This window comes from Coleofasciculus sp. LEGE 07092, assembly GCF_015207375.1.
Classification (GTDB): Bacteria; Cyanobacteriota; Cyanobacteriia; order Cyanobacteriales; family Coleofasciculaceae; genus LEGE-07092.
Window position 1 is genome coordinate 1 of sequence record NZ_JADEWY010000013.1, and the last position, 57,671, is coordinate 57,671.

The 57,671-nt window shown below is 45.3% G+C and carries 45 protein-coding genes, 1 tRNA gene and 1 pseudogene (1 of these 47 running past the window's edge); 27 read left to right on the top strand and 20 right to left on the bottom strand.

All coding sequences use genetic code 11. From position 1 onward, the window contains the following. Positions 1–217: 217 nt before the first annotated feature. The 5 genes from IQ257_RS05090 (at position 218) to IQ257_RS05110 (ending at position 7,553) form a co-directional block, all read left to right on the top strand. Complete coding sequence (locus IQ257_RS05090) at positions 218–1,300, top strand: LamG domain-containing protein (RefSeq protein ID WP_193881760.1); 1,083 nt, start codon at positions 218–220, stop codon at positions 1,298–1,300. 34 nt (positions 1,301–1,334) lie between these two features. Then, the gene (locus tag IQ257_RS05095) at positions 1,335–2,546 is read left to right on the top strand and encodes a WD40 repeat domain-containing protein (RefSeq protein ID WP_193881762.1); all 1,212 of its coding nucleotides are present in this window, start codon (positions 1,335–1,337) and stop codon (positions 2,544–2,546) included. A gap of 141 nt (positions 2,547–2,687) precedes the next feature. Continuing rightward, entirely contained in the window at positions 2,688–5,918 is a 3,231-nt protein-coding gene (locus IQ257_RS05100) for a patatin-like protein (protein ID WP_193881765.1), read from the top strand. Positions 5,919–6,100: 182 nt separating this feature from the next. Beyond that, positions 6,101–6,463 (top strand): translation initiation factor, encoded by a 363-nt coding sequence (locus IQ257_RS05105; RefSeq protein WP_193881768.1) that lies wholly within the window; start codon positions 6,101–6,103, stop codon positions 6,461–6,463. A 451-nt stretch (positions 6,464–6,914) separates the two neighbouring features. Continuing rightward, positions 6,915–7,553, top strand: a complete 639-nt coding sequence (locus IQ257_RS05110) for a Uma2 family endonuclease (protein ID WP_193877804.1) — start codon at positions 6,915–6,917, stop codon at positions 7,551–7,553. A 187-nt stretch (positions 7,554–7,740) separates the two neighbouring features. On the opposite strand, the gene ppsA is transcribed toward IQ257_RS05110, so the two are convergent. Continuing rightward, positions 7,741–10,134: a phosphoenolpyruvate synthase gene (gene ppsA / locus IQ257_RS05115; RefSeq protein WP_193877806.1), complete on the bottom strand. Its 2,394-nt coding sequence runs from the start codon at positions 10,132–10,134 to the stop codon at positions 7,741–7,743. Positions 10,135–10,281: 147 nt separating this feature from the next. After that, positions 10,282–10,959: a type I glyceraldehyde-3-phosphate dehydrogenase gene (locus IQ257_RS05120; protein ID WP_193877808.1), complete on the bottom strand. Its 678-nt coding sequence runs from the start codon at positions 10,957–10,959 to the stop codon at positions 10,282–10,284. 275 nt (positions 10,960–11,234) lie between these two features. Here IQ257_RS05120 and IQ257_RS05125 point away from each other — a divergent pair, with 275 nt between their 5' ends. Further along, a complete protein-coding gene (locus IQ257_RS05125; protein WP_193877810.1) occupies positions 11,235–12,305 on the top strand; it encodes a DJ-1/PfpI/YhbO family deglycase/protease in 1,071 nt (356 codons plus the stop codon). A gap of 46 nt (positions 12,306–12,351) precedes the next feature. Here the strand turns inward: IQ257_RS05125 and IQ257_RS05130 are convergent, their stop codons facing one another. Further along, positions 12,352–13,098 (bottom strand): hypothetical protein, encoded by a 747-nt coding sequence (locus IQ257_RS05130; protein ID WP_193877812.1) that lies wholly within the window; start codon positions 13,096–13,098, stop codon positions 12,352–12,354. A gap of 60 nt (positions 13,099–13,158) precedes the next feature. Further along, the gene (locus tag IQ257_RS05135; RefSeq protein WP_193877814.1) at positions 13,159–13,455 is read right to left on the bottom strand and encodes a hypothetical protein; all 297 of its coding nucleotides are present in this window, start codon (positions 13,453–13,455) and stop codon (positions 13,159–13,161) included. Positions 13,456–13,917: 462 nt separating this feature from the next. On the opposite strand from IQ257_RS05135, the gene IQ257_RS05140 reads away from it, so the two are divergent. The 3 genes from IQ257_RS05140 to rpiA all read left to right on the top strand — a co-directional run bounded on the left by IQ257_RS05140 (position 13,918) and on the right by rpiA (position 20,715). Beyond that, positions 13,918–18,969, top strand: a complete 5,052-nt coding sequence (locus IQ257_RS05140; protein ID WP_193877816.1) for a CHAT domain-containing protein — start codon at positions 13,918–13,920, stop codon at positions 18,967–18,969. 440 nt (positions 18,970–19,409) lie between these two features. Next, positions 19,410–19,871 (top strand): RNA recognition motif domain-containing protein, encoded by a 462-nt coding sequence (locus IQ257_RS05145; RefSeq protein WP_193877818.1) that lies wholly within the window; start codon positions 19,410–19,412, stop codon positions 19,869–19,871. A 133-nt stretch (positions 19,872–20,004) separates the two neighbouring features. After that, on the top strand, positions 20,005–20,715 hold the full coding sequence (gene rpiA / locus IQ257_RS05150; RefSeq protein ID WP_193877820.1) for a ribose-5-phosphate isomerase RpiA: 711 nt from the start codon (positions 20,005–20,007) through the stop codon (positions 20,713–20,715). A gap of 119 nt (positions 20,716–20,834) precedes the next feature. Here the strand turns inward: rpiA and IQ257_RS05155 are convergent, their stop codons facing one another. Beyond that, on the bottom strand, positions 20,835–21,560 hold the full coding sequence (locus IQ257_RS05155; protein WP_193877822.1) for a Uma2 family endonuclease: 726 nt from the start codon (positions 21,558–21,560) through the stop codon (positions 20,835–20,837). 349 nt (positions 21,561–21,909) lie between these two features. Here IQ257_RS05155 and IQ257_RS05160 point away from each other — a divergent pair, with 349 nt between their 5' ends. The 3 genes from IQ257_RS05160 (at position 21,910) to IQ257_RS05170 (ending at position 24,444) form a co-directional block, all read left to right on the top strand. Then, a complete protein-coding gene (locus tag IQ257_RS05160; RefSeq protein WP_193877829.1) occupies positions 21,910–23,091 on the top strand; it encodes an aldo/keto reductase in 1,182 nt (393 codons plus the stop codon). Positions 23,092–23,293: 202 nt separating this feature from the next. After that, positions 23,294–24,097: an EAL domain-containing protein gene (locus IQ257_RS05165; protein WP_193877824.1), complete on the top strand. Its 804-nt coding sequence runs from the start codon at positions 23,294–23,296 to the stop codon at positions 24,095–24,097. Positions 24,098–24,246: 149 nt separating this feature from the next. Next, positions 24,247–24,444 carry a hypothetical protein gene (locus IQ257_RS05170; RefSeq protein ID WP_193877831.1) on the top strand — a complete coding sequence of 66 codons (198 nt, stop codon included), beginning with the start codon at positions 24,247–24,249 and terminating at the stop codon, positions 24,442–24,444. 14 nt (positions 24,445–24,458) lie between these two features. On the opposite strand, the gene rsmG is transcribed toward IQ257_RS05170, so the two are convergent. Beyond that, positions 24,459–25,202, bottom strand: a complete 744-nt coding sequence (gene rsmG, locus IQ257_RS05175; protein ID WP_193877826.1) for a 16S rRNA (guanine(527)-N(7))-methyltransferase RsmG — start codon at positions 25,200–25,202, stop codon at positions 24,459–24,461. Positions 25,203–25,281: 79 nt separating this feature from the next. Here rsmG and IQ257_RS05180 point away from each other — a divergent pair, with 79 nt between their 5' ends. The 6 genes and pseudogenes from IQ257_RS05180 to IQ257_RS05205 form a co-directional block, all read left to right on the top strand. After that, a complete protein-coding gene (locus tag IQ257_RS05180) occupies positions 25,282–25,659 on the top strand; it encodes a HEAT repeat domain-containing protein (protein WP_193932950.1) in 378 nt (125 codons plus the stop codon). Further along, positions 25,637–25,939, top strand: coding sequence for a WD40 repeat domain-containing protein (locus IQ257_RS05185; RefSeq protein WP_193932958.1), 303 nt, complete (start codon positions 25,637–25,639; stop codon positions 25,937–25,939). The genes IQ257_RS05180 and IQ257_RS05185 overlap by 23 nt, the downstream gene beginning before the upstream one ends. Positions 25,940–26,180: 241 nt before the next feature. Continuing rightward, positions 26,181–27,689, top strand: a complete 1,509-nt coding sequence (locus IQ257_RS05190; RefSeq protein WP_193882208.1) for an adenylate/guanylate cyclase domain-containing protein — start codon at positions 26,181–26,183, stop codon at positions 27,687–27,689. 261 nt (positions 27,690–27,950) lie between these two features. Next, entirely contained in the window at positions 27,951–29,378 is a 1,428-nt protein-coding gene (locus IQ257_RS05195) for an adenylate/guanylate cyclase domain-containing protein (RefSeq protein WP_193882206.1), read from the top strand. Between the two features lie 31 nt (positions 29,379–29,409). Beyond that, positions 29,410–31,161 carry an adenylate/guanylate cyclase domain-containing protein gene (locus IQ257_RS05200; RefSeq protein ID WP_193932952.1) on the top strand — a complete coding sequence of 584 codons (1,752 nt, stop codon included), beginning with the start codon at positions 29,410–29,412 and terminating at the stop codon, positions 31,159–31,161. Positions 31,162–31,373: 212 nt separating this feature from the next. Beyond that, positions 31,374–31,679, top strand: a pseudogene (locus IQ257_RS05205) (alpha-hydroxy-acid oxidizing protein); the annotation flags it as partial. 191 nt (positions 31,680–31,870) lie between these two features. Here the strand turns inward: IQ257_RS05205 and IQ257_RS05210 are convergent. Then, positions 31,871–32,047, bottom strand: a complete 177-nt coding sequence (locus IQ257_RS05210; protein WP_193878194.1) for a hypothetical protein — start codon at positions 32,045–32,047, stop codon at positions 31,871–31,873. Positions 32,048–32,211: 164 nt separating this feature from the next. Between IQ257_RS05210 and IQ257_RS05215 the strand changes: the two genes are divergently transcribed. Together IQ257_RS05215 and IQ257_RS05220 are read left to right on the top strand one after the other, a co-directional pair. Further along, positions 32,212–33,315, top strand: coding sequence for an NACHT domain-containing protein (locus IQ257_RS05215; RefSeq protein WP_193878192.1), 1,104 nt, complete (start codon positions 32,212–32,214; stop codon positions 33,313–33,315). Further along, positions 33,300–33,749 carry a DUF29 family protein gene (locus IQ257_RS05220; RefSeq protein WP_193878190.1) on the top strand — a complete coding sequence of 150 codons (450 nt, stop codon included), beginning with the start codon at positions 33,300–33,302 and terminating at the stop codon, positions 33,747–33,749. The genes IQ257_RS05215 and IQ257_RS05220 overlap by 16 nt, the downstream gene beginning before the upstream one ends. A 143-nt stretch (positions 33,750–33,892) precedes the next feature. On the opposite strand, the gene larE is transcribed toward IQ257_RS05220, so the two are convergent. Beyond that, positions 33,893–34,720, bottom strand: a complete 828-nt coding sequence (gene larE, locus IQ257_RS05225) for an ATP-dependent sacrificial sulfur transferase LarE (protein ID WP_193878187.1) — start codon at positions 34,718–34,720, stop codon at positions 33,893–33,895. A gap of 87 nt (positions 34,721–34,807) precedes the next feature. Beyond that, entirely contained in the window at positions 34,808–35,770 is a 963-nt protein-coding gene (locus tag IQ257_RS05230) for a ribonuclease Z (RefSeq protein WP_193878184.1), read from the bottom strand. A gap of 135 nt (positions 35,771–35,905) precedes the next feature. Between IQ257_RS05230 and IQ257_RS05235 the strand changes: the two genes are divergently transcribed. Beyond that, on the top strand, positions 35,906–36,334 hold the full coding sequence (locus IQ257_RS05235) for a hypothetical protein (RefSeq protein ID WP_228060438.1): 429 nt from the start codon (positions 35,906–35,908) through the stop codon (positions 36,332–36,334). Positions 36,335–36,418: 84 nt separating this feature from the next. Here IQ257_RS05235 and IQ257_RS05240 read toward each other — a convergent pair whose 3' ends face one another. Then, positions 36,419–36,664 (bottom strand): helix-turn-helix domain-containing protein, encoded by a 246-nt coding sequence (locus tag IQ257_RS05240; protein WP_193878183.1) that lies wholly within the window; start codon positions 36,662–36,664, stop codon positions 36,419–36,421. 376 nt (positions 36,665–37,040) lie between these two features. Here IQ257_RS05240 and IQ257_RS05245 point away from each other — a divergent pair, with 376 nt between their 5' ends. The 3 genes from IQ257_RS05245 (at position 37,041) to IQ257_RS05255 (ending at position 41,620) form a co-directional block, all read left to right on the top strand. Continuing rightward, entirely contained in the window at positions 37,041–38,195 is a 1,155-nt protein-coding gene (locus tag IQ257_RS05245) for a SpoIID/LytB domain-containing protein (protein ID WP_193878181.1), read from the top strand. A 500-nt stretch (positions 38,196–38,695) separates the two neighbouring features. After that, positions 38,696–40,849, top strand: a complete 2,154-nt coding sequence (locus IQ257_RS05250) for a PAS domain S-box protein (RefSeq protein WP_193878179.1) — start codon at positions 38,696–38,698, stop codon at positions 40,847–40,849. Between the two features lie 300 nt (positions 40,850–41,149). Beyond that, positions 41,150–41,620: a GNAT family N-acetyltransferase gene (locus IQ257_RS05255; protein ID WP_193878177.1), complete on the top strand. Its 471-nt coding sequence runs from the start codon at positions 41,150–41,152 to the stop codon at positions 41,618–41,620. On the opposite strand, the gene IQ257_RS05260 is transcribed toward IQ257_RS05255, so the two are convergent. From IQ257_RS05260 to IQ257_RS05290, 7 genes are all read right to left on the bottom strand, one after another. Next, on the bottom strand, positions 41,568–42,506 hold the full coding sequence (locus IQ257_RS05260) for a sensor histidine kinase (RefSeq protein WP_193878175.1): 939 nt from the start codon (positions 42,504–42,506) through the stop codon (positions 41,568–41,570). The two genes, IQ257_RS05255 and IQ257_RS05260, sit on opposite strands and share 53 nt — an antisense overlap. A gap of 161 nt (positions 42,507–42,667) precedes the next feature. Further along, positions 42,668–43,261, bottom strand: a complete 594-nt coding sequence (locus IQ257_RS05265) for an L-threonylcarbamoyladenylate synthase (protein ID WP_193878173.1) — start codon at positions 43,259–43,261, stop codon at positions 42,668–42,670. Then, on the bottom strand, positions 43,258–44,232 hold the full coding sequence (gene prmC / locus IQ257_RS05270; RefSeq protein WP_228060439.1) for a peptide chain release factor N(5)-glutamine methyltransferase: 975 nt from the start codon (positions 44,230–44,232) through the stop codon (positions 43,258–43,260). Before prmC ends, IQ257_RS05265 begins: the two co-directional genes overlap by 4 nt. Before the next feature lie 13 nt (positions 44,233–44,245). Beyond that, a complete protein-coding gene (locus IQ257_RS05275) occupies positions 44,246–45,010 on the bottom strand; it encodes a Tic22 family protein (protein WP_193878169.1) in 765 nt (254 codons plus the stop codon). A 241-nt stretch (positions 45,011–45,251) separates the two neighbouring features. Next, entirely contained in the window at positions 45,252–45,416 is a 165-nt protein-coding gene (locus IQ257_RS05280; RefSeq protein ID WP_193878167.1) for a hypothetical protein, read from the bottom strand. Continuing rightward, a tRNA-Pro gene (locus IQ257_RS05285) sits at positions 45,387–45,460 on the bottom strand. The genes IQ257_RS05280 and IQ257_RS05285 overlap by 30 nt, the downstream gene beginning before the upstream one ends. Positions 45,461–45,519: 59 nt before the next feature. Further along, positions 45,520–46,041 carry a GNAT family N-acetyltransferase gene (locus tag IQ257_RS05290; protein WP_193878198.1) on the bottom strand — a complete coding sequence of 174 codons (522 nt, stop codon included), beginning with the start codon at positions 46,039–46,041 and terminating at the stop codon, positions 45,520–45,522. A 352-nt stretch (positions 46,042–46,393) separates the two neighbouring features. Between IQ257_RS05290 and IQ257_RS05295 the strand changes: the two genes are divergently transcribed. Together IQ257_RS05295 and IQ257_RS05300 are read left to right on the top strand one after the other, a co-directional pair. Further along, on the top strand, positions 46,394–47,119 hold the full coding sequence (locus IQ257_RS05295; protein ID WP_193878165.1) for a hypothetical protein: 726 nt from the start codon (positions 46,394–46,396) through the stop codon (positions 47,117–47,119). A gap of 445 nt (positions 47,120–47,564) precedes the next feature. Beyond that, entirely contained in the window at positions 47,565–48,353 is a 789-nt protein-coding gene (locus IQ257_RS05300) for a PEP-CTERM sorting domain-containing protein (RefSeq protein ID WP_193878163.1), read from the top strand. 13 nt (positions 48,354–48,366) lie between these two features. Here IQ257_RS05300 and IQ257_RS05305 read toward each other — a convergent pair whose 3' ends face one another. Then, positions 48,367–48,921 (bottom strand): phage tail protein, encoded by a 555-nt coding sequence (locus tag IQ257_RS05305; protein WP_193878161.1) that lies wholly within the window; start codon positions 48,919–48,921, stop codon positions 48,367–48,369. A 342-nt stretch (positions 48,922–49,263) separates the two neighbouring features. Between IQ257_RS05305 and IQ257_RS05310 the strand changes: the two genes are divergently transcribed. After that, a complete protein-coding gene (locus IQ257_RS05310) occupies positions 49,264–55,503 on the top strand; it encodes a CHAT domain-containing protein (RefSeq protein ID WP_193932954.1) in 6,240 nt (2,079 codons plus the stop codon). A 91-nt stretch (positions 55,504–55,594) separates the two neighbouring features. On the opposite strand, the gene IQ257_RS05315 is transcribed toward IQ257_RS05310, so the two are convergent. Both IQ257_RS05315 and IQ257_RS05320 read right to left on the bottom strand, forming a co-directional pair. Further along, positions 55,595–56,689, bottom strand: a complete 1,095-nt coding sequence (locus IQ257_RS05315; RefSeq protein ID WP_193877317.1) for a glycosyltransferase family 4 protein — start codon at positions 56,687–56,689, stop codon at positions 55,595–55,597. 65 nt (positions 56,690–56,754) lie between these two features. Next, positions 56,755–57,671, bottom strand: the 3' portion of a protein-coding gene (locus IQ257_RS05320) for a peptidoglycan-binding protein (RefSeq protein ID WP_193877319.1). The gene runs 340 nt beyond the window's last position; 917 of the gene's 1,257 nt are visible here — the last part of the coding sequence; the start codon falls outside the window, past its right edge; its stop codon occupies positions 56,755–56,757.

A 57,671-nucleotide genomic window follows, 5' to 3' on the forward strand; every position in this document is an offset into this window, starting at 1 on the left:
CTAATCGTTATTTATTGCTGGGATTCAATCATTTAATGGCTGCAATGAATCAATTTAAACCTTGTTATGCTTCTGGATGATTTCACTGATTAACTACTAGCTCATTTCGGAAAGTGACAGAAGAGGGTTACTCTTTATCTTCCCCATCACCTCATCACCCCCACCTTCATCAACTCAGGTAATGGCAAGATGAGTAATAATAGCGGGTAAAGAGACAATGGCAAACAAGTCAAATCAACCAAGAAATGACGATGCTGTTCTGGGAGGTTACAACCCGCCACCCAGGAGTGGTATGGTTTTGGGCGGTATCCAAGGGGTAAAGGTGCGCTTGAGTAGTCCATTCGTTGAAGAGCGCATAGCAGCAGCTTCGGAAGCGCTAAAGTACGGGGATGCGGGCTTAGATTTGATCCTTCAAGCGTTACAGGATGATTCTGGGCAAGTCCGACGAATAGCTCACTTGCTTCTGTGGGAAAGGACTGAGCCTCATGTAAGACAGGCGATACAGAACTATGCTCCCACGGACATGGTTGCCTGCTGGCGTTTGGACGAAACGGAAGGGAAAACGGCTACAGATAGTGTCGGTAGCCATCACGGAACCATTGAGGGAGCAACTCCCACTACTATTGTTCCTGGCAGGATGCCTGGATTGGGAGGGGCAGGGAATCCTGATGAAATCAACCCAGATTCTTACCGTTTTGTTGAGTTTGTTCTACCTAAGGGGTTGGGAAGTGCCTTATCCTTCGATGGCAATGATTATGTAGAAGTCCCCAATGCGCCCGAGTTGAACTTCGGCACAGGTGATTTTTCGATTTGTATTGGAATTAAGACTCGCAGTCGTGGGGGAATTGATGTGATTTTGGACAAGCGAGTTGAAATATCGGGTTCGGTACAGGGGTATTGTTGTTGTATATATCAGGGTCGGCTGTTGCTGCAACTGGCGGATGGGATAGAGTCAGAATGGACGAATTACGATAGCCAATTTGCGATCGCGGATGATAAGTGGCATCACATCGTGGTAACGATTGACAGAGACTGTGCTGATGGGGGACGGTGGTATGTCGATGGGATAGAAGTCGGCAAGCGGTTTAACCCAACCAATCGACAGGGTTCTGTGAGCAATTTCAAACCCTTGATAATGGGTAGGCGTTCTGATAATTCCAGTTCACCGGGTTTCTTCAAGGGCAGCATGAGCGATGTCAGACTCTTCAATCGGGTACTGGATGCAGCAGAGGTGCCAGCTATCTATCAGGTGGTTGGCGTGCGGGTAACACGCTCGAGTTTTCAACGAGGAATACGGTAGAGTTTTGAGGGGAAGGGGGAACGAATAAAGGACAATGCCAGACTATCTCCATCAACCTAGAGATTATGATGCCGTCCTTGGTTCGTCGCACTCAGCTCCTGTGGGTGCGGTGATTTTGGGAGGAATGGATGGCGTTAAGCGACGCTTGGCTAGTGCAGAAGTCGAGTCAAGGATTGCAGGACTAAATGATGCTTCTAACTATGGCAAATTTGGCTTGGATTTAATTATTCAGGCGTTAAACGATGAGTCCGAGGACGTGCAGCGTTTAGCCTATTTGTTGCTGAGAAACAGAACGGAACCACAAGCAACGAGAGCGTTACTGGCATACATACCCTACCGATTGTTTAATGGTATGAGTACAGTTAAAGCGGGTCAAGAAATTGCAATTAGTCCCGATGGGAATAGAATTGTCTATTGGCGAGGCAAGACTATTCGAGTTTGGGATTTACAGAAACAGGAATTGCTTTACACTATTCCTAAATATCCCAAAGCTAGAGAGTTTTTTGCTTTAAGTCAAAATGTTAAAACTTTGGTTAGGGTGAGAAATGGTGGGGGTAATGTTATTGAGATTTGGCATCAGGAGGAACTGTACTCCATTCTCTACGGACATGACGGTGAAATTGGCGCGATCGCTATTAGTCCAGATGGGCAGACGATTGCTAGTGGTAGCCAGGATAAAACGATTAAAATTTGGCATCTAGAGACAAGAAAGCTCATCTGTACCTTTGGCAGTCAACTAACCTTGGGAGCGCATACTGCTGAGATTTTATCCCTTGCGTTCAGCGCTGATGGGAAGACGCTGGTGAGTAGCGCTCGGGATGGCAAAATTAAGCTGTGGGATTTACGAAATCGAACCCGACCTCGTACACTTCAAGGGTATGCTAATTCTGTTGCCATCAACCCGGATGGACTGACCCTTGCAAGTAGCAATTGGCACAATCAAATTCAACTGTGGAATCTTTCCAATCAGACTGTAGAGCATACCCTGACAGGGCATTTCTATTCTGTGAATGCTTTGGTTTTCAGTCCTTACGGACGAGTGCTAGTGAGTGGTGGGAATGATAAATCTATCCACTTTTGGGATGTACAAACAGGCGATAAAATTCAGACCTTGACGGGACATACTAACACAGTAGATTGCCTGAGACTGAGTGAAGATGGGCAGCGTTTAGTCAGTGGCGGTTCTGATAAAACGGTTAAGGTGTGGAGTGTGAGTAGAGAATGGGGAGTGGGGAGTAGGGAGTAGGGAGTGGGGAATTTCAGTAAGATTAATATCGTTCTTCGTATATTCCATCCAACTGAAAACCGCTATAGTCTACAACAGTGACAGACTATCGTGACAGAATACTTCCAGCACATCAACCACCATCATACCGAGGAACGTGCTATGTCCAAATCAACGCTTAAAAAACCAGAATTTCGCCATGAACACCGCTTAGGACTGGTGGTATATGGGGGTATCTCCCTCGCTATTTACATGAACGGCATTTGCCGTGAGTTCTATAATGCTGTACGCGGTCGGGGTATTTATAAACTTATTAAAGCACTTACCGATTCTGATATTGTTGTTGATATTGTATCAGGAACCTCTGCTGGGGGGATTAATGGAGTCCTCTTAAGCTATGCTCTAGCTAACAGTACGGACAAGGACGTTGTTGATTTTAAAGAATTTGGTCAGATTTGGCGAGAAAGCGGCAGCATTCGCAATCTGATGCATCAGCCTCTAGCGCGAGAATCTAAAGTTGAGTCTGTATTAGATGGGGCAGGATACTATCAATCTGAGCTAGCTACAGCGTTTCAAAAAGCTAGCAATAATAAAACCGATGCCCCAGCAGGAGAGTGGTTGTCGCCATTTAATGAGTTAGATTTATTTGTCACGGGGACGGATACAATCGGGCGAATTTATCGGGCATTTGACGATACCGGAAGCGTGATAGAAGTTAAAGATCATCGTAGCATTTTCAGCCTCAAACACCGTCAAGGTCGCAAAGAACCTTTCAATCCCAGCGGCGATCCCGCTGATCCCAATCGCACACCCAAACAAACCTATCAATCTCTGGCAAAACTTTGCCGGATTACCTCATGCTTTCCCGTTGCTTTTCCGGTGGTTAGCATCGGATTGAAAGAGGATGCCAATGAGTTAGATCGCAGGTTGGTTGAATGGGGACGGCTAGAAACTCGTGAGTTACCTGAAAAGCGACCGAGAGAAGGTTATCAATTACATTTTGTCGATGGTGGAGTGTTGGACAATCGACCCTTCAGTTATACCATTCGAGATATTTATTACCGTACTGCCAATCGTCCAGTTAATCGCCAGCTTTTCTACATCGATCCAAGTCCTGATCGCTTTTCTGGCAGTCCTAAGTTTATCACGATGCCCAAACCCAATGCCTTGGAAGTGATTCAAGATTCATTAATCGGTTTGCCGATGTATGAAAGTATCAGTAACGATTTAGAGGCAATCAAAGAACATAACGAAAAAATTCGCCGCTACAATGAGATTTTAGCGGCTGTTGAAGCTCCAGATTACTCTCTAGCCGAAGTTTCCGGTGAGATTGATGTTAATGAAGGCATTTATCTGCGGAGTCGTCTGATTGGATTGCGCGATCGCATCCTGCCGCTAATTTTAAGGATGGATCGAGATGGCAGCAATAACTCCGACAAAGGCAACCAAACCATCTTAGAGAAAACAGCACAATTACTAGTCGAAGGCATCACGGGCGAGGGAGAGAGTAAACAACAAGAAGCAATTCTACAAAGAGCTGGAGAACAAATTCGCAATCTAGATGTAGACTATGCCATAAGAAAGCATTTCTATATTACTGAAAAGCTTTTCCAATTGCTAGAGAAGGAATCGGGCGCATTAGAATACAAAAAAATCCGATTGTTAGTGAGCAGACTTAACCGCCATATCAAGCTAGTAGAAGTTATCGGTACGGCGTTAAATATGTTCCTGAGTCACCCTCAAGTCAGCGAATCATTCTACCGTTTGCTAGAGCATCAACCTCCCCGCACTAATCAGGAATTAACCAATCGCTTACGCACTCAAATCTACGATCGCCTCTTGCGACTGAATCGCTTTTTCCTTGATGCTGATGGGTTAGAAAAGTTTGTGCCTCCAGCTTTTAATCGAGAACGTTTTAAAGCTATTCCCGCTGACTTTTTTAAAAAATTACCCTCACGAGCTAATGACTTAGCCTTAGAGTTTGATCAACTGGATACTAAACCCGTTGATTGGTTGTCTCAAAAACAAATTTCTGGTATTCTTGAGCAATTCAAGCAAAAAATTAGCAACTTAGAAGACAATCCATCTTACCTAGAAACAATCTGGTCAGATGAACGCTACGGAGAACGAAGCCCAGACAACTGCGGCAACGAATTTTGCTCAGTTTTGTCTAAAGTGGAGCAAGCCTCAGATATCTTGATCCAGTCGAGTGGATTGAAAAAGCCAAAAGATATCTTCAATCGGTTTAAAAACTTTCGTCATTTGGATCGCGTACTTTATCCCTTTGAATACTTAAGCTCTCTAAACGAAAAAGATATTATTAAAACCATTCGATTTAGTCCCGATGATGCACAAATGGGATTAGGAAAAGGGAAAACAATTGAGGATAAATTAGCTGGAGATACTTTAAATGCTTTTGGGGGATTTTTCAAGAAATCCTGGCGGTCAAATGATATGCTGTGGGGACGATTGGACGGGCTTAACCGCATTTTTGAAGCCTTAGTCACCCGTGATTCTCTAAAATCGTTTCCTAGGTTTCTAGAACGACAATCTCAGGAGCAGAGATGTACGAAAGACGAATACTTAGAATTGCTAGTTCACGAATGTTTCTCCAACGTCCAACCCAGCGATCGCCAAAAACTAAAATCCCATCTTAAGATATTATCCGAACCCAATTCCCAAGCATCGGATGCAGTCTTGGACATCATTTTTAACGACTTGGTACTAGAGAGTCATCGCTCAATTTTATCAGCAGATATTCGGACTGTTATAGAAGATGAGATTGCCGAACAAATCTCCTGGAACCGACAGCGAATTCAACCGAATGAACCCGATAATGTTGAAAAACTACTGGTTAAACTAGGAGATGAACCACCTAAATATCGACCTGTTCCCGGTTACTTTCAAAAAAGTGTTAGCCTCTTAGCGGCTGGAAAATTAGCGAAAGATGCTATTGATACGCTATCACCTCACGAAAAAGAAGAGTTTTTTCGTAATCAATACCGAGTCGGCAAAGAAACGGTGTTGAAAGATATTCCCAGTATTGTGCTGGCAAATTTAGCAACTCGATTTAGTCTAGTGCTGCGAGATATTATTAACACCCTATTGGGTGAGAGACGTGCTGCACAACTCCGAGGACTGTTATCTTATCAGTTTTTTAACAAGTCAGTCCAATTGTTCTACTGGTGGTTGCAACTGAGGGGACCAACGGCAATGCAAAGCCCGAATTTTATCGGCAGGCGACCTCTACTTTTGATCGTTCAGGTAGTGTTGTTATTGACGGCTATTATTGCTGTTGCGATCGCTGTAGCTAAATCACCCTTAGCCGTAGCTGTGGCGTTGATTGCCACCGTCCTCTTTTGGTTACTGGGGTATCTGTGGAAAAAATTTTAATGGGGAGTGGAAATTTTCCCTTTTCTTTCCCTTTACCCCTAGAGATAGTGTAACTGCGTAAGTCCTGACCTTGTTAATCCCTGAAACGAAACTTTTCGATCTAGTGAATTTTGTTTCTTCATTCCCTGTAAAGGGTGGGTGTCTACTCTAAAATGTAAACGACTCTTAGCCTAATTCAAGAGATGGCATCATCAAAATCTAAACAAAAGTCTTCTGGATCGAGCGATCGCGCTGCCTACCGCGAGTTTGGTTCTGACAGCAATCCTGCTGCTTTAGAACGAGGCGTTCAGGAACTTCCGCCTAATCAGCAAAATTTGAAAGTTCAGGCATCCCGGAAAGGACGTAAGGGTAAAACAGTAACGGTGATTACGGGGTTTCAAAGCAGCTCTGAAACCCTTACTCAGTTACTCAAACAACTCAAAACCCAATGCGGTAGCGGTGGTACGGTTAAGGACGATACCATTGAAATTCAAGGAGATCATGTTCAAAAGTTGGTGCAAATTCTGACTAAGTTGGGTTATAAGGCAAAAGTTAGCGGTGGTTAGCAAGGGAGCAGGGGAGCAGGGGAGCAGGGGAGCAGGGGAGAGTATAGATATAATAGACTTCTCTAAAAATGAGTCTGAAACCCTTGTACAGCTTGAGCTAAGATCTAATTTCTGGAGAGGTCTAATTGGCATACACTACAACCCTACACCCGTTCGGCGAGCGCGGTAACTGAGCGGATCGAGTGAGCCTCGCCGAACTCCTGTCGAAGTTTATTGACACTTTTGGTTAAGCGATCGCTTTTGTCGAGCAGGTATACTCGTAGTTAACAAAATGAGAAAGTGCGCAAGTTCGCTCAGAAGAAATTGACCGAATATTTACATTAAAGCTGGGGAATAATTCCAAATGAGGGTGTGATTCAACCCCTTACAGATATTGGAGAAGTTAGCAGATATCCATTGGCAGCAGCGCAAGAACCCATGACAAAGTAGACAAATTTTGTGTTTGAATATTATGAAATTAACTACCGAAGAAATCACTTACCCCTCAAGCGACGATCAACCCATGGCAGACAGCACAATCCAGTACCAATGGATTACCACAATCAAAGGTGGTTGTGATGCTCTGTTTAAAAATGACCCCAATGTATTCGTTGCGGGTGACTTACTGTGGTATCCCGTTGAAGGTAACAACAGGATTTGTCAAGCCCCTGATACGATGGTAGTTTTTGGCAGACCCAAAGATGATAGACGTTCCTATCTGCAATGGAAAGAGAATAATATTCCCCCACAAGTCGTCTTTGAAATTCGCTCCTACAGTGATAGCCAGACCAAAATGGCAAAAAAACTAGTCTTCTATAATCGCTACGGAGTAGAAGAGTATTACCTTTATGATCCAGATGACAAAGAATTGACGGGTTGGCACCGAGTTGAGGGACTATTAGAAGTCATTGAACCGATGTCAGGTTGGGTCAGTCCTCGCTTAAACGTTCACTTTGAGCTAACAGAGGAAGGGTTAGCATTATATCGACCGGATGGACAAAAGTTTCTCTCCTATTTGGAATTGGAGCAACAACGGGAACAAGAAGCCCAACGTGCCGAACGATTAGCAGCGAAATTGCGCGAATTGAATATCGATCCAGATAGTTTATAAGTGAAGCTTCGTGATTGCCTTGCTGCGCCGTACTCAATCGGCGGCTTTTTTTAACGCAGAGGTACGCAGAGGATTTCGCAAAGGGACGCGGAGGTTAAAGGAGGTTGGTAAATATCACTATTAGATGAGCTTACCCTGATTTTTATGAAAATTACCCTATCTTTAGATAGAGCAAGATCTGAGCTACTTATTGATGAGATTCCTGTTCCGTCACCCGTTTCTTCACCCGAACAACGCTATCGGGATTGAGAGAAATTGAGTCAATTCCACTCTCCACCAGGAATGCTGCAAAATCAGGATGATCACTAGGTGCTTGTCCGCAGATACCCACCTTGCAACCAACTTGATGAGCAGTTTCGATCAAACGGCGGATCATTCGCTTCACCGCCGGATTTCCCTCGTCAAATAGGTGCGCGAGTTCTCCAGAATCTCGATCCACACCCAAAACTAATTGAGTCAAGTCATTGCTGCCAATAGAGAAGCCATCAAACCGCTTGCCAAATTCGTCAGCTAACTCCACATTTGAGGGAATCTCAGCCATCACGTAGACTTGTAAGCCATTTTCGCCTCGCTTTAGTCCATTTTCTGCCAAAACTTCTAGCACTTGATCCGCCTCTTCCAAAGTGCGACAGAAGGGAATCATAATAATGACATTATTCAAGCCTATTTCTTCCCGTACCCGTTTGATTGCTCGGCATTCTAGAGCAAATCCTTCCCGATAGCGATCGCTATAATACCGAGATGCCCCCCGAAATCCTAGCATCGGGTTAGATTCTTCTGGCTCGAATTGCTCACCGCCAATTAAATCAGCATACTCATTCGTTTTAAAATCACTCATCCGCACGATCACCGGATCGGGATATTGCGCCGCCGCAATTTTGGCAATTCCTCGTGCTAAATTATCAGCGAAATACTCAGTCTTATCCTCATAACCGCGAGTTAACTCCTGTATCTGTTTCCGTGCTTCTTCATCTTCTACATCATCAAAATGAATCAGCGCCATCGGGTGAATTTTGATGACATTGTTAATAATAAATTCCATCCGTGCCAAACCGATACCATCGCAAGGCAAGCGCCACCAACGAAATGCTGCCGCCGGACTAGCGATATTCATCATTATTTGTGTTTGAGTTTGAGGAATATCCTCTAAACTGACTTCTGATTCTTCATACTCTAAAATGCCTTCATAGATAAAACCTTGATCACCCTCAGCGCAGGAAATAGTAATTTCTTGACCATCATCTAAAACCTGTGTCCCTTCTGCTGTTCCCACGATCGCAGGAATTCCTAACTCACGGCTAACAATTGCCGCATGACAGGTACGCCCCCCTTGATCGGTGACAATTCCGGCTGCCCGTTTCATAATCGGCACCCAATCTGGGTCGGTCATTCCCGTGACTAAGATAGAATTATCTTCAAAGTGAGCGATATCGTCGGCACTTTTAATCCGGCAAACTTTACCCGACGCGATCGCATCCCCAATACTCAACCCCTTCAGCAGCCTTTCACCTTTTTCCTTAAGGCTATAGGTTTTCAGGGTACTGGCTTCCTTTTGGGATTGTACCGTCTCCGGACGGGCTTGCAAAATATACAACTCATCTGTATCTCCATCTTTCGCCCATTCCATATCCATCGGTTTTTGGTAATGAGCTTCAATCGCACTCGCCCACCGACCTAATTGCAAAACTTCCTCATCCTTGAGAACAAAGGAGCGACGCTCTTGGGAGGAGGTATCTATATTCTGTGTCGTCTTACTCCCTCCTTGAGCGTAAATCATTTTTTTCTCTTTTGCGCCCAACGCTTTCTCAATAATCGGTTTGAGTTCTTGTTGCTTCAATAACGGTTTAAAAACTCTATATTCATCAGGCGTTACCGAACCCTGCACCACATTCTCACCCAACCCCCAAGCGGCATTGATCACGACAACATCGGGAAAACCTGTTTCTGTGTCAATCGAAAACATCACACCAGCGCTAGCTTTATCCGAGCGCACCATCTTCTGCACGCCAACCGATAATGCCACGTTCAGATGGTCAAATCCCTGTTCTTCCCGATAGCTAATCGCTCGATCTGTAAACAGTGACGCGAAGCATTTGCGGCAGGAATTGAGCAATTCTTCTGCTCCTGTAACATTGAGAAAGGTTTCCTGTTGACCTGCAAAACTGGCTTCCGGTAAATCTTCTGCCGTGGCAGAACTTCTCACGGCTACATCCACTTCATTAGTATCGTAGCGTTGAGAGAGTTCGTAGTAAGCATCTCGAATTGCTGATGCCATTTCTTCGGAAAAATCACCGGATCGAAATAGCCGCCGAATTGATTTTCCCACGTCGGCTAATGAAGTCTTGCCATTTTTGAGTTCGTCGAGATGTGATTGGATTTTCTCTGTTAAATTGTTGGTTTCTAAGAATTTCCGATAGGCATCTGCTGTCGTCGCAAAACCATCAGGAACGCGAACGCCTTCATCCTTGAGTACCCGAATCATTTCTCCCAAAGAAGCATTCTTCCCCCCGACAATTTTTACATCATCGGACGATAGATTATCGAACCAGCGAATGTACTGATTTTCCTTTGTCGTTCCCATTATTTTATGCCTCTAAGTTTTACGTTTTATTTTCTAAAGAAAAAGTGAGGAGATTGGGAGAAAATCTTTGCTTCGTCTCCCTATCGCCCCACTAATTGCATGCTTTATCTAACCACCTAACTTTGTCAAACTCATAGGTTAGCCAATTTAACTAACCCCTTGTAGCATTTTTGAGTTTTTAATCATGTTCACAACTTCTCGAATCATCTGACTGGCATAACCCCATTCGTTGTCATACCAACTCATGACTTTAATCAAGTCACCATCCACCACTTGGGTCATAGTCAAATCGACAATTGAACCGTGAGAGTCTTGAATGATATCCGATGAAACAATAGGGTCTTCGGAAACGGCTAAGGCACCGTGATATTTTTCGCTATCTGCTTCTTCTTTGAAGATGTTATTGATCTCCTCAACTGTCGTTGATCGTTCCGTGACGAAAATAATGTCAGAAATTGAACCGACTGTAACGGGAGCGCGAACGGCAACGCCGTCAAATTTATTTTCGTATTGGGTCAAAACTTTCGTGGTGGCTACCCCTGCACCCGTTGAAGTTGGGACTAAATTAGCCGCCGCCGCTCTCCCTCTTCTGAATTTCTTACTCGGTCCGTCTACAATTTCTTGACTGGACGTATAGGCGTGAACTGTCGTCATCATTGCTTTTTTAACGCCGATTCGACGACCCATAACTTCAACAACAGGGGCAATGCAGTTGGTGGTGCAGCTTGCACAAGAGATAATTGCTTCGGATTCAGTGGCGTGATTGACACCAGGAACAATTGTCGGGACTCCTTCACTTTTTGCCGGAGCTGATAAAAGGTACATTCACCAGTCACCATCACCATAGGGAGTACAATGTCGTTTATCGTCTGTCTTTAGAAAGAAACCACCGCGCAACTCAAACTAGAGACTTATAACTTAAGTTAGATGTAATAATTAAAGACTGCAAGCTGGAATGAATCTTAAGTGGAATTCCTCTAGTCCTCTCAAAAATCTATCTCAAGGTATAGAAATTTTGATAGATGAGCTGTCTCATGACAGAGACACCCTTCACCCAAAATGTTTTACTCTGAAGCAGTATAAGTCACTCTGGACAAAAAATGACTAAAGTTGCTATTCTCATCGAAGACCAATTTGAAGACTCCGAGTTTAATATTCCGAATACGGCACTTAAGCAAGCAGGAGCCAATGTTGTTGTCCTGGGTTCGCGGATGAATGACGAGTACCAGGGTAAGGGCGGCAAAGTTTCGGTTAAACCAGATGCTACGGCAACAGAAGTCCGCTCTGAGGACTTTGATGCCATCGTGATTCCGGGGGGTGCAGCTCCCGATAAGATTCGAGCCAATCCAAATGCAGTGCGTTTGATTATGGATGCAATGGCTCAAGGCAAGCTCATTGCAGCGGTTTGCCACGGTCCCCAGATTCTGATCGAAGCCGATCAACTACGAGGCAAACAAGCTACGGGTTTCCGCTCCATTCGCAAAGATATGCAAAATGCGGGAGCAACCTATATCAACGAACCGCTTGTGGTTGATGGCAATCTAATTACGGCGCGACAGCCTAGCGATTTGCCGATTTTTACGGCAACCCTTCTCTCTCGACTGGGATTGAGTATTCCCAATACAGTGTTGCCAGACATGAGCGATCGTACATTTGAATGGTGGAAGATGGCGGCAGATTGGGGCGGTTCGTCGCGCAGTGATATTGTCAACGCCCTGAATACGGCAATTAGTGGTGAACACTATACCTATAAGGCATATGAGCAGTATGCCGAGCGAACCACCGATCCAGAATTGCGCCTAGTACTGCGAGAAGTTTGCATAACGAAGCAGCAGCACATTCAACTGCTCGAAAGCCGTCTAGCTGCCTTTAACGAACAAGTCTCTTGGCAGGCAATGGGTAGCGAAGCTCTCGCCACTCTACAAAGCTGGTTGCAAGCGAATGATGATGATCGCGCCATCCTGCGGCGAGCACTAGGAGATTTACAAACCGGTGTCGTAGATTCTTATCATCTCTCTAGTCAACTTACCGATCCCCTGACGGTAGAAATCTTGATGCAAATTGAGGAGAACCTATCGCGGCACGAAGAGCGTGTATCGGAACTCTATCGCGCTCGTTTGGGTAGCAATGTACAGCCACCTATGCCAACCACTATGGCTATAGTTGGTTAATCATCCTGATGTAGAGACGTTACCGACAACGTCTCTACTGGAATCCCTACAGTCCCAGTAGAAGCGCTGTGTAGACACCTGCACCCAAAGCAAACGCCCAGAAGCGACTGTCCCGTTCTTCAGGTAGCTCCTCTTTGAGAACGTTAAGAATTACTCCTCCTGCTAAGAAAGCAAAGAATAAAGCGATCGCCGCCTCGTCAACTTCCGTCGCCCGTCCAATTCCCCAGCCAAGCAAAACTGCTGCTGCTAGTATCCAGCGTCCAATATGCCTGTAGATTTTTTTGTGATGTTCACGCAAGCCGTAGTCATTCACTACAAAATGGAGAGCCATTGCCAGGAAAAAGAACACAAGGCTGTGCAACCCTGGTTCCTCCCGGTGGAGAAGTAGGTAACCAATGAGGAGGTTGTAAATAGCAAACGAGGCAATGTGCAGCCAGAATACCTCCCTAGTTGTAGTATCCCCTCCACCTGCTTCTCGGTTTTGCTGGCGAGATTCTTTAGCTATGCGCTCTAAGCCGTAGAACACAGCAAAGCCCAAAAGGGCTAAGAGGTAGACATGGTGTTCTAAGAAACCAACCAGAGGATGGTTGGCTTGCTCAATGACAGTTTGTCCGCTGCTGAGTTCGGGAAAGATGTGGATGAATACATAAGCCACAGATGCTCCACCCGCAATGGATAACCAGCGACTGCGAGGAATGGTATCTAAGAAAAGCAGTCTGTTTGCAAATAGGTGTACGGCTGCCAGTCCAACTGCTAGAAGTAAGCTGATTAGGGTAGAGTCTTGGGCAAACATCCGTGTACTATAGCAATCCTAAATAGGTTGTGGCGAAAGTCCTGAGACGAATGCAAGCTATCAGACAGTGGTTAAAACCACTGGCAGGTTGTTGCCACTGGTGCAAGATCTGAGTTCATTAGGCTTCTTTAGTATATTCGGGAACGGAGAGCGGCAGGGGCTATTACCGAACCTTTGCAAGAGGTCGGTAATTTGTGGTACAGAAGGAATGGAGCCAACATACTGACGATCGCTCGGTCGAAATACACCCATCCCGCAAGCAGAAAGCAGGCTAGTTGTGGATTTTTCCAGCACCCCTTTACTCGGTAGTGCCAATCTGAGAGGAGAATAGTTGCCGTTAGCGTGCATGGTAATCATTCAAAATTCAAAAAATTAACGGTGTCGGGTATTTTACAAAGAAAGGCAGTGGTTCGACAGGTGGAACACTGAGCTTGTCGAAGTGCTCACCAACCGGACAGAAGGGACAACCTACTCCTTCCTCGTATTAATTTGATAGGCAACTTCACTCACGTTCAGTCGCTGCTGTTCGCCGGAATCCATGTGTTTTAAGACAACTTCTAACAAGAGGAGAGGGATTTAAGTCAGGTTAATACGAAAGATAATCAATTTATTTGGGTGGCGTTAATTGTGATAGGTTTGACGGTGAGTGGATTAATTTGGTGGGGGGTTTGAATGGGTTTTTAGTTGCGTCGATAGGACGTATCGCTCTTTTGTCACCTTAGGAAACGCTCCAATTTTGTTGCATAACCTCATAGGACTCAGAGATATGGCTTACTAGATATGGAAGTTGCTGATTCATGCCTAATGAGGATTGCCCGGATGCATCAATCGTTAAAGTCCCTCAGCCTTGTAACTGTCACTGTACTCCTCTCTCTGGTTTCTCCTCGGTCACTGGCAGAAACTACCGCAGAGATATCAAGTGTTCTGGCACAAGAGCTAATGCCCCAAGACTATCAAGCCACTGCCAACGTTGAGGGAACCTGGAATATTACTGAAGCCAAAACCACAGATGGCAGGAACTATACCGGAACTGTCACCATTCAACCGATTGGTCAGATTTACAGTCTTTCCTGGCAGACTTCAGCAGGAAATCAATTAGGATTAGCTTTCTTAGAAAATGATCGCCTGTTTGTCGCTTGGGGTTCTGATGAGGCATCAGGCTACGGTCTTGGCGTGTACAAAATTGGCGGGGATGGCAATCTGGATGGAAGATGGACTTACTCGAAGGCTGGGGGCGAAATCGGGACTGAAATCGCTACCGGAGGCAGACCAGACCAGATTGAGGGGAATTATCAGGTTACTGGGACAAATCCTGGCAGTGAAGGGCAATACAAAGGAAATTTAAACATTCGTAAGACAGGTGACACCTATCAACTTGCCTGGACTGTGGGAGCAACGTATCGGGGTGTTGGCATACGTTCTGGTGATTGGCTGCTCGTAAGTTGGGGGCAATCGAGCCAATTTGGTGTTGTTGACTATACGATCAGTGGAGACAAAGCTAAGGGTCGCTTGGCTATTGTTAATCAGTCCAGTCTCGGTATAGAGAACCTGGTTCGCACTCAGACTAGTGCTAATCTCTCGCTCTTGTGTACTCTAGAACACACGCCAATAATTCAAGACCGAAAAGCTGAGGCGGATTGTCTTTTGGAGCAAGGTATTAAGCAGATTGATACCAACCGATTCCAGTTGGCATTGCAACCGTTGCAACAGGCACTGGCGATTTACCGGGAAATCCAAGACCGTCAGGGAGAGGGGCAAACGCTGAAAAACCTGGGCAACGCCTACTTCTATAGTCTAAAAGACTATACCAAAGCAATTGAGTACCAGCAACAGGCTTTAGCCATTGCACGGGAAATTAAAGACCGAGATCTAGAGGCAAGAGCATTACTGAATACAGGAATTGCTTATAAAGAGCTAGGAGAATCTGTTGAGGCAATTGCCTACTATCAACAGAGTTTAGCGATCGCACGGGAAATTCAAAGCCACGAGATAGAGTGGAAGGCTCTGAACAATCTCGGCATTGTTTACTCTTCTCTAAAAGACTCCACCAAAGCGATTGAGTATCAGCAGCAGGTGTTAGCGATCGCGAGGGAACTCCAAAATCATGACCTGGAATGGACAGCTCTCAGTGCTTTAGTTAGCTCTTACGATTCTTTAAAGGATTATCATAAGGTCGTTGAGTTTGCCCAACAAGGTTTGACTTTTGCACGGGAAACTCAAAATCAGGAAAGGGAAAGGTTAGCTCTCAATACTCTAATTAGTGCTTATACCTTTCTAGGAAACCAAACTCAAGCAATTGAGTATCAACAGCAAATTTTAGCCCTTGCTAGGAAACTACAAGATCAAGACCTTGAATGGTCAGCTCTCAGTGCTTTAGTTGGCTCTTATGATTCTCTCAAGGATTATCAAAAAGTCATCGAGTTTGCCCAACAAGGCTTGACTTTTGCACGAGAAGCTCAGAATCGTGATAGGGAATTAGCAGCTTTAATAACTCTCAGCAGTGCTTACTATTCTCTAGAAGAATACGAGAAAGTTATTGAGTCGGCTCAAGCTGGCTTGGCGGTGGCAAGGCAAATTGGAAATCGTGCTATTGAAGCTAGGGCTTTAGGATTTATAGGTGATGCTTACTCTTCACTACAAGATTATCCTAAAGCGATTGAGCTTTATCAGCAAAGCCTTGTAATCGCTAAGGAAATTGAAGACCGCTATCGAGAAGGTGCCGTTTCGATAGCTCTTAGTCGTACTTATAATTCACTCAATGAACTCCAAAAAGTAATTGAGTTCGCTCAAGCGGGTTTGGCTGTGGCGCAGCAAATCGAAAATCGTGATATTGAAGCTAGGGCTTTAGCATTTATAGGCGATGCTTACACTTCCCTAGAGAACTATCAGCAGGCGATTGAGGCTGCACAGCAAGCCTTAGTAATTGCCCAAGAGACTGAAAATGGTTTGCTAGAAGCTTATGCTTTTGATACGCTCAGCCGCGCTTACTCTTCTCTCAATGATTATCAGAAATCTGTTGAATTAGCTCGGCAACAGTTGGAAGTTGCCCAGAGGATAAAAAATAGTTGGTTTGAAGGGCGAGCATTGGCACGGCTAGGGGATGTTTACAAATTACTGGGTGAAGTTGGAAAAGCCATTGAACTTGCTCAGCAAGGGCTAGTCATTGCGCGGGAAATTAAAAATCGCTATCTTGAAGCCTGGAATCTAATTACTCTAGGGGATGCCTATGACTTAATAGGAGACAATAGGAAGGCAATTGAATTTGCTCAACAGGGATTAACATTTGCACAAGAGATTAAAAATCGCCACTTAGAGCTTTTAGCCCTAAGTACTCTAGGTGGAGCTTATAACTCACTAGGTGACTACCAAAAGTCAATTGAATTTTTACAACAAAACTTAACTCTTGCACGAGAGCTTAGAGAACGTGATAGTGAAGCAATAGCTTTAGTCAATCTAAGTAACACCTATGATTCTCTAGAGGATTATCAAAAAGCGATTGAGCTTTTGCAACAGAGTTTGACAATCGCTAGAGAAATTAAAGACCGTCGTCTGGAAGCACAAGCTTTAGGAAACCTTAGTGGCATCTACGCTTCGCTTAATGATTATGAAAAAGCTCTTGAGGTTGCTAATCAAGGATTGGAGATTGCACAAGAAATCCAGAACTACCAGGTGCTAATGCGTTCCTTGTATTCTCTTTCTGTAATCTATGAAATCCTGGGAAATTACCCCAAGCTTGTTCAAATTTCCGAACAAAGTCTAGCGACGGCACGAGAACTACAAAATCCTCAGTTAGAAGCCGCATCGTTAGCCATTCTGGGTCTAGCTTATTTTTATCAAGGAGATACTCAAAAAACAATTGAATTTGCTCAAGCTAGCTTAACTGTTTCAGATGAGAGCAATAGCCAGTTAGCTAAGAGTATTGCAATTTTAGTTATGAGTGTTAGTTATGGTGAATTGAAAAACTATGACAAAGCTATTGAGCTGTCTGAGGAAAATTTAAAATTAGCTCAAGAGTCAAATGATATTAACCTCGAAAGAGCAACATTAAATATTCTAGGTGCTATCTACAGGAAAGCCGGACAGAACGAGAAATCGCTTGCTGCCTACCAAAAGGTATTGGCAATGGGTCTGGAGAGCGAAAGCCATACAAGTCGAGTCATGGCTCAAGCTGGTTTAGCGCGTACCTATCGTGAACTAAACATGCCTATTACTGCAATCACCCACTACAAGCAAGCTATCAATGGTATTGAGCAAATCCGTAGTAATATCCGTGGACTATCTCCAGAATTACAAGAGTCATTTCTACAATCTATCATCGATTTTGACAGATTTAAGACGGCTGATATTTACCGCGAATTAGCAGACTTGTTGCTATCACAAGGACGAATTTTAGAAGCGCAGCAGGTGTTGGAACTGTTGAAGGTGCAGGAATTACGTGACTTTACTAGGAATACGAGGGCAGGTGGGGAAAAGCAGAAAGTCACATTTAATCAGACAGAGGAACAGATTAAAAATGAACATGGCACGTTGATTGCCTTCGGACAAAAAGTTACTGAGTGTGAGGAAACCTCATGCAGTCAACTAGATCAACTGCTAGCTCAACAAGATATATTGACTGAGGAATTTAATCAAAGTGTTGAGACGATTGAAAAAGAAGTGCGCGATCGCATTTCCACAGACCCTGCTACGCTTGACTCAGAAGACTTTCTCCGCAAAGCCAACGAAATTGTCGAAGCCCAACCTGGCACTGTACTAATTTACCCCTTAGTCTTGGAAGACAAAATCTGGCTGTTGTGGGCAGCAAAAGGCGGTATCGTTAAAAGCATTGAAGTTTCCGACGTGGGACAGCGCCAGCTAGGGGAAACCGTTGTGAACTTTCGCCAACTGCTGCAAAACCCATCTTCAGATATTGCCGAACTGCAAGCCACTGGTAAGCAACTCTACGATTGGCTAATCAAACCTTTGGAATCAGAACTGAAAAGTAATACCATTCAAAATCTCGTCTTCTCCCTCGATCGCGCTGCCCGCTACATCCCCATGAGCGCCCTATTTGATGGCGAGAAGTACTTAATTGAAAACTATACCATTTCCACCGTACTATCCGCCGATTTGACCAACACAGACAAACGCTTGCCTCCGGGAACTGAAAACACCTCCGTTTTGGCAATGGGACTCTCGAATGCTGTCGCTGGTTTCAACCCTTTGCCCAATGTACCACCCGAACTGGATGCGATTGTCCTGAACGCTGATAATGACCCACTAGGAGTGTATTCCGGAAGTCAGTTTCTCAACCAGGAATTTAATTTAGAAACATTGAGAAAAAATCTGCGCGGGAATCAGATTTTGCACTTAGCCACTCACGGCGAATTTAACCCAGGACGCCCAGAGGATTCCTATCTAGTGCTAGGAAATGGTGATAAGTTCGCAATTCCTGAAATTTCTAAACTATATAGGCAGTTAAGCGATGTGCATCTGGTTGTGCTTTCAGCTTGCGAAACTGCCCTTGGTGGTTCTGACGCTGATGGAAACGAGATTAATGGCATCAGCTATTACTTTCTCAATTACGGTGCTGAGGCGGTAATGGCTTCCTTATGGCTTGTCGATGATGCTAGCACTAGTCAACTGATGCAGCAATTCTACAGCAACTTAGCCAACGGAACCGATGCAGCACCCATAACCAAAGCCGAAGCCCTGCGACAAGCACAACTGAGTCTGTTACACAATGATACTCTAACGACAGAGACTACTGATCCAAGGGCAAGCATCGAAGTTAGACTTAGACCGGGTTCCCAAGCGGCTAACCGTACTGCCTCCGGTTTTTCTCACCCCTACTACTGGGCACCCTTTATTCTCATCGGCAATAGCTTGTAGTCGTTCATTAGGTTTCTTACTCTTATTCGGGAACCGGAAACAGAAGCCCCTATTACCGAACCGTTGCCAGAGGTCTACTGACTTGAAGCGAACTGCAACTAAAGGCTCAATCTTTTTGTTATACTAGCTTGCCTGCGGAAAATCGTGTTAGGTTATGAATAGTGTAAATATTCTGTAATAATTTAGAGTAGAAAGAAAACTATTAGCATCTAATCCTGACAATTGCGACCCAGAAGCTAAAAATGGGGTCGCCATCGCTCTGGGTAGATGATCTAGAGGAGCTTGAATTTACTACATCAGTCTGTGCTGTCGAGGTTGGGAAGGATTGTCAAAAGATTGTCTGGACGTGAGAACCGTTCGTCAATCAAATCTACTCCTAGCCATAAAAATTGCTGGTGTAAGCAGATTTGTTGGAAAATTAAAGTCTGGAGGTATCTCTCATGTCCGTTCGTCTTTATGTAGGCAATTTGCCCAAAGAACAGGTAGACCGTGATGAACTGCAAGCTGTTTTTGCAGAAGCTGGGAAATCGGTTTCCACAAAAGTGATTAAGGATCGGAAAACGGGTAAGTGTCGGGGTTTTGGCTTTGTCACCGTACCGACTGATGAGCTAGCCAATGAAATCATTGAAAAGTACAATGGTCATCTTTTCAAGGACGCTGCTCTGAAAATTGAAAAAGCACAACCCAAGTCGAAAGGTTCCGAGCAAAATCCAGAGGAGGATTCCCCTCCATCTGGCGGTGGCGGAACTTCTGGGCGTCGTAGCAATAAAAAACCCAAGCGGAGTTCTTCTTCTAGCAGTTCTACTTCCTCTGACTCCGGCTCGATCCAACCCGATCCACGCTGGGCTGATGAGTTGTCAAAGCTAAAGGAGCTTTTATCGGCTCAATCTAGTAACTCGTAAATTCTGCTTGAACCAGAGATTGGGGATTGGAGATTGAGCAATCTAGCCTGTCTCCTATCCCCAATTTTGTGTCATATTAGTGCAAAATAAAGCTGCAATAAGAACCACAAATGACAGAGAGGGACTTTAGATCATGAGTGCAGGAATCAATCCAGTGAACCTGATGAAACAGGAAGTCGGCAAGGCTGCTGCCGAACGGGTACAGTCAGGCATGATTGTGGGATTGGGTACAGGCTCAACAACTGCCTACGCTATTGAGTATTTGGGCGATCGCCTCAAACAAGGTAAGCTTAAAGACATTGTGGGTATTCCGACTTCATTTCAGGCAGAAGTGTTGGCGAGACAATACGGAATTCCCCTAACCACTCTGGATGTCGTTGATCGTATCGATATTGCCATTGATGGCGCTGACGAAGTTGATCCGCAGAAAAATCTAATTAAAGGGGGCGGTGCAGCCCATACCCGCGAAAAAATTGTTGATTCCCTCGCTGAACAATTTATCGTAGTTGTCGATAGCAGTAAAGTCGTGGAGCGGCTGGGTTCAACGTTTAAACTGCCCGTAGAAGTAATGCCCATGGCATACGTTCCCGCCATGCGTGCCATTGAGAAACTAGGTGGCATCCCAGAATTGCGTATGGGAGTTAAAAAAGCAGGACCCGTCGTTACCGATCAGGGCAATATGGTAATTGATGTCAAATTTGACTCTATCGATAATCCTGCTGAATTAGAAAAAACCATCAATAACATTCCCGGTGTCTTAGAGAACGGTTTGTTTGTCGGCGTTGCCGATGTAATTCTGATTGGCGAAGTAAAAGAGGGTAAAACCGTCATTCGAGAGATGTAATCTACTCTTTCTCAAGAATCCTTCTACACCTCAATATTGTTGTAGAGGCGTACCCTGGTACGTCTCTATATCTGGATTTGTATCTCATTTAGCGATCGCCCATTTTCCCAACTACAATATTACCCTTGAGCGATCGCCTGTACCTCATCCACTGACAATCCCAACGCTTCGGCAACTTGTTCAACACTCAACCCCATACCCAACAATCGAGGAACTGCATCCTGTCTGGCTTGCTCGGCTTGAGCAGCTCGCTGCCGTTCCTCCTCAAACCGTTGAGCAATTTCTACATAACTCAAAAAACGCTCTCCGTCGGGGCGATAAAGCTCCAACGTTTCCTCTGATAACGCAAATCGAATCTGCAAGCGAGGGCTAACCCAATCCGCCATCTGGGGAATTACATCCAAGCCGTCCTCACCCCGCAACCAGCCCCGCAATCGATTGCTGTCTCGATCGTAAATGTAGTACTCTTCCACACCGTAGCGATCATAGAATAGCAACTTTTTATCCATCTCATCCTGAGTATTCCCAGGAGACAGAATTTCAAACACCACCTGCGGTGCAATTCCTCCTTCGTGCCATTGTCGGTAAGAACCCCTATCGCCCTTGGGTCTACCAAACACCACCATTACATCTGGCGCATTCACAATGTTTGGCTTTTCTTCCACCGGATACCAAAACAAATCCCCGGCTACAAACACATTCGCATTATCGGCAAACAGCCAATCCAAGTTTTGCTGAATCACTACAATCCAGCGAAACTGCTTGGTGTTATTTGCCATGGGTTGTCCATCACTCTCGGGATAGATGATTTCTTTTTGAGTTGGAGATTGCAGTTGAGAAACCATATCTCATATTCAGTTGCAGTCAGAAGTGTAATTGAGCGGCTTGATGCAGGGGAGCGGGGGAGCTGGGGAACACTTAGAGATAAACTCTCCTCACTTTTTTCAAATTTGCTTGCATGGGGATGCTCCCAAGTTGCTTATTACTATCCCCAAAACTAATACTTGTCAATAGTTTCAGGGTAACACGACTACAGGCAATAGATGAGACGAGAGAGTTCGCATCTCCACAGGATCTAAATAGGTGAACAATAATTAAAAGAGAGAGTTGAACATCTTCAAGCCTTTTCTCGAAGGGAAAAGGTTAATCCAAAATAACCAATCTAAAATCCCTTGACTTCTGACCCCTCTTATGATGCAATACCGACGATTTGGGCGTACAGAATTGCAAATGCCGATATTCTCCTGTGGAGGTATGCGGTATCAGTTCAAATGGAAAGATGTCCCGGCATGGCAAATTCCCAGAGATAATCAACAAAATTTAGACGCCACAATTCGCCGCGCTTTAGAAGTTGGAATCAACCACATTGAAACGGCTCGTGGTTACGGCACTTCTGAAATGCAGTTGGGCAGGATTCTGCCGAAGTTTCCCCGCGAACAGCTTATCGTACAAACGAAGATTAGCCCCAAATCAGACTCCAAAGAATTTCGGCGTCAGTTCAAGCAGTCGCTGGCATTTCTGAAACTGGACTATGTTGACTTATTAGGGATACACGGCATCAATACGCGGGAGTTGTTGCATGATACGATTCGTCCCGGAGGTTGTCTGGATGTGGCGCGGCAGTTACAAGCTGAGGGCAAGGTGCGGTTTATTGGCTTTTCCACTCACGGGCCGACGGATGTCATTGTCAAGGCTATAGAAACTGACCAGTTTGACTATGTTAACCTGCACTGGTATTACATCAATCAATTCAATTGGTCTGCCATTGAAGCGGCAACCCGTCATGATATGGGCGTATTTATTATCAGCCCTTCGGATAAAGGGGGAATGCTTTACAAAGCTCCGCAGCGTTTGGTGGAACTGTGTGCGCCACTGAGTCCGATGGTGTTTAATGATTTGTTTTGTTTGAGTCATCCCCAGGTACATACGCTGAGTTTGGGGGCATCTCGTCCAACAGATTTTGACGAACACCTGAAGGCGGTGGAACTCTTGGATCAAGCTGATGAAATTTTACCGCCGATTTTGGCAAGATTGGAAAAAGAAGCGATCGCTCGACTAGGAGAAGACTGGCTCAAAACCTGGCAGCTTGGCTTGCCGACAGTTGAAGAAACACCAGGAAGCATTAATATCCCAGTAATTTTGTGGCTAAGGAATTTAGCGATCGCTTACGATATGATTGAATATGGTAAAATGCGTTATAACTTATTGGGGAGTGGCGGTCACTGGTTCCCAGGAGCTAAAGCGGAACAGGTGAGAAAACTTGATCTACAGCCATGTCTCCAACACAGCCCTCATGCCCAGGAAATACCTGCCTTGCTCGATGATGCCCATCGATTGTTAGGGGGTCAAGCTGTTAAACGTTTATCACAGCAATAACTTCTTCTACGAGTGATGTAACCGGACAAAATGCCTCGGTTCTCGCTTTCTGACTCTTTTCCTATTTATGGCTCAAGGCTTGACCAGGCTGGAGAAGAAGCTTAAGTTTATCTTAAGTAAACATTAATCAAAAGGGTAATAAAGTCTAATTCTAATACCCTGTAACTAGAGCTAAACGGATAGAAAATTGGAGGAAACAAATGTGGTGCAGAGTCTTTGTCAGAAGTCCCCGAACAGTCAAGATTTGCAAAAAGCCCTACTAGAAAATCGGTTTTGCCTATACTGTCAACCGATTATCCCCCTGAACACTCACTCAGAGGGATGCGTTCATAAGGAGATTTTATTGCGGATGGTGGGACAAGATGGCAAGCTTATCCAGCCCAATCAATTCCTTCCTTATGCCGAAGAATATGGATTGATGCCATCGATCGATCGCTGGGTGCTTAAATCCTTCTTTGATGGCATTTACCACCCCAGTAAGTGTATGGGATGTTGGGCTAGGGGATACTACTGCGGCTGCATTATCGCATTTAATCTATCTGGCTCTAGTATTAACAATGAAGAATTTTTAACCTTCTTAGAAGAAGCTGTTACCACACATCCAGTTCCGCCTTATAGCTTGGTGTTTGAAATTACAGAAACAGTGGCACTGTCCAACCTAGAAAAAACTCGCCAGTTTATTCTGCGATTGCAGAAGTTGGGTTGCCAATTTGCCCTTGATGATTTTGGAACAGGAATGGCAAGTTTAGCCTATCTGAAAGAATTGCCCTTAGACTTTGTAAAAATTGATGGGATGTTCGTGCGAGATTTGGCGACTAACCCTGTCTCAGCCGCTATTGTGTCTGCGATTGTGCAGATTGCGCAAGTGAAGAATATTCAGACGGTTGCCGAATATGTCGAAAACGTTCAAATTTTGGAACAGTTGAAAGAATTAGGTGTTGGTTATGCTCAGGGGTTTTACTTGGGTAAACCGACACCTGTTCTTCAGCGATCGCCAATACTGTGATAACTCAGTGGGGGGTAAAGAATCTCAGACCAATATAAGCTAACGTGTGGTGTTTGTCACAAGTATACAACTCTAATTCTTCTAAGTTGCTATAAACGGTTTGTCCATCAGGGTAGTTTTCAAAAAAATCGGCGAACCGCGAGTTACTAATGAATTGGATTATCACAAAAACACAACCTATCGTTACTGCATTATCCCAGATTTTTACAACCAACCAAATTGCCGAAAAATTATCAGATCGGCAACAATCGCTGCGTAGTTTAGGATTGCTCGTCGATGACATGGATTCAGAACAGACGCCTTTAGAACGAATTCGCAAGCGGATTAATCTGATATTTGGTATTTGAAAGGAGCCGATAATTTATAAAGGTTGCTGTGCAGGTATGCCAACCCCACGGGGAAATTGAGCCGGAGTGGGTGAAATGAGGCGCAAGTATATACAGTGGCGAATGCTTTGAGTTAGGGGTGTGGTGAAGGGTTCAATCGCTTCGATCGCTCCCCCTAATTGTTCAAGTGCTGGTTTTAGGGTTTCCGTTTCCGCTTGTGTCCAATGACCTCGGTATAGAATGGCTAAACCCCCAACCTCTAACAACGGTAAGGCATATTCGGCACAAACGGATGCTGATCCGACGGCGCGAACTAGGGCAATATCGTAAGTTTGGCGGTGCTGCGGTTGTTGTCCAATGGCTTCTGCTCTACCCACTAAGGTTGTAGCGTTCTCTAAATTTAACTGGGAGATTAAGGTGTCGAGAATGTTGATTTTTTTGCGGGTAGAATCGAGTAGGGTAACGGAACTTTGAGGAAGTGCGATCGCAACTGGAAATCCGGGAAATCCTGCACCTGTCCCAATGTCAATCATCGTCTGGAAGAAACTTGATGATTGCAATAGGGGTGCCACTCCCCGCAGGGAATCCCACAAATGCTTTTCCCAAAACTCCTCCGGCGCGGTAATTCGGGTTAAATTCAACTGGCGGTTGCCTGCCAAAATCCCTTCGTAAAGGCGTTGAAAGGTTTTTTGCTGGACTTCATTGGGTTGCCAGCTTAGGGTTTGCTGCCAAATGTCTGTGAGTTCGGGTAATAGGGGTGAATGTTGAGTATCGGTCATGGGTGGCACAATACAGATAACATACTACAGAAACATTACAATTAAAAAGTACAGTAGGGGCAGAATAGATTAGCAGTCAATGGCAGCCAAATTCAATCAGCCCAGAGCCGATGATGCCGTCTTAGGAGGTTGTTCAATACCATCTCCCCCTTATGCTGCTGTATTAGGAGGATTGGTGGGGGTGAAGCGTCGCTTTGTCAGTCCAGTGGTCAGCCAGCGAATCGCTGCGGTTAAGGATACCATCAAGTATGGTCAAGAGGGATTCCCTTTGCTGTTGGACGGGCTGAAGGATTCTGACTGGCGAGTGCGTCACGCTGCCTACTCGCTTCTCAAGGGGTTTGATGACAACCGATTGCGGCAGCGTCTGGCAGAGTACAACCCGTTTCAATTTTTGAGTTGTCTTTACCGACATCCTACTGCTCAGTCTACCGCTTATGCACTATGGCAGTCAGGATAAAACGATTAAGGTGTGGCATTTGCGTACTGGCAATTTGCTCAATACATTAAGTGGACATTGGGGTGAAGTCAATGCTGTTGCTATCAGTAAAGATGGGCAAACATTGGTGAGTTGCAGTGGGGATGAAACCCTGCGGTTGTGGCATTTGCCAACAGGGATTTTGCTGCACAATTTGACAGGACATCGAGGAGCAGTTGTTTCGCTGGCTATTAGTTCAGATGCACAAAAAATAGTGAGTGGCAGTCTGGATCGAACCCTGCGGGTGTGGGGAATGGGGTAGGGGAGCGGGGGAGCGGGGGAGCGGGGAGTCGAGAAACTTTACAGAGAAGGGACCGGATCGACGAAATAGTTCCCTATCTGACGAACTTGCTACAATAGACATCTCCAGAAATTAGGTTTTCACCTATACAGGATAAGGGTTTCAGATTCTGTTTCGGAGATGTCTAATAGCCCATATTTGCGGAGACACCTTGAAATCGTTGAAGTATGAATTTTAGGATGCTCTCTGCATGAGGAATAACATGGGCAGGTTCATTGTTCAAGTCTGGGCAGCATTCATCCGCCTGCTATACAAGCGGACTATTCTGGTTCTCAGCCTTCTATTTTGCCTGGGTATAACAGGGGCGTTATGGAATATCTCTCATCTCTCCTCAAGCCTGATTGAATCCCAAGCCCTCCAAAATGCAGCCCTCTATGCCCAAACTCTCAAAGAGTCACGCACGCTTTACACCTCAGAGGTTGTCAATCGCGTCAAACCCCACGATATTACCGTTACTCATGACTATGACTCTAAAAATGCTGCCATTCCCCTACCCGCCACATTTTTGATCGAACTGGGCAAATACATCAGCGAAGAAAATCCCGGTATGTCAGTCCGGTTGTACAGCGATTACCCCTTTCCCTGGCGGCGTGCTGAAGGAGGTCCGAGAGACAATTTTGAACGGGATGCGCTACGCTACTTGAAAGCCCATCCCAATGACACATTTTCTCGCATCCAGAAGTTCCGAGGGCGTCAGTCCTTGCGATATGCTGTTGCCGATACCTTACAACCGAGTTGTGTTGGCTGTCACAACACTCACCCCGCTACTCCCAAAAATGACTGGAAAGTGGGCGATGTGCGGGGCATCTTAGAGATTACTCATCCCCTCGATACTTTCGTTGCCCAAACTCGTGTGGGGTTACAAGGCACGTTCACCATGTTAGCCATCCTATCGGCGTTAGCCCTTTTGGGACTGACTCTGGTTATGGGCAGACTGCGCCGCACTTCCCAAGAGTTAGAACGGCGAGTTATGGAACGCACAGCAGAACTCCAAAAGACGAATGAAGAACTAGAGAACGAAATTGCCGAACGCAAACTGGCAGAAGAAGCACTGCAATTGGAACAAGAAAAGTCCGATCGCTTATTGCTAAATATCTTACCCGAGCCGATCGCGAAAAAGTTAAAACAAGACCCCAGCACGATCGCCGAATTATTTGCCGAAGTTACTATTTTATTTGCCGACTTGGTTAATTTTACCCAATGGTCGGCTGAAACTTCACCCACAGAACTGGTCGAATTACTCAACCAAATCTTCTCCGGGTTCGACCGAATCACAGAACAGCATGGGTTGGAGAAGATTAAAACAATCGGAGATTCCTATATGGTTGTGGGCGGATTGCCGACACCCCGTAGCGATCACGCCGAAGCGATCGCAAATATGGCGCAGGATATGCAACAGGAATTAGCCAACTTTAATGCCAAGCATGAGCAATCCTTTACTATTCGGATTGGCATTAACACAGGTTCAGTGGTGGCTGGCGTCATTGGCACCAAAAAATTTATTTACGATTTGTGGGGCGATGCCGTCAATACCGCCAGTCGCATGGAATCCCACGGAATTGCTGGTAGGATTCAAGTATCAGAATCGACCTACGAGCGTTTGCGGGATCAGTATGCCCTTGAGGAACGCGGTATTATCGAGGTCAAAGGAAAAGGAGAAATGAGAACGTATTTCCTTATAGGGAGAAAATTTCCTGATCGGTTGGCTTGAGGGCTGAAAGTTAGCTTAATAGGCAGGCGTAACCTTTGAGACGGTAGAATAGGCATCTTGTCTGTCAAAGTCCTGATTGACTGACAAAAAGAAGAGCGCCCTCACCCCCAACCCCTCTCCCCAAGGGAGAGGGGAGAAGGATTGCAGCTACCTCTACTAACTTAAAATCCAGCAACAAAAGCCAGGATTAAACCAGGGTGACATCACGGTGCTACTGAACTTACAGGCATTACCTCTAAGAGCTATCCGAGGAAAAATTGGATGTCATCTCAACGTTTAATGGTATTAGGTTTATTGACCGCTCGGTTATCGCGGCGTATTGTTTTGTGGGTTTTTGTCAGCATTATTACCATTGAAGCCATTATTCTAGTTCCCTCGTATTTCCAGCGTGAACGAGAACTTCTTCAGCAATTAGAGGAGGTGTCAAAAGAAGTTGTTGAGGGGGTAGTGCGCTTCACTCAACAAAATACCCCCGATATTTTCTTTGAGGATAAAGTTCAAAAGCTGATTATTGGTTCTGACATCATCCTAGGCGTTGCCATTTACAAGTCTGATGAACAACTGATGGGGATATTTGGCGAACCTCCTCAAATTTCCTTCTCCGACTTGAAACGTTCTAAGATGATGCAGATCCGCCGTTGGAACGGTCAGCGTTATGACGTAGCTTGGTCATCCCACCAATTGGGAGTTCCGTATGTTGTGATTATTCGTCATAATGCCTCCTTCATTCAACCCAAATTATATGCCTTCACGTTACGGATAGCTGGTCTAGTCTTGTTAATTTCAGTGTTTGTTACAGGCACGACAATGCTGGTTTTGGGAAGGATTGTAATTGTACCAATCTTGCAACTCCGTAACGACTTAATTGCTGTGGGAGAAGCCATTAGTCAAGACAAGCCCCATCCCAGCTTTTACTCTCTATCCGTGCAGCCTCACGATGAGTTGGGAGAAGTAATGGCAGCATTTAACCAGATGTTTGAGCGCGTTTCCTGGGAAATTGCCCAGCGCAAGCAGGCGGAGGTTAGTGTGCGTGCCGAACAGGAAAAATCTGAGCGTTTGTTGCTAAATATTCTACCAGAACCGATAGCGAAAAAATTAAAACAAAATCAAAACTGCATTGCTGATGGGTTTGCTGAGGTCACGATTCTATTTGCTGATATTGTTGGATTTACTCAACTGGCTTCTCAGATTTCTCCAACAGAATTGGTTAATTTACTCAACGAAATCTTCTCCGCTTTCGATCGCCTGACTGAGAAGCACGGTTTAGAGAAAATTAAGACGATTGGCGATGCCTATATGGTTGCTGGTGGTTTACCCATGCCTCGGAGTGATCATGCTGAAGCGATCGCGGATATGGCACTGGATATGCAGCAGGACGTCAGACAGTTTAATGACAAGCACGGTGCAAAACTCAATATTCGCATTGGCATCAACACTGGACCGGTGGTTGCCGGAGTCATTGGCACGAAAAAATTCATTTACGACTTGTGGGGAGATGCCGTTAATACCGCCAGCCGTATGGAATCCCATGGGATTGCTGGTGCAATTCAAGTGAGTCTCTCAACCTACGAGCTTTTAAAAAATCGGTTTGAATTGAAAGAGCGGGGTGCAATTCCGATTAAAGGCAAAGGAGAGATGACGACTTATCTGCTCATCGGCAGAAAAAGTCAGAACTTAATCAGTGGTTGAGTCTCTCGTTCCAGATTGGACTAAACACAGGATGATGACAAATACCCGCCAATGGCTCAATGGCTCTTTTTTAGCGAAAAGTCGTCGCTACATTCCAGTCGGCTTAACCCTTAGCATCGGGATGGGATTGTCGGTTGTCGCGTCTGTCGTTGCCTGGGGATGGGCGAACAAGCAAGACTTGATGCAATTCCAACGGCAGTCTGACAACTTAGCGACTGCATTTCAGCGCCAAATTGATGAGTATTCCTTTATTGCCGTGTCAATTCGGGCATTCTATGGGGCATCAAGGGAAATTACCCAACCCAATTATGAGGAGTTTACTCAATACTTGCTGGCTCGTCACTCTGGTATCTTGACATTGGGTTGGATTAAACCTGTACCGATTGCCCAACGACAGGCTTACGAAACGGAGATAGCTGCCGGGGGATTTCCCAATTTTTATATCTATGAACAAGACGCAACAGGGCAGGTTGTAAAAGCTAAACAGCGCTCGGACTATTTTCCTATTACCTTTTCACCACAACAGAAGGCAGTGGGATTCGATCTGGGTTCCCATCCATGGGGAAAAGCGGTGATTGAGAAGGCACAGGTTACGGGAGATTTGGTGGCTACCACTCAGTTAAACTTGCCAATTCATTCTCAAACGCCTTCTCAAACCAATCTAGCCATGTTGCTCGCCGTTTATCGCAATGATGCGCTTCATAATACCCCCGAAACTCGCCGTCAATCGTTTCAGGGAGCAATAATTGGTGTTTATTCGGTAGCGGATATCATTAATGCTTCTGTGCAAGGACTTAATCTGGATCAGTTGAATTTTTGTCTGTACGACGAATCTGCCCCTGCCAAAAATCGCTTCCTAGCCTCCTACACATCCCATAACCAAAGGGTTGAGATGCAGTCGGGGGGGGCGTCCTGCCGTCGCCATTTAGCTTACACCCATTCGATTCAAGTTGCCGATCAACGGTGGTTGCTTCGCTTCTGGCGATCGCCCAACTCCTCGGGTTTAGGCATTCCGCCGATCGCTGGCGTGACGTTGGTGAGTGGGTTGTTGCTGACGGGTACGTTGGTTGCCTACTTGTTGCGATCGCTGCGTCACACGGCTGAGATTGAAGCGGAACGGGAAAAATCAGAACTGCTTCTACTGAATATCTTGCCCAAACCCATTGCCGATCGCTTGAAGCAAAAAACCGAAACCATTGCCGATAGTTTCACGGAGGTAACGGTTTTGTTTGCGGATATTGTTGGCTTTACCCAGCTATCAGAACGACTCTCGCCCACGGAACTGGTTAAGTTGCTGAATGAAATTTTCTCAGCCTTCGATCAACTAACTGAAACCTATAATTTAGAGAAAATTAAAACCATTGGGGATGCCTATATGGTGGTGGGCGGTTTACCTGCACAGCGCTGCGATCATGCCGAAGCGATCGCAAATATGGCACTGGATATGCAACGGGAAGTGGCTCGATTTAGTGCCGAACAAGGTGAAGCGTTTAGTATTCGGATTGGCATTAACACAGGGCCCGTAGTTGCCGGAGTGATTGGGACGAAAAAATTTATTTACGACTTGTGGGGAGATGCCGTTAATACGGCTAGCCGTATGGAATCCCACGGCATACCCGGTTGTATTCAAGTAACGGCTTCCACTTACGAATGCTTGCGAGATCAGTATGAATTTAAAGAGCGGGGAACGATTAACGTTAAGGGGAAGGGGGAGATGACAACGTATCTATTGGTTGGTAGATCCAAGTTGCTCCCTTCCCGCTCAAAGAATATCTCAGGTTGAGGTGGGCAGGGGGGTTTGGGGAGTAGGATGGGCGTCTCGTCTGTCCTGAAAATGGTGCTTGGTAGCGTGAAATTCAATACCGGGAGATCCCCCTAATACCAATTGGCTTTTCCAATGGCACAGGGGGGGATCGATCAACTCCCTTACAGTATTGAGGCAGGTTGATAAAGTTGAAACTCTATCTCCTTTCACGTTAAAGCAAAAGTTTATTATTAAGAACGCAACTTCTAGGAGAGACTCTCTCGTTGCCAATTTTGGTGGCACCGATGGCTTTTCAGTGTTTGGCGCATTCGGAGGGAGAATTGGCAACTGCAAAAGCTGCTGATGGGGTGGGGGCGGTAATGGTGTTGAGTACGTTGGCGACGAAGAGTTTAGAGGAGGTGGCGCAGAGTCGAGGAGATACGCCTCAGTGGTTTCAACTTTACATTCATCGCGATCGCGCGTTGACTCGTACTCTGGTAGAACGGGCAGAGGCGGCTGGTTTTAAGGCATTATGCTTGACGGTGGATGCACCGGTTTTTTAGAGGTGGCGATGGCGTTGAGTGGTTGTGCCCAGATTGAAGATATTGATGCTAGTCTTGTTACGAAATTTTAATACGATGGGGGGTGACACCCCTCACCCCTTCACGCTATAGTGTGATTAGTAGATGCACCCTGATAATCAAGAGAGACACTGAAGTGGCTCTCTTCTTTGTTTGGATCGCGTGAGTTATTCTATCCCTGGATGTTCGGCGGGTTGAGGGGATTCGGGGTTAAGATGGATTTCGTGATCACCCTTTTTTTCAACAGTTAACCGCTTCATCACCCACGTTAAGATTCTATCAGCCGACTTTTCCACAATCCACACTAAAAAGGCTTCGAGGATTAGCATTAGGATAGCGTCCATACCATCACCTTGAACTACGACCCTTCTAAGATTGCTGAAATCAAGTTTGGGTAAGGGTTAGGGCAGGTATGAGTTTAGGTATGACTTGGGTATGAGTTGTGTGAGTTCGTCACAGATGTCTCATAGACAGGGATAGAATAGGCGAAAGCTTTATTGTTGTTGGAATGATAGGGCGATCACTTCAGGCATCGAAACAAGGTATTCAGTTAGCCAAGCAAGCTTTAATCAGCAAAAGGTTAAAGCAGAAGGATTTAATCGGTTTTGTGTGTCAGAGTCGCCAGCCGATTTCTAAGTTCTTTACAGGTAAACCCGTTGATCGAGAAATCTTTGTGGGGATTTGCGAAAGGTTGGGGTTGAAGTGGGAGGAAATTGCTGAGGAGGGATTGAGCTCTCCCCCAACCTGTCTCCTGCAAGGAGAAGGGCGTAATTCTCCCCCCTTCCTTGATGAAAAGGCTTCGTTTTTTGCCATCCCTCCTCGTAGAGGAGACAGAGGGGAGTCAGGTTTGGATATCGATACTTTGGTGCAACAGGTACGCCAGCAGCGCCACGACAAAATTCAATATCAGTGTGGCACCATGCGGATGCTGGATATTTCTCAGCCTATTGCAATTTCAGATATCTACACCGATGTCAATATATTAGAGGAGATACCCAGTCAGCAATGGCGAGAGATTTCTGATCTAGTGCGAGATTTTAATCTAGAATCCGATAACTTTGACCGACTGGGACTTGGCAAGCGTCAGCAACGAGTACCTGGGTTAGAGGCTGTGTCTCGGTACTCTAAACTAATGGTACTCGGTAAACCGGGGTCGGGTAAAAGCACATTTTTGCAGTGGGTAGCAATTAAGTGCGATTTAGGCGAGTTTCAACCGAACCTAGTCCCGATATTTATCCGACTGAAAAACTTTGCTGATGATACCAGAAAAGACGACAGCAAATTCAGGTTATTGAACTACATCAGTGAAGAGTTTTTTAGTTGTGGGATTGCAGAAAAATCGATAGTTGAAATAGTACTTAATCAAGGGAAAGCCTTAATTTTGTTAGATGGATTAGATGAAGTGCGAGGTGATGATGGAGATAATATTTTAAAGCAAATACGAAGATTTCCCGAAACGTATTTCAAAAATAAATTAATTATAACTTGTAGAATTGCCGCCCTTAAATATTATTTTCATGGATTTACTAATATTGAAATTGAAGACACCTTATTATTACCCATTGCCGAAATTGAGAAGCGGAGGAATAAAAGCGCATGGAAGAACTCATAACCTTAAAGGAATTTATCCAGCAAGGCAAAATCCCGGAAGCATTGGAACTTGTGGAAGAATTAGAGGAGATGAGCAAATCTGATAAACTCAATAAAATATTTAGCTATAGCATCATTCTCTTATTACATTTAATTAAAAAAGCCGCCGAAAACCGCACCACTAAATCGTGGCAGGTTTCTATATTCAATTCGGTTAAGCAAATTCAACGCACGAATCGACGCCATAAGGCAAAAGGAACTTATTTAACCGAAGAGGAATTACGGGAAACCTTACAGGATGCTTATGAATCCGCCTTGAGAAATGCAGCCCTAGAAGCGTTCGAGGGAATTTATGAAACTGAAGAGCTCGGTGCAATGGTTAATCGAGAAGAACTTATGGAAATAGCAATGGATTTGATTCTAGAACGTCAATTCATTGATGGATTGTCCGAATAGCCAAACGCAGCCGAAAACTACGATTATGTTGAAATTAGCAATAATTTTACAACTACAGCAAATTATTATCTGTCACTAGTTCCCCTTATCCCAACCTTGGGAGAAGGGGTTAGGGGATGAGACTGAAACCTCCGCCGCCCTTATCAAACCTTCGCGCCCAATACTTCCCGATCTAACACTTGATTTAACTTCCCACTGCGATATCCTTCCAAATCCAGCGTCACATAGACAAAACCAAACCCTTGAAACGCCGATACTACAGTCGGCAAATCTACCGTCACAACAAACTCCTTAATCAGTTCCGGCGGTAACTCAATCCGTGCCGTATCCCCTTCAGAACGGACTCGCAGATTAGAAAAACCTAACCGACGCAAATAAATCTCCGCACGCCCTACCCGTTGCAATTTGTCTACCGTAATTTCTTCCCCATAGGGAAAGCGCGAACTCAAACAAGGTTGGGCGGGCTTATCCCACCAAGTCAGCCCTAACTGTTTTGAGAGTTGGCGCACTTCGGCTTTCGTAACCCCTACTTCAGCTAAAGGCGATCGCGCCCCTCTCTCCTTCGCCGCCTGAATTCCCGGACGATAATCCCGCAAATCATCGGCATTCACCCCATCCACTACATAGGGATAACCCCGTTTTCGTGCTAACGGTTTGAGCGTGTCGTGAAGTTCACTTTTGCAAAAATAGCAGCGATTCACCGGGTTAGTCGTGTAATTAGGGTTATTCATCTCATAGGTTTGAATCACCTCATGGGGAATCCCAATCACCGCCGCTTGCATAGAGGCATCTTCCAGCTCTTCTGGTAACAGGGAAGGCGACTCCGCCGTTACTGCCAAAGCGCAATCGCCTAAAACATCATAGGCAATCTTAGCAATTAAGGTACTATCAACTCCCCCAGAATAGGCAATCAATGCCTGCTCCATCTCGGCAAATACTGTTTTGAGTTGTTCGAGTTTTTTCTCTAGCATAGTTCACTACTAATCTTTTTCCTAACTGGCAGAAGGAAAGTCTTGGAGCGATCGCACCTGTATTACAGACTATCCCCACTTTTCCCATTAACGGCTACCTACCTGCACCAATTCCTCGGCACGCCGTCGCGGTATCTCGTAGGTGAAAAAATCATACGCCAGGACTGTATTGGGAAAAATAGCCCGTGCTTCCTGGAGCAAATCGTTTAATTGAATATCATTTCCGGGTGCATAGCGAGGGCTGAAATGGGTCAAAATGAGCTGTTTCGCGCCAGCACCCAACGCGACTTGGGCTGCCATGGTTGACGTTGAGTGTAAGCGGTCAAATGCTAACTGAGCATCTTGGTGAGAAAAGGTCGCTTCATGAATCACCACGTCAGCATCTTGTGCCAGTGCTACAGCTCCTTCACAGTAAACCGTATCCGTGCAGTATGCGAATTTACGCCCTATTTCGGGTTCGCCACACAACTCACTTCCCCGAATCTGACGCCCATCAGTTAGCGTTACGGTTTCCCCACGCTTGAGCCTACCGTAGACGGGACCAGAGGGAATACCCATTGCTTTTGCCTTTTCCACATCAAAGCGCCCCGGACGGTCTTTTTCTACCACTCGGTAGCCAAAAGACTGCACCCGATGCTTGAGGTTTTCGCAGCTAACGATAAATTCCTCATCTTCATAGATAATGCCAGGGGTGACAGTATGAACCTGAACCGGGAAGGAAAAGTGGGTGTGAGAGTATTTTCCACAAGCTTTCAGGTACTCATGAAGACCGGTAGGACCATAAATATCGACTCGCTCGACATTACCCGCCAAACCACAACTAGCCAGTAACCCCATCAAACCAAAGATATGATCGCCGTGCAGGTGGGTGATAAAAATGCGGCGTAGCTGGCTGCTTTTTAGTTCACTACGCAGTAGCTGATGCTGAGTGCCTTCACCACAGTCAAACAGCCAAAATTCTGCCCGTTGGGGCAACCGCAGCGCTACACTCGACACATTGCGCGATCGCGTCGGTACTCCTGAGCTAGTTCCTAAAAATGTAATCTGCACCGGCTTTGCCCTTCAACTTCCCTCCTTCCCTATGGTACACAGCAACGGAGATCGAGGGTGTCCGTATCTCCGTCATTGCTTGACTTCTGTGCATTCTTGACTAATACTATAGTCTTCAATGTACTCGAATAGCGAATGTTCTACTACTACGGCAGAAAGAAACAAATAGCAAAATATTACCCCTCTCCTAACTTTGATACCCTCATAGAACCGTTTGCAGGTTCAGCCGCTTATTCACTATACGGGGAGAATTGGAAAAAGGAAGTTATTCTCATTGAGAGAGATGAGCGAGTTTCTGAGATTTGGCAGTGGTTGATCGAGGAGGCAACGCCATCCAAAATCAGCAGCCTCCCTGATTTAGAGATTGGTGAAAAGAGTTCCGAATTCCTTCACATTATTCATGCTGCCACCAAAATGGCTTTTCACTACAAAACTATTAAAGTAACCCCTGTTTTAGCCAGAAATTGGGAGATCAGTAAACGATACATGGCACAAAATTTATTTAAGGTTAAGCATTGGAGAATTATTAACGCGGATTACCTCCTAGCTCCTACAGTTGATTAAATAACTTCTAAAAAGCTATTGGCTTGCTCTAGTGCAGATTTAATATGCTGGATATTCACTTCAAATCCACAATAAATATTGAATTCAGGGTTGATGATATAAATCATCTAGGGTTTGTTCTACTTCGGCAATCAAGCTACTGGCTGTGGTATTTAAAGATTTTGATATCTCAAACAAAACGGACAAGGTAGGAGACTTCAAACCCCGCTCAATTTGGCTAACGTAAGTGCGGTGAATTCCGGCTCTGTCAGCCAGTTCTTCTTGAGAAATCTTTGCTCTTGTTCTGTATTTAGCTACAACTCTACCTAAAGCCTTATTAATGTCTGTCATGCCGAAAAATATCTCAGAAAGAGAGACTACCAGTCTACAGACAATAGTATTCAAGCTATTCGTCTAGCGGCTACGGGTTGACTCCCCCAAAGTTCAAGGGGGTGTAGAGAACCGACATTGGGGATTGCACCCCACACCCTGGACGCGACACGATGAGTCATCATTCAACCCCTCTAGCCGATTGACACAAAATGTGCTAGAAGTAAGCGAATCAATCGTGCTTCCAAAAGTAAAACGTTTGAAAAAGAATAATCAATCCGTGCGGATTTGGTGTTAAGAGTCTTGAACGAAGTAATTTAGCGCTTGCCTTTAGTTACAATTCAATGGCTGCAATTCCGAAAACGAAACCTATAGTCGTGTGAGGAAATAATCAAAGATGGCATCTAGACGTGTCCCTGTCTCACTGGTATCTCTACTCAAGCAGATGATGTTGTTTGGAGGGCGGCATTGGTTGCTCTCCTTTTTAGTGTGGATCGTTTTAGTCGGTCCAGCTCAAGCCGCGATGGAACTGCGGGTGGCAATTCAAGAGGGTGTCAGTCGAGTGAAAGTGGGGAGTTCCACCAAAGCGATTGTCCGTGATAGTGCGGGGCAGGCGGTGGGAGAATTGAAGGCGATGAATGGCTTTAATGCCCAATCTAGAAGTGGTAGCGTCACCCTGGGAAGTTTGCGTTCGGGTGCATTGTCGATTGAACCGACTGATAATGGTTTTGTCTGGATTGGCGATCGCTGGTATCGGGGACGTACTCGACTCGTGGCGACTGGCGGCGGTTTGATTGCCGTTAACCAGGTTGATTTAGATCAGTACCTCTACAGCGTGATCGGCTCGGAAATGAGTTCCAGTTGGCCCCTAGAAGCTTTGAAAGCTCAAGCAGTTGCTGCCCGTACCTATGCGCTTAACCAACGGGCTAAGTCAGGAAATGGCATCTACGATGTCGGTGACACGACAAAATGGCAAGTTTACAAAGGACTGGAAGCAGAAGCGACAAGCACTCAGCAAGCTGTAAATGACACCTCAGGTCAGATCATGACCTATAGTGGTGAGCCGATTCTGGCAGTCTTCCACTCATCCTCTGGAGGACATACAGAAAATGTGGAAGATGTATGGAGTCAACCTCTACCTTACCTACGGGGTGTTCCCGATTACGATATAGGTGCGCCCGTCTATCAGTGGATGCAATCCTTTTCTAGTGGAGAACTTAGCCGTAGAATTGGTGGTGTTGGTACAGTAACGTCGATGACGCCAGAAAGTACGACTCCGAACGGACGCATTGCCACGATGCGGGTGCAAGGTACTGGTGGCAGCAAGCGCGTTAAAGGGAATGACCTCCGCAGCGCACTCGGTCTAAAAAGTACCTTATTCACCGTCTCTAAAACAGGTGGTAGCTTCCAAATCAATGGTCGGGGTTACGGTCATGGTTTGGGTTTGAGCCAGTGGGGAGCCCATAATTTAGCGGCTCAAGGTACGAACTACCAACAGATTTTGGGTCACTACTACCAACAAGCGACTCTCTCCCAGATGCAGTCTCGCTAAAGGTTTAGCTCATCCCACGACATTTAGTCGTGGGATCTCACGTCATTGGTCATTGGTCATTTGGTGGGTTAACGGAAGTCATGAACTGCCCCGTATCAAATTAAGAAACAGTTATTATCTTAATTTATATTAACTAGAGATTAAATTTATATTAAATATCTTGATTTCCTAACTCTTTCTTATTTATCATTGAATTGAAAACAACAAGCTATCTACTATCAAATTTGGTGGATACCTCCCCCTAAATATCTAAAGATTGCTAGGATTCCAGATAGGCTTTGTGGGTGTAATTGCCTTGATTTAGGTGGGAGATAAGGGGGAATTGATTTGGATTTGATGGTGGTTTTACAGTTTTGAAAGTACTCTGAATAGAAACTCAAACAATGTTCTTGAGCAAGCTGTGTTCAGTTTTTAAACTGTCACAGTTTAACCTTAAAAGTAGGCATCCTACTTTTGAATATTAGTCAAACTGATCCAATCCAGGGTTCGACGCAATTCCTATGTTATCGGTGCTAAACTCTTCTCTCAATCCTGTCCCTAAATCTTTGAGAATTCTCATTGTAGCAGACAGTTGTGAATCGACGAAACTCATTGAGGATTTATTATCAGAATCTCAATTAGGACGTTCATTCGTTTTTAAAAAAGTTGACTGTCTTAGACAAGCGCTAGTGATTTTAAACCAAGAAGAATTTGATATTCTTTTACTAGCGATTTCACTACCAGACAGTCAAGAACTTGATATCGTCACTCGGCTGAAAGCCTGGGGATTTACTATTCCCATTGTTGTGTTAACGACACGGGAGGATAGAGAATTAGCTCTTCAATTTATTCAAGCGGGCGTACAAGATTATCTCGTCACAGGAAACGTCAACGGTTCTCTGTTAATTCGTTCATTGCACTATGCGATTGAGCGCCAGCAAACGCGAGAAACTCTGCGGATTAGTGAAGAACGATATCGCTCAGTCCTAGATAATGTCAAAGAAGTCGTTTTTCAAACGGATGGGAGAGGAAATTGGACATTCCTTAATGCAGCTTGGACAGAAATTACCAACTTCTCCATTGCTGAAAGTCTAGGTCAATGTTTTTTAAATTATATCTACTCGGATGATTACTCCAAGGGTTTAGAAACATTTCAGTCCCTTATAACTGGAACAACGAACTCCTGTCGCCATACCGTTCGCTGTCTAACCCAATCCGGCGAAATTCGCTGGCTAGAAGTGAATGCACGCATCACTTTTGCCCCAAATGGAATGATTTCTGGTTCTACAGGGACGCTCAATGATATTACAGAACAAGTTTTAACGCAGTTAGCGTTACAGATTTCTGAAGAACGATTGCAAATGGCGTTGTCAGGCAGTGATTTAGGATTGTGGGATTGGAACTTAAGCACAGGAGAAGCCTATTTTAACCCACAATGGAAGACAATGCTAGGGTATGCAATAGAAGAAATTGACGACAATTTTCAAGCCTTTGAACAGCTTGTTCATCCCGCAGATTGGATTAGGGTCAAGGCAGCATTAAACGCCTATATGGACGGTTTAATCCCCGTCTACGAAGTGGAATTTCGGATGCGGTGCAGAACGGGGGAATGGAAGTGGATTTTGTCCCGTGGCAAGGTTTTTGAGTGGGATGATAGGGGTAAAGCCGTGCGAATGACGGGAACCCATCGAGATATTAGCGATCGCAAAGAAGCAGAAGAAGCGTTGCGTCAGTCAGAAGCAGGGGAACGGGAAAAAGCTCATCAGTTAGAAATAACCTTGCATGAACTTAAAACAACCCAGTCGCAGCTTATCCAAACTCAAAAAATGGCATCCCTGGGACAGTTAGTTGCTGGTATTGCGCACGAAATCAATAATCCGGTGTGCTTCATCTCTGGCAATATTAACTTTGTCAATCAATACGGTTTTGAACTCCTGAAGTTGATCGAGCTTTATCAACAAAATTACCCCGACTCGTTCTCCCAAATTCAAGATGAAATAGAAGAGGTTGAGCTTGATTTTATTAAGGCAGATTTACCCAAAGCCCTTCGTTCAATTCGAGAAGGGGTCAATCGCATTCAAGAAATTGTCCGGTCTTTACAGTATTTTTCACACCTTAATGAAGCGCAAATGAAAGCAACCAACCTTCACCAGGGATTAGATAGTACGCTGATGATTTTACAGAACCGCCTCAAAAAACAGCCTAATCGACCTGCAATTGAGATTATTAAAGAGTTGGGCGAGTTACCTAAAGTTGAGTGCTATCCCGCTCAAATCAATCAGGTGTTTCTGAATCTTTTGAATAATGCAATTGATGCCATAGAGGAGAGATTTCAGGAGGATTCCTCCTTTACACCAGAGATTCAGATTAGTATGACCGTTTCTAACGTCCAAGCTTCGGTTATCATTCGCATTGCTGACAATGGTTGTGGTATTCCTGTCAGCTTCCAAGAACACCTGTTTGAACCCTTTTTTACGACGAAATCTGTTGGGCAGGGAACAGGATTAGGGTTAGCAACCAGCTATCAAATTATCGAAAAGCATCACGGGACAATTGGGTTTAACTCGCAACTTGGAAAAGGAACAGAGTTTTTGATGGAAATTCCTGTAAGTATCGGCAATCAAACTGAACAAATGGATGAGATTCAAGGATTGACTAAAGCCATAAGTGCTTGAAATTAGCTGGCGTTCATTAATTATGACATTGGGGTGTTTCTCATCGCGCACTATTCATTCATCGTCACAGCCGTTTACATTCAATTAATTTGACAAGTGTTATAGAGTGAGCCCGGATTTTTGTAGTAAAAACTACAGTTATATATCTGGGTTTGATTATGATAATCTTAGCGGATTTATCAGAGTCTTGTGTTTATCTTTAAGTTAGCAACTCAGGCGGAGCTTTAGCCCGGACACTCCATAATCTAATATCACTAATTGCGTAAATCTTGAAAAATTCATCAAGGAATTTTTGTGACAATGGATTGCCGCCATATTCAGTTTTGCGATTGCAAGTCTAAAATCGATTACAACCAACTTCAAGACCTGTTTCGTTTGGGAGCATTTTGGGCAAAGGAGCGAAACATCGAAGATTTGCGAATAGCGATCGCTAATAGTGAACCCGTAATCTCAATCTGGGATGAGGGACGACTGATTGGATTTGCTCGCGCTACTTCAGACGGGATTTATCGGGCAACCATTTGGGACGTTGTTATTCACCCCGACTATCGTGGCGCGGGATTGGGTCGAAAGCTAGTAGAAACCGTACTCAGTCACCCCCGCATGAGTCGGGTAGAACGGGTTTATTTGATGACCACTCACCAACAGCGCTTCTATGAACGCATCGGTTTTGAGTGCAATGCCAGCACGACAATGCTGCTGTACAACCAACCCCTAACTAGTCCACTACCAACCCCTGCTCTACAGTCTCAGAATTCCCTAGGGGAATAGAACACTGCAAACGGAGGACGTTTTTCTCAGGGCTGGGATTGGCTAGAAGTTCCAAACGTCCCTGCATAACCTCTAGTAGGGTTTGAACCATCAATAATGTCCGCCCGGGTGAAACTTCGTCCGTTTGATTAGGTTGAGTTTCAGACTCTTCAATTTTGGAAAACAAATCGACGGATTCGTTCCAAATCGAATTGGGACACTCGACATCAATCCAGACGTGAACCTCCTGAGAATCTGGGGCGCTAGTCGCACTCACCTGAATGCTGCCCTCTTCCATCTGAACAATGGCGCTATCCACTATCCCAACCAGCACTTGCCGAAAACGCCTATAGTCGGCTACGACTTGAATTTCCTCCTCAGGGGAAATGACCGTAAGCTGGAGGTTGCGATTTGCTGCTTGCATATGGGTCAGCAGTTCGAGTTCTTCAAACACCTTACTCAATGGCAAGGGGCGAATCTCCAAATGGTTGGTGCCGTGTTCCGTTTTGGAAACAGAAATCATTTCATCCAGCAATTTCACCATTTTCTGGGCAGAGACATTGGCTTGGGTAACGAACTCTCGCTCCTCTTCTGGAGAGTCGCACAAATCGCACAAGATGAGCTGATGCAGTCCCATCAAACTGCTGAGGGGCGATCGCAACTCGTGGGAAGTCCGTGCCAAAAAGCCCGCTTTAAACTGACTCATTTCGTGAGCCATTTCATAGGCTAGCTGGGCTTGTTTGAGTTCCTCTTCGAGAGGCTGGAGTTGAGTGAACTCTTTTTCTGGAGGCACCGCTTCTTTCGGCACAGGTGATGGTGTTGAAATAACTGACTCCTGCCGAGAACGAGTGAAGCGACTTCCCACTAGTCCTGCTATGATCCCCACGACTAAATAAATCAGCTCCATTTTGCCCATCTTTATAAATCAACCAAAATTCGCTCTAACAATTGGGATAGCACCCCTTCAAATAAAATCTCCTCAAGCATAGCCCGTTTTTTAGGGGTCATGGGAAACGAGTCCTGAGGAACAGCCATACTTAGCCAAATGCTACAGTACTTTCCCTGCTTTTACCCGTCTAATCGAACACTACCTTGTCGCAAAATTTCCCAGCCATTCCCCATCCATTTGGCAACGGTTGAAGGCACTCCCGTCGGGATCGGTTCCAGGGCTTCTAATTCAGTGGGGTGGAGTGTCAAAACGTCGGGAAACTCTGCCTCAATGACTTCCATCGTGTGCAACGGTGGCTTTCCAGAACGGTTGGCGCTGGTGGTTGCTAACGGTCCCGTCTGGGATAATATGGCGATCGCTACCTCAGAGTTCGGCACTCGCACCCCAATCGTAGTCGGGTCAGTGGGATTCATTGCCCTTGGCACCTTCCCTGATGCAGGTAACACTAAAGTCAGTGCTCCGGGCCAATACTTCTGAGCAACGTGCTGCCAAATTTCTAACTCAGCATCCGTGCCTTCTACGAAAGACCACAGCGATGCTGAAAATGCTCCCATCAAAATCAATGATTTTTCCGGTCTTCGTTGCTTGGCGGCAAACACCAATTCTGAGCGGTCGGGTCGCACCGCTAGAGCAGGTATCGTATCGGTGGGAAAGCTCACAATCTGACCTGCATTTGCCCCTGCAACGAGGGCGGACATAGAAACTTGAGTCATAAATTATCAATTCGATACGCTAGGGCAAAGCGGTCGATACCTGCCAAATCAGAGACGATCTGAATTTGGCAGTAACTGCCTTGCTGGTGTAGTAATTGGACAACGGTATCCGCTTGTCCTGCCATCATTTCAATTAACCATATACCACCGGGACGCAAATAGTTGGCAGAGGTTTGGATCAGATCTCGGATACACTCTAAACCGTCGATGCCACCGTCAAGTGCCAGATGGGGTTCGTGATCCCGCACTTCTGGTTGCAGGTGTTGCAGACAATTGCTGGGGATATAGGGTGGATTTGATACCATACCGCTCAACTGACCTTGAAGAGCGTTCAGGGGTGAGTACCATGAGCCTTGATAAAACTGAATCCTTGGCTCAAAGCCGAGCCGTTGAGCATTCAGTTGGGCAATGGCTAGGGCATCAGCGCTGCAATCAACTGCGTGGATGGTGGCATCAGAAAAAATTTCTGCCAGTCCCAGTGCAATTGCCCCGCTGCCAGTTCCCAAATCTGCCCATTGTCCCGATTCCAGTTTTAGAGTTGGGTTGTGCTTAGTCGCCTCTACTGCCAAATCAATCAGGTACTCGGTTTCGGGGCGGGGGATCAGGACGGCTGGGGAGACATTTAGGGAAAAATTACGCCAAGGGGTGACTCCCACTACATATTGAATGGGCAGCCGTTGGTGAATGCGCTGCTGCCAAAGTTGGGAGAGTACTGACAGGGGATAGGATAGTTTAAGGAGCGATCGCTCCTTAAAGGACTCCAAGCGCAGGGACAGGGAGTCCAGTCCTGCCACTTCTCGTAGAAGCCAGTCTACCTCAGAGACTGGAACACCGACCTTAACAGCAGATTGACGGGCATCACAGCGCCACTGCCATAGGGCTAGACCCGTTACCTGGCATGACGCTGGCGAGTTTTGAGAAAGTAACTCATCTTGTTTTGAATTGCCGAATCCCAAAACCTTACCCTTCAAGCTGATTAGTCGCTTATCGCTGTGGACGTTGGGAACCCCCCTGCTGGGACGAGGAGAGACTACGCAGAAATTGCAAGGATTCCTGGGAGGGAACGAGAACAATTTGATTGAGTTGCGGGTTATTCTCGTTTTGCAGGGTTTGAATGACACCCTCAAGAGGCACAACCTGAATTTCAACAGTAGACGCCTGGTTAGGCTGTTGCTGCTTGAAGCGATCTACCATTCCTTGCAATTGCTCTTTATCAAAAAAGAAGGGAATGACCTGGGTGCCATTTTGTTCAATGGTGAGGTATCCCCCACCGTCGCCCCCTTTTGCGACAAACAGGGGTACACCTCGAAATTGCTGTCCTTGCTGTACAAGTGCCTGTGCTGACTGTACCTGCTGCTGCACAGGGATGAAGGCAAAATCTACACCGTTGGTTTGGTTGGCATTCTGCTGATCAAGTTGATACACTTCCGCCAGGGATACAGGCACAACCTGTACTTTGTTACCCAAGTCGGGATTTTCTCTCTTTAACCGCTGGACAAATGCTTGAGCATCCCGTTGGCTGATAAAAACACCTGCAACCGATTCATTCTGGTTGTTTTGATTGGGCACTGACGCAACCAGTGGTGCTCCTTGTTCATCGGTGACTGTGAAGACAGGCACGGGTTGTAGCTTTTGCATAACCTCTTGCTCTGTCAATGCCAATGCTCGCAGATTGCTGGTGAAGAAGGAACCTAACAGGGTAGTTCCCACTAAGCCTACTGTTGCGCTCCAGCGAATGAATGATTTCATGAACATTACCTCTTCCAGTTCGATCGTAGCTACCTCATGACAACTAGAATACCGCTCTCGCCTGAGGATGACATCTCTTAGCTTCGGCTAGTTTAACTGAATTGAACCTCTAGGGCGAAGCCACTTCATCCGAATCAAAGCGTTTTACTAATACTATCGATTTTACGGATTAATTAACACCGTTAACGCTACAGCGAGAGTTGGGTAAAGATGTGAGAGAACCTCTACGTGTATTCATCGGTCAGTTCCCTTGACTCTGTTCAATTCCGTGGAGTTCCGTGCCAATCCGTGAAAAATTGCCGCTCACTGGAGTAACCGCAACCCCTGTGTAGATTTTATCGATGCCCAAACTCAGGAGCGATCGCTCTAAATCTAATCGGGATGACAGGATTTGAACCTGCGACATCCTGCTCCCAAAGCAGGCGCGCTACCAAGCTGCGCTACATCCCGGTTCCTACCTTGTTTAGTATAACCTGCTTTTGTTTAAACTAGCATCCAGAGTCCGAAACTCAGTCGGGATACCAGAACATACCTTTAATGCCTTCTGGGTCGGGCATAAATCCCATTCTCCGATAAAAATTGACGACGTGGGGGTCGGCAAAAAGGGTGATATTGCTAATATCTTCGCTGCGAAGTTTCTTGATCGTGTATTTCATCAGCGCCTTACCAAAGCCCTTACTTTGGAACTCGGGGTGAACCACGACATCCCAGATTGTGGCATTAAAGGCATGATCGGATGTGGCACGGGCAAAGCCAATCAGACGCCGTCTGCTGCCTCGCTGCTGCCACATTGACACGACTAGGAAGCTATGCTGAATCGCTTTCCTGACTTTGCGCATGGGACGCCGAGACCAACCCACAGCATCGCAAAGTTCTTCTAGTTCATAAAGGTCAAGGTCTCGCTCTGTGCTAAAAAATATGCGGGAGCTGCCGTCGGTGCGATCGTCGATCTGTTTTACTGCATCTCCATCGAACGTCGTTGGTGTTGTCGCAGCATCAGGGCTGCTGAAGAAACTTTTCCAAAAACCCATGCAGGTGTGGCTGTGGCATTTTTCTAAATTGGATTTCCAAGCGCCCAACAGTAACAGAGGTTCTCCTCCAAAGCGGATGAGCTGTGCTGCTGGGTGGAAAACCGGCTTACCTATATGAAGTTTATCCCAAAGCCTAACCCTACAGCCAAAAACTCCTGGTCAAGTTTATCAAATAGTCCTGCTTACCGAAAGTAAATAGCGAATAAAGACTCAGAACGGATCTTCTTTAGCTAGACTGAGGCTATTGCACAGAATTTGTGAGAGATTAACCAGATACAGCAGGTTCTATCCTATAAGCTTACCTTGCTGGTGTGTTCCAAAAGCAACAGCAAACGCCTCCTTACCCCTATCTATGGCTGCGGGTTTGAAATCATCAACACTAGAACTCCTGAAGCGCTTCAACCGGGCGTTTCCCGAGTTTTATGAGCAGTTTGTCAGTAGCGAAATCCAACTGCACAACCTTCGACTGGCTTACAAGCTGTACAAAAGTAGGCGTGTAGTCATTGAGATTAATCCCGAAGGCTCCAAAAGTGCCTTGAATTTTGCTTATCGTAACCAATCGTTCCTCCTCAGCGACATCTTTGGGGTTTTGGCTGCCTACGGACTGACTATTCACAGTCTTAGTCTACATGGGCAGATCCATCCACCGATGCTGGTGTTTATCAAACTGGTAGTGTCTCGTGGCAGTAAAGCCCTAACCCACAAAACAGCAGAAAATGTCTGCCGCGCCATTCGGGAGGCACTAGCAGGACGTTTTGAAGTCGAAGAGATGCTGGCAGTCGAATTTAATCTTGATGCTGGTTTGGAACAGGTGGAAACCGAATTTTATGTCGATCCGGTTTTTCATCTTCCAGCCCTGTTGATTGAAGCCGATAACCAGCCAGGATTGTTCTACAAAGTGATGTACGCTGTCTGGCAAGAGGATTTATTAGTCGTCAATGCCAACTTGTTGGTGTGGCGCGGACGCACTCGGCTCATTCTCTACTTGCTCGGACCCAATGAAAACTTAATTCCCGAATATCTAGGTCAGAAAATTGCTGAAAGTGTGCGACAGCGATTGCTGGGGCGTCGGTTTTAGGTGGTGTTGACTCTGTTTGGAGGAGTAGGGAGTAGGGAGTAGGGAATTCTATAACAGTGGGTTTTCGGGTTTACTGATAATGGTGCAAGATGCGAGATTAAACAGAGTTATCTCTTAATTCTAAGACCTCAAAAATCCTGTATGCTCCTGCCGCGTAAGTTGCAATCCTAGGAATACAAAGTGGAGTTCACGAAAAACTTCATCAATCCTTCATTTAAAGGTGCTAAATATATTTTTTCTGTAAAGATTGGCTCTAACTCTTGCTAATTTAATTCAAAAAATGCCATCATGAATTCAAATACTCCAGGATAGCGTAATTCTCTAATCTCACAAACTTTATCATCAAAATTTTATACTTTTTGAGTTAAAGTTTAGGTTTTTTTCGTGAATGGTAAATGGGTGTATCTCCAAAGTCGAGCCTTAATTTTTTGGAGAAATAATTGGTATGAATACTGTAAAAACAATCTTAAAATTATCTCTAACTAGTACTCTAGCTACATTGATAGCTCTGCTAACTAGCCCAGCAGCCAAGGCTATTATCATTGATTTTGAAGATGTACCGGATACCTTTGGATGGGATAATTTTGGTAGCGGTAGCATCGAAGATGAAGTATCAGACTTTGAATCGAATCAATTTTTCTTCAAGGCTGCGGATGAAACCGATAAAGACGGTAGAAGAACAGGTTTCACTGTCGCTAATGATTCCCATGAGGCTTACAATGGTAGTACTTACATTGTCCTCGAAGATTTTATCCAAAATGACGGCTCTGTCGTTTTTAATCCGATGACAATATCTCAAAAAAATGGGAATTCTTTCTCACTACACAGTTTGGACATTGCTGAATGGGAAGAAGAAGCGAACCAAGCTCGAGACGTTGAAATCAGAGGATGTCTGTTTGGGAAGGATTGTAATGAAGAGGGAGGATTTGTCTCAGTGCTTATTCGACTAGATGGAAACACCGATGGAGCCGGACCGGTAAACGACTTTCAAGGGGTAACGTTTGATAAAAACTGGGGCAATTTGAGTAGTGTTCTGTTCAAAGGAATCAATGCCATCGGCTACGATGATGGCTTCCCTGGCATGAATAGCTTTGCTATTGACAACATTGAAGTCAAAGAAGCTTTTGAGCCAGAACCTATATCTGTACCAGAACCGACTGGTGCTTTAGGGTTCTTGACACTTGGGGCTTTTTGTGTGGGTTCTGGCTTAAAGCGTAAGTTAACTCAGCGTTAATAAACTGACATATCTAGATTCCCGGATTTATGCCAACGTAAGCGATAATGAAATTAACGGTCAGATAGGGCTGCCTGTTGTCGTAGGCTTCGTTATTGCTACGACCTATTGCAGAAATACACTCCATTTCCACTAAATTCGTACTTCCCGTTGCATAGATACTACTTCTCGGTTTTGCCAGGAGAGCCGACTCACCGGGGCTAGTGGTGCTAGATTCAGAACTAGTCGCCTTTAATTTAGGTCGAATTTCGGGTAGGTTCTCTTCGGTTAACTTCACCTCTTCCTTGCCACCGTTTTTACCCAAATCGTAGAGGCTTAGATTAGGAGCAGGAGCGCTATTCCCTTTCATCGGATTCATACCCAGAGGAACACGACCTCTTAAATCAGGTACACGGAAAACTCCTGTTTCAGGATCACCTGACTGTTTGTACTTCCCTGCCAAAATTGTAGCCAGGATGTCATTTTTCCCTGATACTATGTCACGTTGCTGACCATCGCAAAGATACCAACCCGGTGGGGCAATATCGAAAGCCACCATTACAATTTGACCGATAAAAGGCTCAGGCATAATAAATTCCTCAAATTTGCTATTCGGTAAAGTCCTAAAAAACTTTCCTTTATAGAACTAGTAATTTAGCTAAACTCTACCTCGTGAGTCAAGAAACTTAAGAAATCAAGGGGTGGTTTAAACTGTATCAGCTTAAAATTATTATTATTTTATGAAATAAAAATAATCTAGATAAAGAAAGTTAGTATAAGGTTTGACCAAAGGCAAGTGAGGTTCTCAATACCCAATCCCTTCAGAGGGGAAGGGTAGAAGAGCGATTTCTAAATTCCGGAACCTATAGGATTGACATAGAAGATGAAGTATGTAAAACCAGATAGATACTCGTGGATATGAAACCTCCCCATGAAATCTGCCTATCCCTGCTTTGGCTGGTTGTTGCTCAGTCTTGTTCTGACGGGTGTAATACCCGATTCGGGGCTTCAGAATGGCGAAAGCCAAATCGGGAATGAGCGAGCTTGGTTTGAGTTGATTTCTCCTGCCCATGCCCAACCCATTACCCCAGAAGCAGATAGCGCTGGCACAAGGGTTACCCAGGAGGGGAATTACTTTAATATTGACGGTGGCACTCCTTCAGGAGACAGGGCGAATCTCTTCCACAGCCTTGAACGGTTTAGACTCGATGGGAATCAAGTTGCTAACTTTTTGTCCAATCCCCAAATTCAAAATATATTGGGGCGGGTTGTTGGGGGGGAAGCCTCTCTCATTAATGGGCTCATTCAGGTAACGGGAGGTAACTCAAATTTATTTTTAATGAACCCGGCTGGGATAATTTTTGGACCGAATGCCCAGCTTAATGTTCCTGCTGGCTTTACTGCTACCACAGCTACGGGCATTGGTTTTGATGAGAACAACTGGTTCAATGCTTTTGGTGAGAATAACTACCAGAGTTTAATCGGCACTCCCAGTACTTTTGCCTTTGACTTGCTCCAATCAGGAGCAATTATTAATGAAGCTAATCTAGCTGTGCTGGAGGGGCAAACTTTAGCATTAGTGGGTGGCAGTGTGACGAATCAGGGAGAAATAACTGCACCGGGTGGAAGGCTGATTATTACGGCAGTGCCTGGTGAAAATTTGGTCAGAATTACTCAACCCGGAAATCTGCTAAGTGTCGAGATTGAACCCCCTCGCACGGCGAATGGACAGCAGCTAGCGATTAGTCCTCTAGATTTGCCCACATTACTAACCGGGAACGGAGGGCAAATTTTAAATGAAGGGCAACTGTCTAGTTCCGATAGCGATCGCACTGGCATAATAAGCATAGCTGGTTCTGTCGTCTATAACCTCGGTCAAATTACTGCTGATGGCAAGAACGGTGGCAGTATTCAGATTCAGACCCACAGTTTATATGACACTGGGATACTGAGCGCCATAGGCAACCAGGGCAATGGTGGGGAAATTCAAGTTAATTCAACCGGCAGTATTATTCAAACTGCTAACGCTACGACTTCAGCCAATGGCTCTCAGCAAGGGGGAAGCATTGACTTTAACGGGGGTTCCGGTACAGTCCTGACAACTTCAAGTCGCTTTGATGCCACAGGAGAGGTCGGTGGTACAGTTCATCTGTTTGCTCAGACTGTGCAATTACTAGCGGCTGATGTCAATGTTAACGGGGCTAGTGGTGGTGGCGAGATTTTAATAGGTGGCAACTTTCAGGGACAGACTTCTGGAGCCATCAATGCCCAAACTACCTCAATTAATCATGCCAGCACCTTAACAGCCAATGCTCTAACCACTGGAAACGGGGGGTGGGCAATTGTTTGGTCTGACCAGCAAACTGAATTTGCAGGTACAATTCAGGCGCGCGGGGGTGCAGTTGGCGGTGACGGTGGTTTTGTGGAAGTTTCAGGAAAAGACACCCTATTAATGGCAGGCACTGTAGATGTAGGAGCTACCAACGGGCAAGCCGGAACCCTATTGCTTGACCCGAAAACTATTGTAATTGACGATAGCGCTGGGAGCATTCCCCAGTTTGACTTAATCGACCCGAATACAGGCAATGGTTCAGGGTTTGGTGATGCCATTGCACCGTTGAGTACAGGGAATATAGTAGTCACTAAGCCAGGAGATACCTTTGGGGGAACTAACGCAGGTGCCGTTTACCTCTACAGTGGTGCGACTGGGGCACTAATTAATATGCTTGCGGGAGCTGCAAATGATGAGGTGGGCAGCGGTGATGTGACGGCTCTAAGTAACGGTAATTATGTAGTAGCTAGCCCAAACTGGAGCAATAATCAAGGAGCCGCGACTTGGGGTAATGGCACGACTGGGATTACGGGGATGCTGAGTATAGCGAACAGTTTAGTTGGCACTCAGACAGGCGATTCGGTAGGTAGTGGTGGTGTGACAGCTCTGAGTAATGGTAATTATGTGGTAGCTAGCCCAAACTGGAACAATGAGAAGGGAGCTGTAACCTGGGGTAATGGCACGACTGGAATTATTGGCGATGTCAATAATACTAATAGTTTAGTGGGTACTCAGAATGTTGACCGTTTAGGCAATGGCGGTGTGACGGCTCTGAGTAATGGCAATTATGTTGTTAGCAGTCGCTTATGGGACAATGGCGCGATTCAGGATGCAGGGGCAGTGACTTGGGGTGATGGCTCGAGTGGGATTACAGGAGAGGTAAATACAACCAATAGCTTAGTTGGTAGTTCAGCAAATAATCTGGTCGGTTTTAGTGGTGTGACGGCTCTGAGTAACGGCAATTACGTCGTTAGCAGTCCCTTCTGGGACAATGGGGCAATCCAGAATGTAGGGGCTGTGAGCTGGGGCAATGGCACGACTGGTATTACTGGACTGGTAAACAACATCAATAGTTTAGTTGGCACTCAAACCAATGAGCAGGTAGGCGGTGGTGGCATTACTGCTCTTACTAATGGCAATTATGTTGTCAGTAGCCCAGAATGGAACAATAAAATAGGAGCCGTGACCTGGGGAAATGGTACGACTGGGATTATTGATGTAGTCAGTGCAGCTAATAGTTTAGTCGGTAGCCAAGCCAATGACCAGATAGGCAGTGGCGGTATTACTGCTCTTACCAACGGCAATTACGTTGTCAGTAGCCCAGAATGGAACAATAAACTAGGAGCCGTGACCTGGGGAAATGGCACAACTGGGATTGTTGATGTAGTCAGTGCAGCTAATAGTTTAGTCGGTAGCCAAGCCAATGACCAAGTAGGCAGTGGCGGCGTTACTGCTCTGACTAACGGCAATTACGTTATCAGTAGCCCAGACTGGACAAATAGCATAGCACCGAATGCCGGAGCAGTAACTTGGGGTAATGGCACGACTGGTATTACCGGGATTGTGAGTACTGTTAATAGTTTGGTTGGAACTCAAGCCAATGACCAGATAGGCAGTGGTGGTATTACTGCCCTTTTCAACGGCAATTACGCAGTCAGTAGTCCGGATTGGACAAATAAGCTAGGAGCTGTTACCTGGGGAAATGGCACGACTGGGATTATTGGTGTTGTGAGTGTAGCTAATAGTTTAGTCGGTAGCCAAGCCAATGACCAAGTAGGCAGTGGTGCTTTAACGGCTCTTTTTAATGGGAATTACCTTGTCAGTAGCCCTGACTGGAAAAATCAGGGGGCAAATGTGGGAGCCGTTACCTGGGTTGATGGTAGTAATGGACGGAGTTGGGATGGTACGAATACTGTCAGTGATTCAAACAGCATCATTGGTCGTCAGCCTAGTGCGGGTTTGGGTACAGTTGTTGATGACCCAGTTAATGAAACTTTTTTAGTGCAATTTGCTAATGAAGGTAGTGGTCGAGTCACGGTGGGATTTCTTAAACCGCTCACGTTTTCAAACATATCTACTAATTCCGTAACTATCTCCCCCAACTTTTTGCAGCGAACGTTAGACACAGGTACAGCCGTGGTGCTGCAAGCTAATAATGACATTATCTTTAATAGCCCCATTAATGTTACTAATCCCAACAGCGCCAACCTTACTTTTCAAGCAGGACGCAGTATTGAAATTAATGCTGACATCGTTACCAATAACGGTGATTTAAACTTGATTGCCAACGAAACTTTGGCAAATGGAGTGGTAGATGCTGAACGAGACTCTGGTATAGCCGAAATTTTATTGGCAGATGGAGTCATCCTTGATGCAGGTACTGGGGATATTAATATTACTCTGAGTAACGGTGCTGGTTTGAGCAATAACGATAGTGGGGATATTACCCTGGCAGGGAATGTCAACGCTAGAACTATCACTGTAGAAAATAACGGATTAAGCGGTAGTGTGACTATTGAAGAAAATGCAAATTTTAACTACACGCAAGATTTTAAAGTTACAACAACAAGCGGTGATATTGAATTTAAAAATCTGTTTACTTTAACGGGTAATACGTTTCTTAGTACCGATACAGGTTACATTAGTTTCAACAACTATATTGAGGGCAGTAGCGGTACGGAAAACCTCACTCTGACGGCTACAACGGGTAATATCAATTTTACAAATTCAGTAGGTAGTAACACCCCCATCGGCAACCTGATAATTCTCAATGCCAATAATCTGACAGCTAACAACTCCATTACTGCGGCTAGCCTCACGCACACAAGTGGTACTGGAACAATTAACCTGCAAGACGTGCGAACCCTCGGAGGTGATGCGCGGCTGGCTACAACCAATAACCTAACCACGGGTAATATCAGGACGGCTGGTGGACAGATTCACCTGACTAGTACTCAAGACACTATTAATAGCGGAAACTTAAATTCTTCTGCTGCCACTGCTGGTGATATTGTTGTGAATGCTGAGGTTAGCATCAAGGCTGGGGAAATTAATTCTAGTGGTAGTATTGGTGATGGCGGTAACGTTACCCTTGACCCTCGCAATGATATTGAGGTGAACTGGATTAATGCTCAGGGTGGTAGTAATGGCAGAGGCGGTAATGTCGATATTACAACTGATCAATTCTTCCGTGTCAGTAATAATTTTATCGATAAAAACGGTAGAGAAGCTAGTATCTCAACGACTGGAGGTAACGGCGGGGGAACTATCACGATTCGCCATGGGGGACAAGGATTAACTCCCTTTGATGTGGGTGACGCTACTACTAATGGTACGGCTGGTGCAATTACTAGCGGTAATTTCACCATTTCCCCAGTCCAATCATTTCCCTTCACCCACACTGAAGGGAATATTCAGATTATTAGTGTTGATGAACCTGTTAATCCACCGCCTCCTAATCCATCAACCCCTAATCAACCGACTCCTAATCCATCAATCAACCCCTCTGATTTAACTGTCTCTCAGCAATCTAATCAATCAGCAATTCAGAAGGATGAATCCAGAGTTATCGAGATTGATAATTTATTTAGCAGAGATTATGAAGACTATTTTGGACTCGCTAAAACTTCTGGCATTACTTTAGAGCAAGCTCGCGAAATTTTGCGTAAAACGGAAACAGCAACTGGTGTGAAAACGGCTGTTATTTATGCCGTATTTGCACCCAGAACTATCAGTGCAGTGCCTGAAAATAGTCAAGGATTAGAGGCAATATCAGACAATACTGGCTTGTTACGTGCCTTGACTCGTCAACCGAGCGATCGCTTAGAATTGATCTTAATATCAGCAGAAGGAAAACCAATCCGTAAATCTGTTGATGTTACCAGAGCTGAAGTCATGAAAATGGCGGTGCAATTTCGGCAAACGGTTACTAATTTCCGAAATAATCAGGACTACCTGCCACCTGCTTACCAGATGTATCGGTGGCTCGTTCAACCCTTAGAAGCGGATTTAAAGGCACTAAAAATCAATCATCTCGCTTTTGTGATGGACACAGGTTTGCGTTCCCTACCCATTGCCGCGTTGTATGATGGTGGCAATTTTATCATAGAACGATATAGCGTTGGCTTGATGCCTAGTCTCAGCCTCACAGATACTCGCTATCACGATGTGAGGAATAATTCCGTTTTGGCAATGGGCGCTTCAAAATTCTATGATCGTAATCCCCTACCTGCTGTACCAGTAGAGTTGTCTGTCATTGCTAATCAGTTGTGGCAAGGTCAATCTTTCCTCAACGAATCCTTTACCTTGGCAAACCTTAAGCAAGCTCGCCAACAAGAAGCGTTTGGAATTATCCATTTAGCTACTCATGCAGAATTTCGACCGGGTAAGCCTAGTAATTCCTACATTCAATTATGGGATACTCAACTAGGACTGGATCAAATGTGGCGATTAGATTGGCATAAACCATCGGTGGATTTATTAGTATTAAGCGCTTGTCGTACTGCGTTGGGAGATGAAGAATCTGAGCTAGGATTTACGGGATTAGCGGTACAAGCTGGAGTGAAATCAGCCTTAGGAAGTCTCTGGTATGTCAGCGATGAAGGTACGTTGGGATTAATGACAGCTTTTTATGAGCAACTGAAAAAAAGCCCCATCAAAGCTGAGGCAGTGCGGCAGGCGCAACTAGCTCTGCTCAAAGGTGAGGTACGACAAGAGGGGGATGTATTAATCACTCCCAATAGTCGTATTTCCTTACCCTCAGATTTTCCTCGGCAGATACAAAACTTCCGTCATCCCTACTACTGGAGTGCTTTCACGCTGATTGGCAATCCTTGGTAATTTAAGAACTGGTAAAGGAAAGTGATGTTCCTTTTGGAAATAAATTTCACTCTCTGCCCTTTAATCTGGTGTCATCCGCACTCCCTACTCCCTACTCCCTACTCCCTTTCTCCAAGTTACGGCTCAGAATATCATTAAACCATTGCTCCATGCGATCGCCCATGGCTGTATTGGAGTACATCGCTGCCACTCGTTGGCGACAAGTATAGCGGTCAATTTCATCGAGTTTTCCCATAGCATCGATTAATCCCCCTATAGAATTGGGTTCCACCAAAAACCCCGTCTTACCATCCTCAACAATTTCCGCTGGACCCCCGTTACAGTAGGCAATAACTGGCACCCCACAGGCAAGAGCTTCAATCGCCACATTTCCAAATGCTTCTACCCAACGGGGAGTCATTAATAATGCCCGACATTGACCTAAGCGTTTCTGAAGTTCAGCCGTTGAGAAAAAGCCTTGATAGCCTATCGGTGCGTCTGGGTAATCCCAGAGAATTTTCTGCCAATACCCTTTATCTTGCAGCACACCCATTATTTTTAGGGGAACACCCGTTAACTTGGAAGCAGCAACGGCATCTTCTAAACCCTTCTCCGGTGCAATTCGACCGACCCATCCCACCCACGATTCGGGTTCCAAACAGAAGTCATAATCCGACAAGTCAATGCCATTTCCTAACCATCGACAACAGTCAGCAAACGTAAAGGTTTTTGCCTGCGCCTGGGAGTGAACGCCTATTGTACCCGGAAACTCAATGGCGACTTTCTCAATAATCTCATCCATGGCATCCGTTAGCGAACCCATACTGACTAAATGCGCAACCGGACGGCGGAGAAAGGGCGTTAAGTAAAAGGGCAACCAGTCATAGGCAAAATTGAGAATTAAGTCATACTCTCCTTGCACCTGCCGCACATAATCCCACATATTTGCCAAGACAGAAGATGCTGGAATAATAATCGGGGCATCTCGCCCTTGAGTTTGAGCGCTGGATTGAAGAGTACCAGCAATTTCAACAAGTGGCATTCCCCATCCTGTAGATCCTTGAGGTGCCACAATCGTAATGTGATGACCCCGCCCCGCCAATTCTCCGGCGATATTGCGCAAGGTCAGTTCGATACCACCAGTCAATCCAGAACCCAACAGTCCCACTGGACTGGAAACAAGTAACAGTCTAAGTGAATTCATCATTCTCTCATACATCTTAGGCAAAATTCAACTATAGTATTTATTAATTTTGAATTTTACACAGTGAACTACTCAAAAGGAGGAGAGTCTTTGAGCTGATTTTCTGAGAAACTGAGCGGACGTTGGGATGGTGGCAAACTAGTAACGGCTGTTGGTGTGCGAATGCGATCTAACTGACCCATTGCCCAGCGTACTGTTTCTTGAACCTCTGGATCGGGATCATCAATAGCATAAGATAAGATTTGACTAATTTGAGCCACCGATTCATACATTAAGGTCACATCTCGAATGGCATTTTTACGCACTTCTGGATTGCCATCTTGTAATGAGAGTGATAGGGCTTTATTCATCGGTTGAAGAGTTCTGAGTCCAATTTGGGACAATGCCTCCACAATTAAGCTACGCTGCTTGGAGTCTGAGTCAATCATCAGATCCAGGAGGGGCTGTACTGCTCTAGAATCTCCACGTTGTGCCAGTTCCCATATAGCTTTACGTCGCTTTTGGGGATCAGGTTCCCGCAACTCTCGGATTAATTGATTAATAACATTTCGTTTAGAGAGGTGACCAGAAGAACTTCTAACCAGTGGCGCACTGTTTGAAGTCTGAGGATTCGATGGATTTTCTGTAAGATTTTGATTGGAAAGCGTTAAAGCCGAAACAGTTTGACCGTTTGTAGGGGGTTCGGTATCAATGGGGGTAGGTTGAGGAACTCGCTTGTTTTTAGAAGACTTCAAAGGAAGGGCAATGCTTTCATCTGCTTGGGGAGATTTGGCAGTTTTTTTGCCACTGTCGAGTATTCTGACTAAAACGACTAAGCCTGCACCAAAGGCGGCTAGAGTTCCCGATGCCCCGATTAGCAACAACAGCAGCTTTTTTCGCCTACTATTTGAGGAGTTGGACTTACTAGCTTGCTTTTCATCCTTCTCAGATTGGGCATTTTCTTCAGAGGCTTTCTCAGCGGCAGCCGCTTGCAGACGACTCCACG

Bases quoted from the DNA above. Each gene is read 5' to 3' on its own strand.
- IQ257_RS05090 (WP_193881760.1), top strand. From the start codon at position 218: ATGGCAAACAAGTCAAATCAACCAAGAAATGACGATGCTGTTCTGGGA.
- IQ257_RS05095 (WP_193881762.1), top strand. From the start codon at position 1,335: ATGCCAGACTATCTCCATCAACCTAGAGATTATGATGCCGTCCTTGGT.
- IQ257_RS05100 (WP_193881765.1), top strand. From the start codon at position 2,688: ATGTCCAAATCAACGCTTAAAAAACCAGAATTTCGCCATGAACACCGC.
- IQ257_RS05105 (WP_193881768.1), top strand. From the start codon at position 6,101: ATGGCATCATCAAAATCTAAACAAAAGTCTTCTGGATCGAGCGATCGC.
- IQ257_RS05110 (WP_193877804.1), top strand. From the start codon at position 6,915: ATGAAATTAACTACCGAAGAAATCACTTACCCCTCAAGCGACGATCAA.
- ppsA (WP_193877806.1), bottom strand. From the start codon at position 10,134: ATGGGAACGACAAAGGAAAATCAGTACATTCGCTGGTTCGATAATCTA.
- IQ257_RS05120 (WP_193877808.1), bottom strand. From the start codon at position 10,959: ATGTACCTTTTATCAGCTCCGGCAAAAAGTGAAGGAGTCCCGACAATT.
- IQ257_RS05125 (WP_193877810.1), top strand. From the start codon at position 11,235: ATGACTAAAGTTGCTATTCTCATCGAAGACCAATTTGAAGACTCCGAG.
- IQ257_RS05130 (WP_193877812.1), bottom strand. From the start codon at position 13,098: ATGTTTGCCCAAGACTCTACCCTAATCAGCTTACTTCTAGCAGTTGGA.
- IQ257_RS05135 (WP_193877814.1), bottom strand. From the start codon at position 13,455: ATGATTACCATGCACGCTAACGGCAACTATTCTCCTCTCAGATTGGCA.
- IQ257_RS05140 (WP_193877816.1), top strand. From the start codon at position 13,918: ATGCATCAATCGTTAAAGTCCCTCAGCCTTGTAACTGTCACTGTACTC.
- IQ257_RS05145 (WP_193877818.1), top strand. From the start codon at position 19,410: ATGTCCGTTCGTCTTTATGTAGGCAATTTGCCCAAAGAACAGGTAGAC.
- rpiA (WP_193877820.1), top strand. From the start codon at position 20,005: ATGAGTGCAGGAATCAATCCAGTGAACCTGATGAAACAGGAAGTCGGC.
- IQ257_RS05155 (WP_193877822.1), bottom strand. From the start codon at position 21,560: ATGGTTTCTCAACTGCAATCTCCAACTCAAAAAGAAATCATCTATCCC.
- IQ257_RS05160 (WP_193877829.1), top strand. From the start codon at position 21,910: ATGCAATACCGACGATTTGGGCGTACAGAATTGCAAATGCCGATATTC.
- IQ257_RS05170 (WP_193877831.1), top strand. From the start codon at position 24,247: ATGAATTGGATTATCACAAAAACACAACCTATCGTTACTGCATTATCC.
- rsmG (WP_193877826.1), bottom strand. From the start codon at position 25,202: ATGACCGATACTCAACATTCACCCCTATTACCCGAACTCACAGACATT.
- IQ257_RS05180 (WP_193932950.1), top strand. From the start codon at position 25,282: ATGGCAGCCAAATTCAATCAGCCCAGAGCCGATGATGCCGTCTTAGGA.
- IQ257_RS05185 (WP_193932958.1), top strand. From the start codon at position 25,637: ATGCACTATGGCAGTCAGGATAAAACGATTAAGGTGTGGCATTTGCGT.
- IQ257_RS05190 (WP_193882208.1), top strand. From the start codon at position 26,181: ATGGGCAGGTTCATTGTTCAAGTCTGGGCAGCATTCATCCGCCTGCTA.
- IQ257_RS05195 (WP_193882206.1), top strand. From the start codon at position 27,951: ATGTCATCTCAACGTTTAATGGTATTAGGTTTATTGACCGCTCGGTTA.
- IQ257_RS05200 (WP_193932952.1), top strand. From the start codon at position 29,410: ATGATGACAAATACCCGCCAATGGCTCAATGGCTCTTTTTTAGCGAAA.
- IQ257_RS05210 (WP_193878194.1), bottom strand. From the start codon at position 32,047: ATGGACGCTATCCTAATGCTAATCCTCGAAGCCTTTTTAGTGTGGATT.
- IQ257_RS05215 (WP_193878192.1), top strand. From the start codon at position 32,212: ATGATAGGGCGATCACTTCAGGCATCGAAACAAGGTATTCAGTTAGCC.
- IQ257_RS05220 (WP_193878190.1), top strand. From the start codon at position 33,300: ATGGAAGAACTCATAACCTTAAAGGAATTTATCCAGCAAGGCAAAATC.
- larE (WP_193878187.1), bottom strand. From the start codon at position 34,720: ATGCTAGAGAAAAAACTCGAACAACTCAAAACAGTATTTGCCGAGATG.
- IQ257_RS05235 (WP_228060438.1), top strand. From the start codon at position 35,906: ATGTTCTACTACTACGGCAGAAAGAAACAAATAGCAAAATATTACCCC.
- IQ257_RS05240 (WP_193878183.1), bottom strand. From the start codon at position 36,664: ATGACAGACATTAATAAGGCTTTAGGTAGAGTTGTAGCTAAATACAGA.
- IQ257_RS05245 (WP_193878181.1), top strand. From the start codon at position 37,041: ATGGCATCTAGACGTGTCCCTGTCTCACTGGTATCTCTACTCAAGCAG.
- IQ257_RS05250 (WP_193878179.1), top strand. From the start codon at position 38,696: ATGTTATCGGTGCTAAACTCTTCTCTCAATCCTGTCCCTAAATCTTTG.
- IQ257_RS05255 (WP_193878177.1), top strand. From the start codon at position 41,150: ATGGATTGCCGCCATATTCAGTTTTGCGATTGCAAGTCTAAAATCGAT.
- IQ257_RS05260 (WP_193878175.1), bottom strand. From the start codon at position 42,506: ATGGAGCTGATTTATTTAGTCGTGGGGATCATAGCAGGACTAGTGGGA.
- IQ257_RS05265 (WP_193878173.1), bottom strand. From the start codon at position 43,261: ATGACTCAAGTTTCTATGTCCGCCCTCGTTGCAGGGGCAAATGCAGGT.
- IQ257_RS05275 (WP_193878169.1), bottom strand. From the start codon at position 45,010: ATGAAATCATTCATTCGCTGGAGCGCAACAGTAGGCTTAGTGGGAACT.
- IQ257_RS05280 (WP_193878167.1), bottom strand. From the start codon at position 45,416: ATGTCGCAGGTTCAAATCCTGTCATCCCGATTAGATTTAGAGCGATCG.
- IQ257_RS05290 (WP_193878198.1), bottom strand. From the start codon at position 46,041: ATGGGTTTTTGGAAAAGTTTCTTCAGCAGCCCTGATGCTGCGACAACA.
- IQ257_RS05295 (WP_193878165.1), top strand. From the start codon at position 46,394: ATGGCTGCGGGTTTGAAATCATCAACACTAGAACTCCTGAAGCGCTTC.
- IQ257_RS05300 (WP_193878163.1), top strand. From the start codon at position 47,565: ATGAATACTGTAAAAACAATCTTAAAATTATCTCTAACTAGTACTCTA.
- IQ257_RS05305 (WP_193878161.1), bottom strand. From the start codon at position 48,921: ATGCCTGAGCCTTTTATCGGTCAAATTGTAATGGTGGCTTTCGATATT.
- IQ257_RS05310 (WP_193932954.1), top strand. From the start codon at position 49,264: ATGAAATCTGCCTATCCCTGCTTTGGCTGGTTGTTGCTCAGTCTTGTT.
- IQ257_RS05315 (WP_193877317.1), bottom strand. From the start codon at position 56,689: ATGATGAATTCACTTAGACTGTTACTTGTTTCCAGTCCAGTGGGACTG.